A 56984-nucleotide genomic window follows, 5' to 3' on the forward strand; every position below is an offset into this window, starting at 1 on the left:
ACTGGTGGGAGAGTAGGTCGTCGCCTTTCTTTTAAACAAAATCCGATTAGTAATACTACTAATCGGATTTTTTTTTATCCCAAAATTAACTCCACAAAAAATAAAAGAATACTTAAAGAGAAAGAAGCGCAAATATGTTAAACGCGTTCAGAAGTATTTGGAGGAGGAGTTAACGGATCAGATAAAGAAGATGACACGTACCGAGGGTCGTTTACTGATAAAGCTGATTCATCGTCAAACAGGCAAGACCGTTTTTAATAATATTAGGGAGTTTAGGAGTGGCTGGAAAGCATTTTGGTATAATACTACTGCCAATGTTTTTAAACTATCTTTAAAAGATGAATATCATCCTGAATCTGTAAATGAAGAAACACTTCCTTAATAGTACATAGTCAAATTTCGTAATAATTATATTTGTTACTAATTACAAATCTAATGTTATTTGTCCCAAACCTTTATAAATCAAATTGTATCGTTTTCTAACTATTTAGTTTTGACTAGAATTTTAAAATATTTCAAATGTCAAAACAAAGACGATTCGATTTAGATTGGTTGAGAGTGATTTCAGTTTTTGCTGTTTTTCTTCACCATGTTTTAATGCCATTTAATGGTGATGATTTTCATATCATGAATAAAACTCATAGTAAAATATTGGATGATACTATGGTGTATTTTGAACAATTTAGACTTCCTCTTTTATTTTTTATTTCTGGTGTAGGTACTATTTTCGCCTTTTCAAAGCGAAGTTGTATTTTGTTTATTAAGGAAAGAATGCTTAGACTTTTGATCCCTTTAATTTTTGGAGTTTTATTGATAATTCCTCCACAAACTTTTTTTGAATCTTTAGATAGCTATAAATCATATTTAAATGCTTATCCTGATTTAGTGCTAAAATTCAATGTGAATCATTTATGGTTTATAGAGAACTTGTTTTTAATGTCAATTGTGTTTATACCTTTTATTTTATTTATAAGATCAAATGCAAGTATTAAACTAAAAAAATGGATAATAAATAATACTAAAAAATATGGGTTTATTTCTTGGGTTTTGGTATTACTTATTATCAGATTAGCCACAAAAGAATTTTTTCTAAGTGATTCAAAAATCTTTATCAATCCATCATCTACTCTATATTTTGGTTTCTTTTTTTTCAGTGGAATTGTAATAACAAGTACAGGAGATTTATGGAATTTGTTATTGAATAAAAGAAAACTCAATTTTAAACTGCTTATCTTTTTTACAATATTATTTTATTGTTATTATTTTATCCCAGGAAACATTATAAAACCTTACGTTTCCTTAGATAACAGATGGAGATTGTGGTATGCTATTTCTTCTCTAGTATCATGGTCAGCTATAATTACAATATTAGGTTATAGCCAAGTCTTTTTAAATAAAAAAAGTGAATTACTTAGTAAATTAAATGAAGCAGTTTACCCTTTTTATATTTTACATCAAACAATTATTATTGTTTTAGGTTATTATATCATTAGATTAGAGGCAAATATCTTTTCAAAAATAATTATCCTATTTACTTCGTCATTAATATTGATCACATTATCCTACATACTTTTAATATATCCTTTTAAATGGATAAGATTTTTGTTTGGAATGAAAAATAAAAAGATTTAATTCTAAAAATATTTTATGTTTAATAACATGTTTTTTATGATTAAAAAATTCATCAAAAAACACCAATAAATTAATAGTCAAACTGATAATTAATAAAAGCCTTTTTTTTTCGAAAACTTTATGTATATTTGCACACTGTTTTCAGAGGGTAAATTGCGCTTTGTTGTGAACAATAGCAAGCAAAAGTTTGTCTAAGAAAGCAAGATAAATAAGTATTAACTGGTTTCAGGTTTAGTAGTTACGAATTTCGTAGGGACAACAGAAGCTGCTAAAAACCAAAACCGAAATTAATTTAGTATGTATACAGATCCAATCGCGGATTTTTTAACTCGAGTGAGAAATGCAATCGCTGCAGGACACAGAGTAGTTGAAGTTCCAGCTTCAAAATTGAAGAAGGAGATGACTAAGATTCTTTTTGATCAAGGGTACATTTTAAGTTATCAATTTAAAGATGATTCTGTTCAAGGATCTATCAAGATAGCTTTAAAATACGACCGTGTAACAAAAGAGCCAGTTATCAGAAAAATTCAAAGAGTATCTACACCAGGTTTACGTAAGTATGTAGGTGCTAAAGAAATGCCAAGAGTATTAAATGGTCTTGGAATTGCAATTATTTCAACTTCTAAAGGTGTGATGACTAACAAGAAAGCACGTCAAGAGAATGTTGGAGGAGAGGTATTATGTTACGTTTACTAATATTAAACATTTTGTAAGATGAGTAGAATAGGTAAAAGCCCAATCACATTACCACAAGGTGTTGAAGTTAAAGTAAACGATAACGTGGTTACAGTAAAAGGTAAGTTAGGAGAATTAACTCAAAAGTTAACTTCTGATATTACTTTAAAGATTGAAGATGGTACTTTAACATTAGAGAGACCATCAGATAGTAAGGAACACAAAGCTGCACACGGTTTATACCGAGCTTTAATCAATAACATGGTTGAAGGTGTTAGCAAAGGTTACACTAAAGAGTTAGAATTAGTTGGAGTAGGTTATAGAGCATCTAATCAAGGTCAAAAATTAGATTTAGCTTTAGGATTTTCTCATAACATTGTTTTAGAGTTAGCGCCAGAGGTAAAGGTTGAGACAGTATCTGAAAAAGGTAAAAACCCAATCGTTAAATTAACTTCTCACGATAAGCAATTAGTTGGACAGGTTGCAGCAAAGATTCGTTCTTTCCGTAAGCCAGAGCCATATAAAGGTAAAGGAGTTAAGTTTGTAGGTGAAGTGATTAGAAGAAAAGCAGGTAAATCTGCATAATAATTAGCGTTATGGCATTATCAAAACTTGAAAGAAGACAACGTATAAAGTATAGAATTAGAAAAGTTGTTTCTGGAACAGCTGAAAAACCAAGATTATCAGTTTTCAGAAGTAATAAAGAAATCTATGCTCAAATAATAAATGATGTAGACGGTGTTACAATAGCATCTGCTTCATCTAGAGATAAAGAAATTGCATCTGGTTCTAAAGCAGAAGCTGCTGCATCAGTAGGGAAAGCAATAGCTGAAAAAGCTGTTAAAGCTGGATTAGAAACTGTTGCATTCGATAGAAACGGTTACTTATACCACGGTAGAGTAAAAGTGTTAGCAGACGCTGCAAGAGAAGCTGGTTTAAAATTTTAAGAAATTATATTATGTTAGGATATAAAAACGTAGAAAGAGTAAAACCAAGCGGATTAGAGCTTGTTGACAGATTAGTAGGAGTTCAACGTGTTACTAAAGTTACTAAAGGAGGTAGAGCATTCGGTTTTTCTGCTATCGTAGTAGTAGGTGATGGTAAAGGAGTTGTTGGACATGGATTAGGTAAATCTAAAGATGTTTCTTCTGCAATTGCTAAAGCAGTAGAAGATGCAAAGAAAAATTTAGTTCGTATTCCTCTTTTAAACGGAACATTACCACACGAGCAAAAAGGTAAATTCGGTGGAGCAAAAGTGTTTATTAAACCAGCTTCAAATGGTACCGGAGTTATCGCAGGTGGTGCAGTACGTGCCGTATTAGAATCAGTAGGAGTACATGATGTATTATCGAAGTCTCAAGGATCATCTAACCCTCACAATGTTGTAAAAGCAACTTTTGACGCATTATTACAATTACGTAGTGCAGAAACAGTAGCTAGACAAAGAGGTATTTCTTTAGAGAAAGTATTTAACGGATAAAAATTAAGACGATGAGTAAGATTAGAGTTACACAAGTAAAGAGTCAAATAGGTCGCCTTAAGAATCAAAAGAGAACGTTAGAGGCCTTAGGATTACGTAAAATGAACCAAACTGTAGAGCATGATGCGTCACCTACAATTTTGGGTATGGTAAATAAAGTTCAACACTTAGTTTCTGTAGAAGAAATTAAATAAGAAGATAATAAAATGAGTTTACATAACTTAAAACCAGCAGCTGGATCAACTAAAAGCGGGAAGAGAATTGCTCGTGGAGAAGGATCTGGACATGGTGGTACCTCTACAAGAGGACATAAAGGAGCTAAATCTCGTTCAGGATACTCTAGAAAGATCGGATTTGAAGGAGGGCAAATGCCACTTCAAAGACGTGTGCCTAAGTTTGGTTTCACTAACATTAATCGTAAAGAATATGTTGGTGTAAACTTAGACAAACTTCAAGAGTTAGTAGAAAACGGAAGAATTACTGATACAGTAAATATGGAAATTTTAGTTCAAAATAGATTAGCACGTAAAAATGATCTTGTAAAGATTTTAGGACGTGGTGAATTAAAAGCTAAATTAAATATTACTGTACACAAATTTACAGCAACAGCAAAAGCAGCAATCGAAGCAGCTGGAGGTGAGGCAGTAACTTTATAACCCCTGTAAAACAATGAACTTTATAAACACTTTAAGAGACATTTTCAAGATAGAAGAGTTAAAAGATAAATTAATTTTAACTATTGTTTTAATCGCTGTATATCGATTTATGTCTGCAGTTCCATTACCTGGAGTAGATCCATTACAATTATCAGCGTTAAAAAATAATGCTTCAGGAGGACTTATAGGTTTATTAGATATGTTTACAGGAGGGGCATTTGCTAGAGCGTCAGTAATGGCACTTGGTATTATGCCTTATATTTCTGCATCGATTGTAGTTCAGTTAATGGGAATTGCTGTTCCTTATTTACAGAAATTACAAAAAGATGGAGAGAGTGGACGTAAGAAAATTACACAAATTACACGTTGGTTAACTATATTAATTACATTAGTACAAGGGCCTACGTACATTACTTTTATTAAAACTCAGATGGGATTACCTGAATCAGCTTTCTTAATTGGAGGAGCAACTTTCTGGTTATCTTCAATGATATTACTTACTGCAGGAACAATTTTTGCAATGTGGTTAGGAGAAAGAATTACTGACAAAGGTGTTGGTAACGGTATTTCTCTTTTAATTACGGTAGGTATTATCGCTAACTTCCCAGCTGCTTTTGTGCAAGAGTTTATTGCCAAAACTACAAACGCTGGAGGTGGTGGTATAATGATGATTTTAATTGAAGTATTAGTGTGGTTTGTTGTAATATTATTAACAGTATTACTTGTAACAGCTGTTCGTAAGATCGCTGTACAATACGCAAGAAGAACTGCTATCGCAAACATTAAAGATGTTGAAGGAGCAAGACAGTATATACCATTAAAGTTAAATGCTGCTGGTGTAATGCCAATCATCTTTGCTCAAGCAATCATGTTCTTACCAATCACTTTAAGTCAAAAATATACAGCATTATCTAGTTTAGGAGATGTTAGTGGATTTTGGTATAATTTGATTTTTGCATTATTGATTATAGTATTTAGTTATTTCTACACAGCGATAACTATTCCTACAAATAAAATGGCTGAAGATTTAAAGAGAAGCAACGGTTTTGTTCCTGGATATAAGCCAGGTGAAGAAACTGCTAATCATTTAGATTCAGTTTTATCTAAGATTACTTTCCCAGGTTCTTTATTCTTAGCAGGTTTATCTATTTTACCAGCAATAGCAATGAAGTTTGGAATTACTCAAAACTGGGCGCTATTTTATGGAGGTACTTCATTAATAATTATGGTAGGTGTTGCAATAGACACAATTCAACAAATTAATTCATATTTATTAAACAGTCGTTACGATGGTTTAATGAAAACAGGTAATACTAATAGAAAATCATTAAAGTAATATGGCTAAACAACCAGCAATTCAGCAAGACGGAACTATTACAGAAGCATTATCTAATGCAATGTTTCGTGTAGAATTAGAAAATGGACATATTGTTACGGCACACATTTCAGGTAAAATGCGTATGCACTATATCAAACTTTTACCAGGAGATAAGGTAAAGTTAGAAATGAGTCCTTATGATTTGACTAAGGCAAGAATTACTTACAGATATTAAAAAAACACACTGATGAAAGTAAGAGCATCATTAAAGAAAAGAAGTGCCGACTGTAAAATTGTACGCAGAAAAGGCAGGTTATATGTAATTAACAAAAAGAATCCTAGATTTAAACAAAGACAAGGTTAGTTATGGCAAGAATCGCAGGTATTGATATTCCAAAGAATAAGAGAGGTGTAATCGCTTTAACATACATCTTTGGTATAGGAAGAAGCAGAGCTAAAGATATTTTAGCAGATGCTAACATAGACGAAAACATAAAAGTTCTAGATTGGAACGATGATCAAATTGCAGCTATTCGTGAGCAAGTTGGAAAGTACACTATTGAGGGTGAATTACGTTCAGAAGTTCAATTAAACATTAAACGTTTAATGGACATCGGTTGTCAAAGAGGAATCCGTCACAGACTTGGATTACCTTTAAGAGGACAAAGAACTAAAAACAACTCTCGTACTAGAAAAGGTAAGAGAAAAACTGTAGCAAACAAGAAAAAATAATCGTTAGGTTATTTTTACTAAACTAGTAAAGAATCATGGCAAAATCTAAAGTAACTAAAAAACGTAAAGTAGTAATTGAGTCTACAGGTGAGGCTCATATCACTGCATCGTTCAATAACATTATCATCTCTTTGACTAATAAAAAAGGAGATGTAATTTCATGGTCTTCTGCAGGGAAAATGGGATTTAGAGGGTCTAAGAAAAATACACCTTACGCTGCTCAGTTAGCAGCTGAAAACTGTGCTGAAGTTGCTAAAGAAGCAGGTTTACGCAAAGTAAAAGTGTATGTTAAAGGACCAGGTAACGGTAGAGAATCTGCTATCAGATCTATCCATAACTCAGGAATCGAGGTTACAGAAATCATTGATGTAACTCCAATTCCACACAATGGATGTCGCCCACCTAAAAGAAGAAGAGTATAATTATATTTTAACAAAGTAGGAAATTTGATTGTCGAAGGAGTACGCCTTAATTCACAATCCCTGCTTAAATTTTAAGAAATGGCAAGATATACAGGACCAAAAACTAAAATCGCTCGTAAATTCGGTGAAGCGATCTTCGGAGATGATAAGAACTTCGAAAAAAGAAACTATCCTCCAGGGCAACACGGTAATGCTAAACGTAGAGGAAAGAAATCAGAATATGCTGTACAGTTAATGGAAAAGCAAAAAGCTAAGTATACTTACGGTATATTAGAGCGTCAATTCCGTAACTTATTCAAGAAGGCTCAGGCTTCTGGTGGTATTACTGGTGAGGTTTTATTACAATTATGTGAATCTCGTTTAGACAATACTGTTTTCCGTTTAGGAATAGCTACTTCTCGTAGAGCTGCTCGTCAGTTAGTTTCTCACCGTCACATTACTGTTAACGGAGATATCGTTAACATTCCTTCATACAGATTAAAAGCTGGAGATGTTATCGCAGTAAGAGAAAAGTCTAAATCTTTAGACGCTATCGAAAATGCATTAGCTTCAAATAGCGCTGTATACGAGTGGTTAACTTGGAACGCAGAACAAAAATCTGGAACTTTTGTTAAGGCTCCAGAAAGATTACAGATTCCTGAAAACATTAAGGAGCAGTTAATCGTAGAATTATATTCTAAATAATAAATTAATTATAACCATATTGGTGTCCAGCCAAAGGGTCCGTTTGTTCTTCTTCAAACTTACGGACCGCGCAACTGGATAACAATTAAAACGAAGAAAAATAAATGGCGATTTTAAATTTTCAAAAGCCCGATAAAGTAATCATGATCGAATCTACTGATTTTAAAGGTAGATTTGAATTCAGACCATTAGAACCAGGTTTTGGTTTAACTGTAGGTAATGCTTTAAGAAGAGTATTATTATCATCTTTAGAAGGATTTGCAATTACATCTTTAAGAGTAGATGGAGTAGAGCACGAGTTTTCAACTATTACTGGTGTTGTAGAAGATGTAACTGAAATGATCTTAAACTTAAAACAAGTTCGTTTCAAAAAGCAAATCGAAGAATCAGATAGAGAAACAGTTACTATTGCAATTTCAGGTCAAGAGCAGTTAACTGCTGGTGATTTACAGAAATTTATTTCTGGTTTCCAAGTGTTAAATCCAGATTTAGTTATCTGTAACATGGATAAATCTGTAAAGATTAATGCTGAGATTACTATAGAAAAAGGTAGAGGATTTGTACCAGCTGAAGAAAACAAAAAATCAGGAGCTCCATTAGGAACAATTTTTACAGACTCAATCTTTACACCAATTAAAAATGTAAAGTATGCAGTTGAAAATTTCCGTGTAGAGCAAAAAACTGATTACGAAAAATTAGTTTTCGATATTGATACTGATGGATCTATCAATCCAAAAGATGCTTTAACAGAGGCTGCTAAGATTTTAATCCACCACTTCATGTTATTCTCTGATGAAAGAATAACTTTAGAGGCAGATGAAATCGCACAAACTGAATCTTATGATGAGGAGTCACTTCACATGCGTCAGTTATTAAAGACGAAATTAGTTGATATGGATTTATCTGTTCGTGCTTTAAACTGTTTAAAAGCTGCAGAAGTAGATACATTAGGAGATTTAGTATCATTCAATAAGAGTGATTTAATGAAGTTCAGAAACTTTGGTAAAAAATCATTAACTGAATTAGAAGAGTTAGTGAACAATAAAGGCTTAAGCTTCGGAATGGATTTATCAAAGTATAAATTAGATAGAGATTAAATTAATCAAGGTTAGCATATTTTGCTCCTCTAAAGTGAGTTGAGCAAGATGTTAGTCTAAAACTAAAGGTCATGAGACACGGAAAAAAAGTTAACCACTTAGGTAGAAAAACTGCGCATAGAAAAGCTATGTTAGCTAATATGGCTTGTTCATTAATCGAGCACAAGCGTATTAACACTACTGAAGCAAAGGCAAAAGCATTACGTAAGTATATCGAGCCTTTAATCACTAAAGCTAAAGCAGATAATAATGGTACAGCTGAAAAGAATATGCACAATCGTCGTGTAGTATTCAGTTACTTAAGAAATAAGTATGCTGTTACAGAATTATTTAAAGAAATAGCTGTAAAAGTAGGTGATAGACCAGGTGGTTACGTAAGAATCATCAAATTAGGAAATCGTCAAGGGGATAACGCTCCTATGGCAATGGTAGAATTAGTTGATTACAACGAATTATACAATCCTAATAGTAAGAAAGCTAAGAAGACAACTCGTCGTAGTCGTCGTGGTGGTGGAGCTAAACAAGCTGAGGCGGCACCAGTAGCTGATGTTGAATCTTCACAAGAAGAAGAATAAGATGCTTAGCATTTAATTATAATAAAGGATAAACGTAATTGTTTATCCTTTTTTTTTAAACTATTTTTGACAAACTTTTTTAACATGAAATACACAACTAGAAAGAAAGCTCTTGTTTTATTAGCAGATGGAACAATTTTTTACGGTAAATCTATCGGTATAGAAGGTACAGTTACTGGAGAAATATGTTTTAATACTGGAATGACAGGTTATCAAGAGATTTTTACTGATCCTTCTTACTATGGCCAATTAATGGTTGCTACCAATGCTCATATAGGTAACTATGGAGTTAATGACGAAGAAGTAGAATCTGAAGGAATCAAAATTTCTGGGTTAATTTGTAGAAACTTTAGTTTTGAACATTCTAGAGTAGATTCTGATGGTAACTTAAAAGATTGGTTTGAAAAACATAATCTTGTTGCAATTTCAGATGTTGATACAAGAGCGTTAGTATCTTACATTAGAGAAAATGGAGCAATGAATGCTATTATTTCTACTGATACAGAAAATATCGATAAACTTAAAGAGCAATTAGCTAGTGTACCTAACATGGAAGGTTTAGAATTGGCTTCTAAAGTATCAACCAAAGAACCATATTATGTTGGAGATGAGAATGCATCTATTAAGATTGCAGCATTAGATATCGGTATCAAAAAAAATATATTAAGAAATTTAGCAAAGAGAGATACTTATATTAAAGTTTTCCCTTACAATGCTAAGTTTTCAGATTTACAAGAGTGGAATCCTGATGGATATTTCATTTCAAACGGACCTGGTGATCCTGAGCCATTAGTAGATGCTCAAAATTTAGCAAAAGAAGTTATAGAAAAGAATTTACCATTATTTGGTATATGTTTAGGACATCAAGTAATTGCTTTAGCTAATGGAATTTCTACCTATAAAATGCATAACGGACATAGAGGTATTAATCACCCTGTAAAGAATTTAATTACAAGTAAAGGAGAAATTACTTCACAGAATCACGGTTTTGCGATTAACAGAGAGGAGACAGAAGCACATGCAGATGTAGAAATTACTCACGTACATTTAAATGATAATACAGTAGCTGGTATTAAAATGAAGAGTAAAAATGTATTTTCTGTTCAATATCACCCAGAAGCTAGTCCTGGACCACACGATTCAGAATACTTATTTGACCAATTCATAGAGAATATTAAAAAAGTTAAATAGTTGTTTCTATGAAAAGGTATATAGATGTAACTCAAGAATCAGGAAGAGAATTCTATTTAAAATACCAAGGTAAAGGAAAAATAGTAATGCTCAACTTGTTAAAGTTTAAAGAAGTTGCAGATTATACAAATTTAGAAATAATAAAACCTAAGCAAGAAATTTCAGGTAAAGAGGCGTATGAATTATATATGATTCATACGCTTCCTTGTATCAAAAAATACGGAAGTAAAGTTTTATTCAAAGGTAGTAGCAAGAATTTTGTAATTGGTCCTGTAGATGAGACATGGGATTATGTACTGCTAGTAGAACATGAATCAGTAGAGAAGTTTATGAGTTTTGCTCAAGATAAAACCTATTTAGCCACAGCTGGTCATAGAAAAGCAGCACTACTAGATTCACGATTATTACCAATATCAGAATAAAACGATTTCGTAGAAATTAAGTAAAAATCAACCTTAAATACTGTAGCATTTGTAAATTAGCTACAGCCAAAATAACTAAAATATAAAAAGATGAGTATTATTATCAACATCCACGCACGTCAAATTTTTGATTCTAGAGGTAATCCTACAGTTGAAGTAGATGTAACTACTGAAAATGGAGTTTTAGGAAGAGCAGCAGTACCTTCAGGAGCTTCTACAGGAGAGCATGAAGCTGTTGAGTTACGTGATGGAGGAGATGATTATATGGGGAAAGGAGTTGCTAAAGCTGTAGAAAATGTAAACTCAATAATAGCTCAAGAATTATTAGGAGTATCAGTTTTCGAACAAAACTTAATCGACAAAATGATGATTGATTTAGATGGTACGCCAAATAAATCAAAATTAGGAGCAAATGCAATTTTAGGTGTTTCATTAGCTGTTGCAAAAGCAGCTGCTAACGAATTAGGAATGCCTTTATATAGATATGTTGGAGGAGTAAGTGCTAATACTTTACCTGTTCCAATGATGAACATTATTAATGGAGGATCACATTCAGATGCACCAATAGCTTTTCAAGAATTCATGGTAATGCCTGTTAAAGCTGAGAGCTTTTCACATGCAATGAAAATGGGATCTGAAATTTTCCATAACCTTAAAAAAGTGTTACACGATAGAAATTTATCTACAGCAGTAGGTGATGAAGGTGGTTTCGCTCCAACTTTAGATGGAACTGAAGATGCTTTAGATACAATTGCATTAGCTGTAAAAAATGCTGGATACAAATTAGGTGATGAAATTATGATCGCTTTAGATTGTGCTGCAGCAGAATTTTATGTTGATGGTAAATACGATTACACAAAATTCGAAGGAGATAAAGGAAAAGTTCGTACAAGTAAAGAACAAGCTGATTATTTAGCTGAATTATCAGAAAAATATCCAATTATCTCTATTGAAGATGGAATGGATGAAAACGACTGGGACGGTTGGAAATATTTAACTGAAAAAGTAGGAGATAAAGTACAATTAGTTGGAGACGATTTATTTGTAACTAACGTAGAGCGTTTATCTAGAGGAATTGAGAATGGTATTGCAAACTCAATTTTAATTAAGGTAAACCAAATTGGTACTTTAACAGAAACTATTGCAGCTGTTAATATGGCACATAACGCAGGATATACTTCTGTAATGAGTCACCGTTCAGGAGAAACTGAAGATAATACTATTGCAGATTTAGCAGTAGCATTAAATACAGGGCAAATTAAAACAGGTTCTGCTTCAAGATCTGATAGAATGGCTAAGTACAACCAATTATTAAGAATCGAAGAAGAATTAAGTGATGTGGCATATTACCCACAAACAAAAGCATTTAAAATCTAATAAATTCTTTTCAAAAAATATTGAAGGTCTTGGTTTTACCAAGGCCTTTTTTGTTACCTTAAATTAAAGTATTATTAAATTTTAAAATTGGTTAACCAATTTGATAGTTTTGATAATATTTAAACTTACTTTTACGATAATTTTAACGTAATGTTTTTTAAAAACATTAGACTAAAAAAACAATGAGATCCATTTTTTAGTAAAAAATAAATAAACTAAAGTTATTATTCAGATATCTAAAATCTATAGTTGAAGATTTTTTATATACTTTAAAAAATGGTATCTTCGTGCATCATTTCAATTATTAATAAATCAAATATAAAAATGTCAGAAATAGCGAAGTTACAAGTTGGCGAAAACACTTATGAATTTCCGATTATAAAAGGAACGGAAGATGAAGTTGCAATAGATATTAAAACATTAAGAGGAGCTACAGGTGGAGTAATTACTATAGATCCAGGTTTTAAGAATACAGGTTCTTGTCAAAGTGCTATTACATTTTTAAATGGAGAAGAAGGTGTATTACGTTATAGAGGTTATTCTATTGAAGAATTAGCTGAAAAAGCTGATTTCTTAGAAGTAGCTTACTTATTAATTTTTGGAGAATTACCAACACAAGAGCAGTTAGATAAATTCTACAACGATATTTTAGATAACGCAATTGTAGATGACGATATCAAGAAGATTATTGATGCATTTCCAAAGAATGCACACCCAATGGGATTATTATCTTCTTTAACTTCTGCTTTAACAGCATTCAATCCTTCTTCTGTGAATGTAGATTCTGAAGAAGAAATGTATAACGCTATAGTTAAGATTATGGGTAAATTCCCAGTATTAGTATCTTGGTCTATGCGTAAAATCAAAGGTTTACCGTTAAACTACGGTTCTCGTAAATTAGGTTATGTTGAAAATATCATGAAAATGATGTTTGAAAAGCCAAACGAGGAGTATGAAATAAACCCAATCGTAAAAGATGCTTTAGATAAATTATTAATCTTACATGCAGATCATGAGCAAAACTGTTCTACTTCTACTGTAAGAGTAGTAGGTTCTTCACATGCAGGTTTATTTGCATCTATCTCGGCAGGAATTTCTGCACTTTGGGGACCTTTACATGGTGGAGCTAACCAAGCAGTTTTAGAAATGTTAGAAGGAATCAAAGCAGATGGTGGAGATACTAAGAAATACATGGCTAAAGCTAAGGATAAAGAAGATCCATTCCGTTTAATGGGATTCGGACACAGAGTATACAAAAACTTCGATCCAAGAGCTAAAATCATCAAAGTTGCTGCTGATGAAGTATTAGATGATTTAGGAGTTGAAGATCCAGTATTAGATATTGCTAAAGGTTTAGAGAAAGAAGCTTTAAGTGATGACTATTTCGTAAAAAGAAAATTATATCCAAATGTAGATTTCTATTCAGGTATTATTTACAGAGCTATGGATATTCCAGTAGAAATGTTCACAGTTATGTTTGCTTTAGGACGTTTACCAGGATGGATTGCTCAATGGAGAGAAATGCGTTTACGTAAAGAGCCAATTGGTCGTCCTCGTCAAGTTTACACTGGTGAGAACTATCGCCCTTTCGTAAAAATCAATAAAAGATAAAAACAATTAAAATGATATAATGTCATTCTGAAGTTGAACTCAGAATGACATTTTTTTTGCTATATGTTACAACTAAATGTAAAAAACGAAATTTCTAGATTAAGAGCAGTAGTTTTAGGAACTGCAGAAAGCAATGGTCCAACTCCAAAAGCTGAAGATTGTTACGATCCTAAAAGTAAACAAAATGTTTTAGCAGGAACATATCCAATAGAAAAAGATATGATTCAGGAAATGGAAGCTGTTGCTGCAGTATTTAAAAAATATGATGTTCAAGTATTTCGTCCTGAAGTTATAAAAGATTACAATCAAATTTTTTCTAGAGATATTGCTTTTGTTATTGATAATAAATTAGTGAAAGCTAATATTCTTCCTGATAGAGGAAGAGAATACGAAGCAATACAACATGTAGTTGCTCAAGTAGATCCAGAAAATGTAATTGAATTACCAGAAGAATGTCATGTTGAAGGTGGGGATGTAATGCCGTGGAATGATTATATTTTTATAGGAACCTATTCAGGTGCAGACTATTCTGAGTATATTACAGCTAGAACAAATACAGATGCTGTAATTGCTTTACAGGAGTTATTTCCTGATAAAATTGTTAAAGCATTTGAATTAAGAAAATCAAATACAGATCCAAAAGAAAATGCATTGCATTTAGATTGTTGTTTTCAACCTATAGGAAAAGACAAAGCAATTCTACATAAAAACGGGTTCTTAGTAGAAAAAGAATACGAATGGTTAGTAGATTTTTTTGGTAAAGAAAATGTGTTTGAAATTTCTAAAGAAGAAATGTATAATATGAATAGTAATATTTTTTCTATTTCTGAAGATGTAATTATATCTGAGAAAAACTTTACTAGATTAAATACATGGTTACGAGAAAAAGGATTTACCGTAGAAGAGGTGCCTTATGCTGAAATTGCAAAGCAAGAAGGTTTATTACGATGTTCTACTTTACCTTTAATAAGAGACTAAAGAATAATAAATAGTTATAGAATTAAAAAGCCAATTAGAAACTTCTAATTGGCTTTTTTACAATTATATTCTTGTAATAGATATAATATGAGGCTTACCTTGTCCTGGTAATGGTTGGTGAATCTCAACAATTGCTTCCCATACAACCTCAGATGGTGGCACAGAAGCATTACACTTAAAACGATAATTCGTTCCTGAAACAACTTGAGTAGAAACTGATTCTGGTGTGTAATGAACACCTACAAATCCGTTTAAAGCTTCATCGAAAATAGCTCTGTCTTCAGCAGTTACAGGTCCATAAGGAGTCCATCCTCCTACTAATGTTTTTTCGTCAGTTACAGTTTGATTTGACATGATATTTATGATTTAAGGTTTAAGTTGTTGTAAATTTCAGAAAAGAGTTAGATGAAAAGCGTAATAATACCTTTAGAGTATAAAATCAAGACATAAGTGTATGAATAATTGGTAAGAAGTTTTTTTAATTATTAAGTTGAAGAATAAAGCCTTATATTTGTAGTATAAACTTTAGGAGTAGCTAGGTTACTAGTTTGAGAAATATCCTTAGAACCTGATTTGGTTAATACCAGCGGAGGGAAAAGTTATTTTAACTTTAGTATACACTTATATATGTGTATATCTTCTATTTCTAGAGTTTGCTTTAATTAGTTTTATATGATAACTGTAAAAGTAAACGACACAAGCAAAATATTTTCAAAAGAAACTACTATAGATCGAATGATTGAAACGTTACAAATTCAATCTAACGGAATTGCTATAGCTATAAACAACTCGATTATAAAAAAGTCTGATTGGGAAAGTCATACATTGTCTGAAAATGATAATGTATTAATCATAAGATCTACTCAAGGCGGATAAACTAATAATAAAACAAACACCTTTCACAATGAAGAAAAAAGATACGGCTCCAAAACAAGATGGAATTACAAGGAAACCTTTTCCAAATTCTACAAAGATTTATGTAAAAGGTAAATTACATCCTCAAATTAACGTAGCAATGCGTGAGATTTCATTGAATGATACTGTAGATTCAATGACAAAAGCTCGTACTCCAAATGAACCGTTAACTGTTTATGATACTTCAGGACCATATACCGATCCAGAAAAAGAAATCAATATTCATAATGGTTTAGAGCGTATTCGTGAGCAATGGATTTTAGATAGAAGAAATGTAGAGCAGTTAGATAAGTTCAGTTCAGAATATTGTAACGAACGTTTAAATGATAAAAGCTTAGATCATTTACGATTTAATCATTTAAATAAGCCGTATAGAGCTAAGGAAGGAAAAAATGTAACACAGTTACATTACGCAAAACAAGGAATGATTACTCCAGAAATGGAGTATGTGGCAATTCGTGAAAATCAGCGTATAGATGAAATGACACGTTTAGCGAAACAACATCCAGGTCAAGATTTCGGTGCTAGTATTCCAGAAAAAATTACTCCAGAATTTGTAAGAGAAGAAATTGCTAGAGGTAGAGCAGTAATTCCTTCAAATATAAATCACCCAGAAGCAGAACCTATGATTTTAGGTCGTAACTTCTTAGTGAAAATTAATGCAAATATTGGTAACTCAGCAACAACATCTTCAATCGAAGAAGAAGTAGAAAAAGCAGTTTGGGCTTGTCGTTGGGGAGCAGATAATATCATGGACTTATCTACAGGGAAAAACATTCATGAAACACGTGAGTGGATTATCCGTAACTCACCAGTACCAATTGGAACGGTGCCAATTTACCAAGCATTAGAAAAAGTAAATGGTGTTGCAGAAGATTTAACTTGGGAAATTTTTAGAGATACATTAATTGAACAAGCTGAACAAGGAGTAGATTATTTTACAATCCACGCCGGAGTTCGTTTGGCTTATGTTCCAATGACAGCAAAGCGTATTACTGGAATTGTTTCTCGTGGAGGTTCAATTATGGCAAAATGGTGTTTAGCGCATCATAAAGAAAGTTTCTTGTACACACATTTCGAAGAGATTTGTGAAATTATGAAAGCTTACGATGTGGCATTCTCTTTAGGAGATGGTTTACGTCCGGGGTGTATTGCAGACGCAAATGATGAAGCACAGTTTGCAGAATTAGAAACTTTAGGTGAATTAACTAAAATCGCTTGGAAACACGAAGTACAGTGTTTCATTGAAGGTCCAGGTCACGTGCCAATGCATATGATTAAAGCCAATATGGATAAGCAATTAGAGGCTTGTGGTGAAGCTCCTTTTTATACATTAGGACCATTAACTACTGATATCGCTCCAGGTTACGATCATATTACTTCAGGAATTGGAGCAGCAATGATTGGTTGGTACGGAACAGCAATGTTATGTTATGTAACACCAAAAGAACACTTAGGTTTACCGAACAAAGATGATGTAAGAACTGGTGTAGTAACATATAAATTAGCAGCACATGCAGCGGATTTAGCGAAAGGACATCCAGGAGCACAACATAGAGATGACGCGTTAAGTAAAGCTCGTTTTGAATTCCGTTGGGAAGATCAGTTTAACTTAAGTTTAGATCCAGAATTAGCTAGAGAATATCACGACGAAACATTACCTGCTGAAGGAGCTAAAATTGCACACTTCTGTTCTATGTGCGGACCGAAATTCTGTTCAATGAAGATTTCTCAAGAAGTTAGAGATTATGCAGCTCAAAAAGATTTAGAAGCTGAAAATGCAATTGCAGAAGGAATGAAAGAAAAATCTGAAGAGTTCAAGCAAAAAGGTTCTGAAGTATATTTATAAAACAATAAACATTTATCAGTGATCAAAAATTGGTCACTGATAATTTTACCACTAATAACTGAAAATGCTAATAGTACTTACTTCAGAAAAAGAGTTAGAAAATGAAGCAATACTTTTAAATCAACTGTTTGATAATGGTTTAGAAATATTGCATTTAAGAAAGCCTTCTTTTGATATTGAAGGATATAGAAGTTTATTAAAAGAAATAAATACAGAGCATTATCAAAAAATTATGATACATCAGTTTCATGATTTATGTGCTGAGTTTGTATTGAAAGGAATTCATATTCAAGAACAACCTAGATTAGATTTAGGAGAAAAATTAGAAGGTTATGTTTCCTTATACATGTCTGAAGGTTTTAAGGTAAGTAGTTCTTTTCATGAACCAGAGGTTTTAGATGCTTGCGAAATCAATTTTGATTATCACTTATTGAGCCCAGTTTTTTCTTCAATATCTAAACAAGGATACGAAGGAAGAGGTTTTGATGTAAACCATATCGAAAAAACAATCATAGGAATGGGTGGAGTAAACGCAAATACAATTCCTAAAGTATTAGAATTAGGTTATAAAGGTATTGGTGTGCTTGGTGGTGTTTGGAATACGGAAGATCCTATAAAAAGTTTTGAAGATATAAAAGATCAATATAAAAGAAATTAAATAATGTCATTACGAGTGAAACGAAGTAATCTTTTCATCGAACAATAGATTACTTCTCTCATACTTCGATCGTAATGACTGAAATAATAAATGAAACAACGACCATACATATTAACAATTGCAGGTTTTGATCCATCAAACGGAGCAGGCTTAACCGCAGATGTGAAAACATTTGAGCAATTAAAATGTTACGGATTATCAGTTTGTACTGCTAATACAATTCAAAATGATAAAGAGTTTCTGAAATGTGATTGGATTGATATTGAAACGATCTTGGAACAAATTCAAGTTTTGTTTGATCGTTTTTCGATTGCCACTGTTAAAATCGGAATTGTTGAAGATTGGCAAAAATTATCTAAAATTATAGATACGGTTTTACAATTAAATTCAGAAGCAAAAATTGTTTTAGATCCGGTTTTAAAATCATCTACAGGTTTTGTGTTTCAAAATGATTTCAGTGAAAGTGATTTCGATAAAATTTTAGAGAAGGTCTATTTAATTACTCCAAATTATCAAGAGATTCAAAATCTATATCAAGATAAAACGATTGAAAAAACGATACATCATATTCAGTCGAAAACTCATGTATTTTTAAAAGGAGGACATCATCCTGAGAAGATAGGAGTAGATTATTTATACACAAACGAAGGGAAAACACACCCTTTCAATCCTAAAAAAGGAATTAAAATATTTGAAAAGCATGGAAGCGGTTGTGTGTTATCTTCTGCAATTGCAAGTTACATTGCTTTAAAATATCCGTTAGTAAAATCATGTTTTAAAGGAAAACGTTACATCGAAAAAGTATTGAGTTCTAACAAAACATTATTAGGATATCACAACTAAAACAAATGATAAGTAAATTACAATATATATCACAAGGAGAAACTCCTGTAGCACATTTACAAAATATTCAAAGTGCTTGTACAGCTGGAGCAGAATGGGTACAACTTCGTTTGAAAAATGAAACAGAAGCGGTTATTCTAGAAACTGCTAAAAAAGCAAGAGAAATTACGAGTCATTTTCAAACGAGATTAATCATAAACGATCATTATAAAGTTGCAGAAGAAGTAAAAGCAGATGGAGTTCATTTAGGAAAGACAGATGCTTGTCCGGCTGAAGTGAGAAAATACTTAGGAAACTTATTCATTATAGGAGGAACTGCAAATACTTTAGAAGATTGTAAAACTTTACTAGAAAAGAAAGTAGATTACATAGGTTTAGGACCTTTTAGATATACAACTACAAAGAAAAATTTAAGTCCGACTTTAGGTTTGGCAGGTTATCAAGTACTTTTAGAAGAGTTGAATACAGAAACTCCTGTGATTGCCATTGGAGGAATTGTTTTAGAAGATGTATCGGCATTATTAGAAACAAATATTCATGGTATAGCAGTATCAGGAGAAATAACTAAAGATTTTAATTCCATTTCAAAATTTCATCAAATTTTAAAAGCAGGAAGTTCACAAGAGCAAGTTTTTAAATTAGATACAAACAACTAACTAATTATTATGAGTTCATTACAAATAGCAGATAAAACATTTACATCACGTTTGTTTACAGGAACAGGAAAATTTAGTTCTTCAGAATTAATGCGCGATGCTTTATTAGAAAGTGAAAGTGAATTAGTAACAGTAGCGCTTAAAAGAGTTGATGTACAAAATGAGGAAGATGATGTTTTAACACATTTAAATCATCAACGAATTAATTTATTACCAAATACTTCTGGAGTAAGAAATGCTAAAGAAGCAGTTTTTGCGGCTGAATTATCTAGAGAAGCTTTAGAAACAAACTGGGTAAAATTAGAAATACATCCAGATCCAAAATATTTATTACCAGATCCTATAGAAACATTAAAAGCAACTGAGGAATTAGTGAAAAAAGGATTTATAGTAATGCCGTATATACATGCCGATCCTGTTTTATGTAAGCGATTAGAAGAGGTAGGAACACAATGTGTAATGCCATTAGGAGCGCCAATTGGAAGTAATAAAGGATTAAAAACGTTAGAGTTTTTAGAGATTATTGTAGAACAATCTAATGTGCCTGTAGTTGTAGATGCAGGAATAGGTTCACCTTCTCATGCAGCTCATGCTATGGAAGTTGGAGCAGATGCAGTTTTAGTAAATACTGCAATAGCAGTTTCTCAAAATCCGGTAGCAATGGCAAAAGCTTTTAAGATGGCTGTTGAAGCTGGTAGAATAGCTTACGAGGCAAAATTAGCGCCAGTGAAAAAGCATGCAGAAGCAAGTAGCCCATTAACTTCGTTTTTGAGTTAATGTTTGTCGTCATTACGAGGAAGAATGACGAAGTAATCTTTCAATTAAAAGTTTTAGATTGCTTCATTTCATTCGCAATGACGAATTTAAATAAGTATAAATGTCATATTTAGATCAAACTATAAAATCCACCGAAAGAAACGTAAAAAATGAAAAGCTGTTTGAGCAAATCGAGTTCTTCTCATTTAGTTTCGAGGATGAGATTTTATGAGGGAAGAGCTAATACGACTAGATTTTTTGTTTCTTTTTTGATCAATAGAAAAAGAAAATGTAAGATTAAAGAATTCATTAAGAATAAAATAATGAACACTTTCGAAAACATATTCGATAATTACGACTGGGATTCAGTAATGAAAGACATTCTTTCTAAATCATCTCTTGATGTAGAAAGAGCTTTGGCTTCAGATAAAAGAGATTTAGAAGATTTTAAAGCTTTAATCTCACCAGCTGCAAAACCCTATATTGAGCAAATGGCTCAGTTGAGTAATCAGTTAACCAAAAAACGCTTCGGAAATACAATTCAAATGTATGCTCCGATGTATCTAAGTAACGAATGTCAAAATATTTGTACCTATTGCGGATTCAGTCTAACAAATAAAATTCCAAGGCGAACATTAACAGATGCTGAAATTTTAAAAGAAGTAGAGTTTTTAAAAAATAAAGGTTACGATCATATTTTATTAGTTACAGGAGAAGCGAATCGTACTGTTGGTGTAGATTATATTAATAATGCAATTCAATTAATAAAGCCACATTTTTCGAATATTACTATCGAAGTGCAACCTTTAGATCAAGATGAATATGAGTTATTGATAGCAAATGGATTATATGCAGTTTTAGTTTATCAAGAAACCTATCATAGAGAAGAGTATAAAAAACATCATCCGAAAGGGAAGAAGTCTAATTTCTCTTACCGACTAGATACACCTGATCGTTTGGGAAAAGCAGGAGTCCATAAAATCGGACTAGGAGCTTTATTCGGGTTAGAAGATTGGAGAGCAGACAGTTTCTTTACTGCTTTGCATTTAAAATATTTGCAAAAGACATACTGGAAAACAAAATATTCCATTTCTTTTCCAAGATTACGACCACATTCTGGAGGCTTAGAACCTAAAGTAGAAATGACAGATGCTGATTTGGTACAGTTAATTTGTGCGTATCGTTTATTTGATGAAGATGTAGAATTATCTATTTCTACTCGTGAAAATGAAATCTTTAGAAATCATATTGTACAATTAGGAATCACTTCTATGAGTGCGGAATCGAAAACAAATCCTGGAGGATATGCTGTTGAACCTCAGTCTTTAGAGCAGTTTGAGATTTCAGATGAACGTAGTACAGAAGAGATAACTACGATGTTAAAAGATCAAGGTTTGGAAGTAGTTTGGAAAGATTGGGAACATTTTAGTTAAAAGTTACAATATTATTAATGATAAATTGTTTCTAAATTAGCTAACTATTCTTAAATCCCCATAAGTAATGAGAAAACTAATAACAATAGCATCTATATTCTTCATTATATTTCTGTTAGGTTGTAATGATGCTAAAATAACGTTTGGTAATGTGAACTACTTTCCATTAAACGATGGCAGTGAATGGGAAACTGTTACTCCAGAAAGTTTAGGATGGAATACTGCTGAGGTACCAGATTTATATTCTTTTTTAGAAGATTCTGATACGAGAGCATTTATAGTATTAAAAGAAGGAAAAATAGTTTTTGAACAATATTGGGGAACCAACTTTGATAATGGAGGAGCGTTTACACAAGAATCTAGATGGTTTTGGGCTTCTGCAGGAAAAACACTAACAGCAAGTTTGGTAGGAATAGCAGAAAGTAAAGGTTTGTTAACTGTTTCCGATAAAACTTCTGATCATTTAGGTATAGGATGGACTAGCTTACCTCCGGAAAAAGAGAATCTAGTAACCATTAAAAATAACCTTACAATGACAACCGGTTTTAGAACCGACGTTAATTTGAATTGTTATACGCCTAATTGTTTTAGATATAGAGTTGATGAAGGTAGACAATGGTTTTATCATACAGGAACAGCTACAGTTTTAAAAAATGTAATTGAAAATGTTTCAGGACTTTCTTACAATGCTTTTACTGATCAAAGATTAGAATCGGTAATTGGAATGAATGGTGAATGGATAGAAGAAGATAGTAAAAATATATATTGGAGTACAGGAAGAGATGCAGCTCGTTTTGGTTTATTATTATCTGCTAAAGGAGTTTGGAGAGGAAATAATGTAATTAGCGGAAGCTATGTAAATAGAATGACAACTACTTCTCAAAATATAAATGAGTCTTATGGTTACTTAACTTGGTTAAACGGGAAATCTTCTATTGTGTATCCAGGTTTACAAACGATTACATTGAGTCCACTTTCTACAAATGCACCAGAAGATACTTATGCCGCTCTTGGAAATGACGGACAAATAATTGCAGTTGTACCAAGTGAAAATATAGTTGTTGTAAGATTTGGAGACGGACCAAGTCAAGGTCAGATTTCAGTAAATTATTTTAATGATTTATGGGAAAAGATAAATGCTGTAACGAATACCAATTAACAAGAATAAAAACAATTCATAAATGCTAAGAAGTCTTACTTTTTTAATTATACGATTGATGGGAATTAAAAAGATATTTTCAAAGAATCCTATTGATTATAAAAAGTTAAGAAAGTCAGATCAAAAGTTACCACCGAATAATTTCTTTAAAAAGTTTATTGTTGAAGAAGCGCAAATAAATGAAACTATAATCCATAAGGTTAAGAATAAAGAAATCAAAACTTCTGGATTGGTTATTTTTATTCACGGAGGCGCATTTATTTCAGGTCCAGCAGAACATCATTGGAAAGCCACTCAAAAAATTGTTCAACAAACTGCTAAAGAACTTTGGTTAATAGATTATCCAAAAGCACCAGAAACTACGATTCATCAGATTTGTAAAAATATTGATGCTGTTTACAAACAAGCTTTACAAAACTTTAAGTCACAAGAAATTACTTTAATAGGAGATTCTGTAGGAGGAAATTTAATAATGACCTTAATACAAAGACTCCTTAAAAATAAAGGTGAACTACCTAACAAGTTAATTTTAATTACTCCTGTATTTGATGCAAGTATGTCAAATCCAGAAATAGAAAATATAGCAGCTAAAGATCCAATGTTAAATATACAAGGTATTCTTTCAGCAAAAGAAATGTGTGCTAATGGTTTAGATTTAAAAGATCAAATCATTTCTCCTTTATATGGAAGTTTCAGAAACTTTCCGAAAACAGAACTGTATATTGGAGCATACGATATTATGTATCCAGATGCTAAACTCGGAGTAGAGAAAATGAGAAAAGAAGAGGTAGATGTAAAATTGATAGATGGAACTAAAATGCCACATATTTATCCTTTACTGCCTGTATTACCAGAAGCCAAAAAAGCGCTACAAGAAATCATAGAAAGTATAAAAGAATAATGCTAACTAGAGAAGAACAAAAACAATATAATCGTCATCTTATTTTAGAAGAGATAGGAGAAGAGGGACAAATAAAATTAAAACAAGCTAAAGTTTTAGTCATTGGAGCAGGAGGTTTAGGATGTCCTGTTTTACAGTATTTAACTGCAGCAGGAATAGGAACAATTGGTGTTATTGACGATGATGTTGTAGATCAAACCAATTTACAGCGTCAGATTTTATATACCATTGATGATGTTGGAAAATCAAAAGCTGAAACTGCAGCAAATCGATTATCAAAATTGAATCCTTTTATTAATTTTCAGATATATAAAGAGCAGTTAACAAAGCATAATGCGATTGAATTATTCAAACAATATGATATTATAGTAGATGGAAGTGATAATTTTCAAACTCGATACTTATCTAACGATGCTGCTATAATTACTAATAAACCTTTAGTTTATGGTTCTATCTTTAAATTTGAAGGTCAAGTAAGTGTTTTTAACTACAAAGGAAGTGCAACATATAGATGTTTGTATCCAACACCTCCAAATCCTAAAGACGTTCCCAATTGTTCTGAAATTGGTGTTTTAGGAGTTCTACCAGGAATTATAGGAAGTTTACAAGCAAACGAAGTTCTTAAAATCATAATTGGTTTAGGTGATGTGCTTTCAGATAAATTATTAGTATTAGATGTGTTGACTATGCGTCAATTAGTACTAAATTATAGTAAAACTGAAAGATCTGAAGTCACTGTTTTAGATGAGAATTATGAAGCATTTTGTGGAGTTACTATTATTGAAGATGAAATAACGTTAGTAGATTTAAACGAAAATAAAACAAAATACAACTTGTTAGATGTTCGTGAAAATTGGGAGCGTGAACAACATCATATTGGAGGACAACATATTCCTTTAGGTGAATTACCACATCGTTTTTCTGAGATAGATACATCTAAACCAGTCGTTGTGTATTGTAAATCAGGAATGCGAAGTGCTAGAGCTATTGACTTTTTACAAGAGCAAGAATTACAAGGAAACTTTATCAATTTAAAGAATGGACTTTAAACAAAAGATAATATTTTTAATATATGATATTATAAATCCTTTGTTTACTACAAAGGATTTTTTGTTGTGAAAAAATAAGTTAACAATTAGTTTGTGCATCTACTTGTATTCTAAAACAACGTTCGTAACCTAAGAATTTAGGATCACCCAATTCTTCAGACCAAAATCCGTCCAAAATATCTTTATTTAAACATCTATAAACTACTACACCTTTGTATACATATTCATCATCATCTAAATATTGAAAATTAATTACAAGTATATTGTCATTAAAAAATCCATATCCAGTTTGTTTTTGTTCTTTCCCTATTAGCCAATTAGCGATAATTCTATTATTACTATCTAAAATAATTGAAAGTGTTCCTTTGTATTCGTTTTCACCTTCATTTTGATTAGAACCTATAACTGAAAACTCGCCGACTAAATCTTCTACAACCATAAACAAATTATATAATGAATTGCAAATATAAATGTTTATTAAAGTATAGGTGTAGAAAGCTTTTTTTGAGTGAAACATGCTCATTTATAGGGTGTTTATCTCCTTTTTTAGCTCTATTAGCGTATTTTACTATTAACAAATGTTAATTCTAAATGAAAAAAAGTATATTTAAACGTGAACATTTTTTATGAGGGTATGATTAAAGGGAAAATCTACTATGTATTACTGGGGATATTATTGCTGAATGTCCAAAATTTAACAAGTCAAAACACTACTGAAATTGAGTCTAAAAACAAGTTGAGAAATAATATTTTTGAATCTGTTAGACCAGAGTATGTTTTGAATATCAAGTTAAAAAGAAAACCGAATAGCAATAAGGTGATTATTACTTCAATGAAGTATGAAAAAAGACAATCGGAGATTTTTAAATTATTGTTAGCTCAAAAGGAAAGAATAGCAGCCTTAGAGAAAAAACAAAAGAATCAAAGAAAGTAAGATTTTCTTCTTCAACAAATAGCAGAATAGAAACCAAAATGAGTTACTTTTGCTGCTATGAAACAAACTACCAATACGATTCTAATGATTCGTCCTATTGGTTTTAGGATGAACGAACAAACAGCGGTTAATAACTATTACCAGAAGGTTTTAGATAATGTATTGCCGTCTACTGTAAACGCAAAAGCACAACAAGAGTTTGATAATTATGTAGAGAAACTAAGAAGTTACGGAGTTAACGTAATTGTTGTTTCTGATACTGATGATTCAGACACGCCAGACTCTATATTTCCTAATAACTGGATATCTTTTCATCAAGATGGAACAGTAGCATTGTATCCAATGTTTGCTGAAAATAGACGATTAGAAAGAAGAGAAGATATTTTAGAAACTCTTGAAGAACAAGGTTTTTTAATTGAAAATGTTGTTGATTATACTTCTGCTGAAGAAGAACAAGTTTTCTTAGAAGGTACTGGAAGTTTATTATTAGATAGAGTAAATAAGAAAGCCTATTGCGCTTTATCACCAAGAGCAGACGAAGAACTTTTTATAGAGTTCTGTGAAGATTTTGAATATACACCTGTAGTTTTTACGGCTAACCAAACTGTAAATGACGAACGTAAAGCAATATATCATACAAATGTAATGATGTGTTTAGCTGAAACTTTTGCTGTTATCTGTTTGGCTTCTATAGATGATAAAAAGGAACGCAAAAATGTAATCAAACATTTAAAAGAAGACGGTAAAGAGGTAATTGATATTTCAGAAGCTCAGGTAAATAACTTTGCAGGTAACATGCTTCAGGTTAGAGGTGAAGATGATGAGCGTTTCTTAGTGATGAGTCAAGCTGCCTACGATTGTTTAACGAAAGAACAAGTAAATAAAATAGAAAAACACTGTAAAATTATATCAAGTTCTTTAGATGTAATTGAAGGCTGTGGAGGTGGAAGTGCCCGATGTATGATGGCTGAAGTTTTTCTTCCAAAACAATAAATTTTAAACCGCTTTTATAGCGGTTTTTTTTATGTGTTATCATATCAAATTTAAGTTTTCAATATTTGATTTTGTGACTTTTTTAGTTGAACTGTTTCTTAATTAGTGTAATTAAAGGTATAAGTATGAACACAAGAGTAAGATTAATAACAGTTTTAACATTCGTAATAATTTTAGGAATTAGAAATGTTATTAGTCAGAAAGTAGAAGTTAAAAATAACGTTGAATATTTAGTTCAAGATGATAATTCAGAAGATTTAAATACAATTAAAAAGGTAATTTCTAAAGTAAAAAATGAAAATCGTAAGATCAATTTTAAAGACGCAATTCGAAAAGTAGATAAGCTTCAGAAAAAAAGAAAAGTATTGAGGTTTAGGAAGAAAAGGAGGAAAAACACCCTAAATAAGTGTTTTGCTGAAAAGAGTGATAAATGTTAAATAACTGATTTTTAATGGTTTATTTATTGGTTAAAAACGTTAAATTTTAATTTTTTTGATTGTTTAAAGAAGAAAATCGACCATTTATCGATGAAAATATACCATTAATCGACAGTTCATTGTTTAACGAGAAAATATTCGTACCTTTATTATATCCCCAAATTAACGAAAAATGATTGTCAAACATCCCCTAAAGTTGATAGTAATCATATTACTATTCTTTAACTACCAACAAAGTATAGCACAAGAAAAAAAAGTAGTTGTTAAACATGGAGTAGAGTATCTCGAAGAGTCTGATGAAGACGGAGGTTTAAACTCAATCCAGGCACCTTCAAACACAGTTACTGTTAAAGCGAAAGCTAAAAAATCAAAGAAACTTTCAAAAGAAGCATTAGCATTACAAAAAATGAGTAAAGTTACTCAGAAAAGAAAGAAGCTTAGGTTTAGAAATAAAAGAAAGAACGATCCAAAGAAATGTGTTAAGAACGTAAAAAAGCAACAGTGCGAATCTTCAGGTAAAAAGAAATAAATTAATCCTGTTAGAATAAGTTTGTAGTTGCAATTAACTTTTATGTTTGGAAAATATAATAGAATTATTTGAATTCTAGTGAAAGATTACCATTATGGTAATCTTTTTTTTGTTTAACAATCCCTTTATTTATAAGGGATTGTTTTTGTTTATAAGAAAAACTTATTCTTTTTTGTAAACTCATTGGTGTTTCTGAGACTACTATAATAAGCATGCTGATTACAAATAATTAGAATAACAATTAGATAAAAATTAATTATTATGAACTCAAAAATTAAAAACATACTTATCCCCCTAATAGTGGTATTAGTTTTAGGGATTCAGCAGAATACAGCACAAAATGTAACTAAGGTTAATGGAGTAGAATATATTAACAAAGAAGTTGCTAATAATGACTTAAATTCTATAAAGGTTCCTGTAAAAAAGATTAAGCTTAGAAAAACTAAATTAAGAAAAGCAAACAAGAATATTAGAACTGTAGCAGATCTAGAAAAGATAGTACAAAGAAAAAGAAATCTTCGTTTTAGAAATAAAAGGAGAACTGCCGACAAATGTTTTAAAGAAGAGGTTTGTCACACAGATAAAAAATAAAAGAGCACCTAAGTGCTCTTTTATTTATTTAAATATTTCATCTACGATTTTACCAGACGATCCATTTGGAAATTCTATCTCTAACAAATTTGAAATAGTAGGAGCAATATCTATAATTTCATAATGCTTTTTAGAACTACCTTTTGTAATTCCATTTCCATAAAATATTATTGGTACATGAGTGTCGTATGAATAACCAGATCCATGAGTTGATCCTTTCTTCGAATAAATAATTGTAGAAGGATTAGGTATCAATAACACATCACCAGAAAATTTCTGATTATAACCATTTTGTAAATGGTTTAATATCCCTTTGTTAAATTCTGTACGTTGTAATGTTTTTGCTGTAACAGATTTATAGATGCCTTTATAGTTGATGATGTTTTCGTTAATTACCTCAGCTACTTTTTCTACACTAAGCTTTTTCTTTTCAATATTTTCTTTGTTTAAAAAGATCTGAAAATTTGAAATATTTTCAATGAAATCTTCAGAATTGAAATACTGTTTTGTAATACTTTTTACATAGTTTAAAAGCTTACCGCTACTTAAATAGTTTGCAGGTATTTTAACGGATTGTAAATAACTAGGTACTTGTACAGCGGCATGATCTGCAGTTAAGAAAATTGTATAATTATCTTTTCCAACTTGCTTGTCTAAGAATAATAGTAAACTTTCTAATTCTTTATCAAATCTTAAATAAGTATCTTGAATTTCTTTAGAATCTACACCAAACTGATGTCCAACATAATCTGTAGAAGAATAACTTAATGTTAGAAAATCTGTAAACTCACCTTTTCCTAAATTTTCACCTATTATAGCAGCTTTTGCAAAATCTGTAGTTAACGAGTTACCAGCAGGTATAGCTTTAATAATACTATAATTATTGTTTTTGCTTCTTAAATTAGGAATATCATGAGGGAAAGTAGGTTTCTCTTCACCTTTGAAAGTATTCTCATAGTTATTATCGTCAGCAATACTTTCTGTATATGTACTGATGTCATAAAGAGTTTCCCAAGGTTGTTTCAAATATTCATCAGCAACACCAGAATTATTAAAATCAGCTACCCATTTAGGTAAAGCATCCATATAAAAAGAAGAAGAAATCCATTGTCCTTTACTTCCTCCATCAAACCAATATGCTCCGTTAGCAGTATGCCCAGCAGGTAAGATTGCAGATCTATCTTTTATACCGATACCAATGGTTTTTCCTTGCATATTTTGCGCAAGCTTTAATTGATCGGTGACAGTTGTAGTTAACATTCTGTATGGTGATTTTTTACCACCGTCTCCGTCATTTCCAACAGTTTTATAATTGTTGTCATCAACACAATAGATAGATTTTTTTTCAAATTTATCATACCAATTGTTACCAATAATTCCATGATGACTCGGAGTTGTTCCTGTAAAAACAGAAGTGTGACCAACAGCTGTATATGTTGGAATGTAATTAAAATGAGCATTCTCTAGAGAGAATCCGTTTTTTAATAAACGTTTAAATCCACCGTCACCATATTTTTTTTCAAAACGAGTTAAATAATCATAACGCATTTGGTCTACAACTATTCCTATGACAAGTTTAGGTTTAGTAGGATTTGTAGTTTTTTCTTCTTTTTTTGGGAAACAGCTTGCAAAGCCAATAATAAGAAGAAATACTATTGATTTAATATAATGGTTCATTATTCAAAATTTTGTCTTCAAAATTACTGAAATCAAGAATAACAAAGCGTTTTTATTCGTTTATGTTAATGATTTTTTAATCTTAAGTCAGAATTTAACCAAGTAAATATTCTTTAGTACATTAGCAGAATAAAAAGGAATAGATGAATTATATCGAGCATGTTGGTAAGTATTTTATGATGCTTGGTCAGGTCTTTAGAGCTCCTCAAAAATTTAGAGTTTTTTGGGAAGCTTTATTTAGAGAGATTGAGGAGTTAGGTTTAAAATCGATAGGAATTATTGCTTTTATTTCCTTCTTTATCGGAGGAGTAATAGCATTACAAACTGCATTAAATATTAGCGATCCTTTAATACCTAAAATGTTAATAGGTTTTGCTACAAAACGTTCTGTAATTCTTGAATTTGCGCCAACTTTTTGTTCTATTATTTTAGCAGGAAAAGTAGGGTCTTACATTACTTCAAGTATCGGAACCATGAGAGTTACCGAACAAATAGATGCCTTAGAGATAATGGGTGTAAATTCATTAAACTATTTAATACTTCCGAAATTATTAGCGACAATATTCTTTTATCCGTTTTTAGTGATTTTAGGTATGTTTTTAGCCATCTTCGGAGGTTGGGTAGCAGGAAAGGCTACAAATATGTTTTACGAGGCAGATTATATCATGGGAATACAATACGATTTTGATCCATATTTAATCGTTTATGCGCTAATAAAAACAATTGTATTTGCTTTCATTATTGCAACGGTTCCTTCTTATCACGGATATTATGTGAAAGGTGGTTCGTTAGAAGTTGGTAAAGCAAGTACACAATCTGTAGTATGGACGATAGTTGTTATTGTAGTTTCAAATTATTTCTTAACTCAAATGTTACTTACTTAATATGATTAGAGTTAACGATATACATAAAAGTTTTGGTGATACAGAGGTTTTAAAAGGAATTTCAACCGAGTTTGAAGCCGGGAAAACAAATCTGATTATCGGACAAAGTGGTGCCGGGAAAACAGTATTTCTTAAAAGTTTATTAGGATTACATTTACCAGAGAAAGGAACGATAGTTTACAATGGTCAGGTAAATACGGAAATGACTATTGATGATAAACGTGAGTTTAGGAAAGAATTAGGGATGGTTTTCCAGGGAAGTGCATTATTTGACTCCTTAAATGTGGAAGAGAACGTAATGTTTCCTTTAAAGATGTTTACCAAACAATCTCTAAGCGAAATGTTAGATCGTGTAAACTTTGTGTTAAAACGAGTGGATTTAGAAAGCTCTAATCCAAAATTTCCTGCAGAACTATCTGGAGGAATGCAAAAGAGAGTTGCTATTGCTAGAGCTATTGTAATGAATCCAAAATATTTGTTTTGTGATGAACCAAATTCAGGATTAGATCCAAGTACTTCTATTCTGATAGATAATTTGATTAAAGAGATTACAGAAGAATATCAAATCACGACAGTAATCAATACGCATGATATGAATTCTGTTATGGAAATAGGAGATAAAATTGTTTTCTTAAAAGATGGAATTAAGGCTTGGGAAGGAAGCAGCAAAGAGATTTTTAAAACAGAGAATAAAGCTGTAGTAGACTTCGTTTACTCATCTAACTTATTTAAGAAGGTTAGGCAAGCATATTTAAATGAAAAGTAAAGTTTTGATTATTAAATAATTAATTTTTTATTCAAAAAAAAGATGAAAAAAAGTGTAAATAAATTTGGTCCGAACTAGGAATCGTTATATATTTGCAACCGCTAAGAAAAAATGACCGGGTAGCTCAGTTGGTAGAGCATCTCCCTTTTAAGGAGAGGGTCCTGGGTTCGAGCCCCAGCCCGGTCACTATTTAAGCTTCTCTTCAGGGGAGCTTTTTCTTTGAAAATTTCGGGGAGATTCCAGAGCGGCCAAATGGGACGGACTGTAACTCCGTTGTCTTTCGACTTCGCAGGTTCGAATCCTGCTCTCCCCACAACACTTATACTTAATTGGGGAATTTTTATGAGGGGCGTTTAACTTAAAAGTTGAGCGTTTTTTTATTCCACTAACTTCAATACAACTTCAAGTAAAAAAAACAATCTAGAGTATTTCTTATTATAGTATCATTAAGAGTAAAGTTAATTACAATGAATTTCTAAGTGATTTATTTTGTTCTAGTGTTTTTTGGAATAAGAAAATTTCTCCTATAAAAGGAGTTTAGCCATATTTATAAATGATAAAAAAATTATTTAGGAAGTTCAAAAATAAAAGTAGCACCTTTTCCAAATTCAGATTCTACCCAAATTTTACCTTTATAGAGTGAAATTATTTTAGTAACAATTGCTAAACCTATTCCTGTAGAGTTATGATGATCATCTAAGGTTTGAAAAATATCAAAAATCTTTTTATGATACTTTTCTTCAATCCCTTTACCGTTATCTTTCACTTGAAACTGCCAAAACTCTCCCATGTCAGTATAAGAAACAGTAACCAAACCATCTTCCGCTTTAGCGTATTTTACACCGTTACTTATTAAGTTTTGGAAAAGTTGATGTAAACGGAATTTATCACCTCTAATAGTTGGTAATTTCTCAGGTATCTTTACCTGGACATGTTCTGGGATATGAATAGTATCTATAATATCGCTAACAACAAAATCTAAGTCTACTTGTCGTTCAGATCGTTCAACTTTATCTACACCTGCATATTTTAAAATTCCATTAATTAAATGATCCATTTTATCGATCTTTTTAATTAATAGTTCAAAATTCTTCTTTATGTCTTCGTCATTTACTAATCCACTTATGTCTTCGTTAAGCCAAGTAACAAGAGCATTCATACTACGAAGAGGTGCTTTTAAATCATGTGAAACTACATGAGCAAAATCATTTAGTTCTTTATTACTAATTGTAAGATGATTTAACAGGTCTTCTCGTTCTTTTTGAGCTATAAGGTCTTCTGTGATATCTCTAATGATACCATGGGCAAAAATGGGTTCATTTTGTTCGTTATAAACCAAACTAGAATTAATTTCTATCCATCTTACTTCTTTCTTTTTGTTGTATACTCTAGCTCTAAAGTTTCTGAACTTTCCTTTTTCTAGTAATTCAGCATACGATTGCATTGCATATTCGTAATCTTCTTTATAAAGAGTATGAGTAACATTAAAAGAATCGGTGAAACCAAAGAAATCTTGAGAAGCGTCATTCATCTTTAAAACATTACCATATAAATCCATTAGTATGTAAGGATCTACAATAGTTTTAAAGAGACTTTCTAAATGAGTTTCTTTCTCATTTAAAATATTTTTTAATTTTTGATTGGCTTCGTATAACTCTAATGATTTATCCTCAAGAATCTTCTCAGCAGCTTTTCTTGCTAATCGTTCTCTTTGTAAGGCGTTTTCCAGTAATTTTATTTTAGAGTCACTCATTTTTTTAGAATTTCAAAACGTACTTCAGATCCATCATCTTTCAATAGTTCGTGTTGAATTTCGCAATTTTGTCCGTAATGTTCAAAACTTTTTTCCATAAGTCCTTGTGCAAATGGATAAAGTGATCTAGAAGACCTGTAGATTAAGACTATTTTATTATCAGTTTGTTCTAAAGTTTCGAACTGAGGTAATTCAGCATCAGGATAGAGTTTTCTTACCTGTACATGAATATGACCTTCAATTGATGATAATAATTCAATAGGTCCTTTGTAGGTTTTTAAAATTGAGCCATAATTTTTAACAAGTGCATCGAAGAAATGTAACCCATAAACTTTTAGGAGATCATTAGGTGCTATTTTAGTAACATTACTAAGATTTGTTAATAAAGATACCATTTCGGTAAATTTGTAAGTTCCAACAGAAGTATACACTCCATTAGATTCTAGTTCAGATTGATCAATGATCTGCTGAACAGTTTCTAGACCAAATTTAGACTCAACTAAATCTAGAAACTCTGTAAAAACGATTCCTTTCATAATTTAACTAACTAGTTCACTACTTGTCCAGTAATCTAACATCGTAGTGATATTTTTACTATAATCTTCGTACCGAATAGGTTTAAGAATGTAACCTGCTATACCTAGTTCATAACATCTCTTCAAGTCTTGCATATTATCAGAACTTGATAGAATTATAATTGGAATGTATTTTAATCTTTCGTCAGCTTTCAGGATCTCCAAGAACTCTATCCCATTCATTTTAGGCATATTCAAATCTAAAAAAATGAGTTGAGATAATGAAGAACTTTTTAATTTCTCTAAAGCATCTTCACCATTAGTGGCTTCTGTAATCTTCGTAGGATGATTGCTTTGCTTGCAAACTCTCGAAAATTTCATTCTTTCTACTTCGTCGTCGTCGATGAATAATATGTTCAGTTTTTTCATTATCAACATGGAATCAAAATTTTTACACCATGAAATTAAAAAAAATGTGTTTTGAAAGCCTTTGAATTTGTTAAATGAGGATTCTTCTTTAGATTATTGGTTGATTACTATAGATGAATGATTTTTAAATTTCTGTGAATTTCATTGTTGAATTGTAAATAGAATTTATAGTATAATTGATCTTTTCGTATCTTTCGAACCAAAAAATAGGTGTAAATATGGATGAAAATAAGCAAGAAGGAACGATAGATAAATCGAAAGAAGCAGTTAAACAAGATGCTAAAGGACTTTGGACAAGTTTTAAAACCTTTATGCATGAGCTTTTAGATTTTAAACACGATACAGATCAGGAAGCTACGATTGAAGCCATAAAAGGAGATATTCCTTTTAAAGGAGCTACTGCATGGATTTTAATCTGTTCAATCTTTGTGGCATCTATTGGTTTAAATGCAAATTCAACAGCTGTAGTAATTGGAGCCATGTTAATATCTCCATTAATGGGACCAATTTTAGGTGTAGGAATGTCGTTAGCTATTAATGATATTGATACCTTAAAAAAATCATTAGTAAACTTAGCTACAATGATCGTGTTGAGTTTAATAACAGCTTTCTTTTTCTTTTTTATTTTTCCATTAAAATCAGATACGTCTGAATTAATGGGGCGTGTAAAGCCAGATATTCGAGATGTGTTAATTGCTTTCTTTGGAGGTTTAGCTTTAATTATCGCACGAACTAAAAAAGGAACGATTGCCTCGGTAATCTTTGGTGTGGCAATTGCCACAGCATTAATGCCACCTTTGTGTACTGCAGGTTATGGTTTAGCTATTGGAAATATGGATTATTTCTTAGGAGCAATGTATTTGTTTACGATTAATGCAATATTCATAGCATTAGCAACTTTTATAGTATTGAAGTTATTAGGGTTTACAATGATTCGTTACGTGAATTCTAAAAAGAGAAAACGTGTAGCTCAAATAGCTTCTTTAATAGCATTATTAGTAATGGTACCAGCAGTGATGACTTTCTTAAAAGTTTATAAGGAAACAGTTTTAGATGCTAGTTTTAATAAATACATAAAAAAAGAAGTTACAGATAATGATAATCTATGGTTGAATGGAGAGCCTAAAAAGGATGATAAATTAAAAGAGATTAGACTTAGGTTTAATGGGGAAATAGCTCCTGCTGTAGAAACAAACTTAAAGTTGAAAGTTAAAGATTACGATAAAATTTCTGATTACGAGGTATTTGTCATTGGTAATAAATCGAGAAGTATAGATGATATTTCTAAATCTTTAGAAAGAGCATATAATAACTTAGATCAGAAAGATTATGTTATTAATGGATTACAGGATAAAATTAAAGAGTTAGAAAATGAAATTTCTGGATTAACTTCAGCTATAGAAAAAGCAGATAAAAGTAGTATTCCTTTTAGCTCAATTGCAAGAGACGCTAAAATTAGATTTGCAGATATCAAGCAAATTAGTTTTTCAAAAGTTTTATCTACAAAAGATTTTATTAAAGTAGATACAATTCCTGAAGCTAGTGTGGTTTGGAATAAAAAATTAAAAGAATCATATGTTGCTAAAAAAGAAGCGGAATTAAGAAAATGGTTACAAAAAGAAATGAAACTAGATACACTTTACTTAAAAAAATAGAAATATTAATTTTGAGTTTAAATTTTAATAAAAGTAAAAAGAGCAATCAAAATGATTGCTCTTTTGTAGTATTGAGGAATAAGAATTTATTTAGTCTTCTTACATTTTTTAAGAACTTCAATAGCTCTGTCTTTTCCATATTTAGGATAGAATTGTGGTAATTCTTCTTTGTCAAATAACTCAGCTGCTTTTGCTACATCTTTACAATATGGATCAATAGGTTGTCCGAAAAATTGTGCGCTTCCCATATCCCATTCAGCTTTTCCTAATAATACTCTTGGGTTTTCAGGAGCTAATTGTAATGCTTTGTTGTATAATACTGCGTTTTTTCCAGATAAAGACATACCGTATTTTTGACCGTCAAAAGCAATATAAGCTGTGTTTAATAAAGCTTGATTAATAATAATTTCAGGATTATCTGGTGAAATACTTTTAGCGATATCTAAAAACTCTTGAGCTCTTTTCAGTTTAGCGTTTAATTTAGCTTCATCTTTAATTCCGAAACTACCTAATATTTCTATTGTAGCAACATAGTATGACGGTAGCCAATTGTCTTTTTCAGCATTTGCAATTCTTTCAAATAATTGAGAAGCTTCTGTGTTTTTTTGTTGTCCCCAAAGCTCGAAAGCTTTCTGCATTCCAGTTTCGTACTTCGATTGTCCAGATATTTGTATTGTTATACTTAATATAAATAGTGTGATGAACTTTTTCATGAGATGTTATTTTATAGTGATAGCTAAAGAAATATTTTTATCTACTGTGAATTTTGCATCTTTAAATTTAGGCGGACCAAAGAATCCTTTTGCATCGTTAGACATTCCTATTGGTTCTTTCGGAATTCCGAAGATTTTAGTATCCATTTTTTTATTGTCATTTTCATCATGAAAAGCAGAAATTGCATAATTTCCAGAAGAAATATTTTTAAAAACGGCCACAGCTTTTTTATCATTAATCTTTACGATTTCACCTTTAACAGGATTCTTTAAGAAGTTATCTTCCGAATCGTATAGTGCTACATATAAATCTCCTTTGTCAGATTTCATTCCAGAGAAGTCTATTGTAATTGAGTAAGTTTCTTGAGCTAATATGCTAGAGAAGCAGTTTAGCATAAATATGATTAGTAGTAAAATAAGTCTTTGCATAGTTTTAAGATTTAAATTCATTTCAAATATCTTTTGTTTTATTGTTATTTAATCAAAATTCTTACCGAGTTGTTAATTTTGGTTACCGAATTGTATTTGGGATAAAAACGGACGGTAAATTTAATGTAAGAATGACCTTTCTTTGTTTTAAAGTTTTTATAAATTATCTAATTGATTGCTCTTATTGTCATCGCTAATAGACCAGAAAAAACCGATAAAAAAGAACTGATCTGCATTTGGTCTTAATGCTTGTCTTTCAAATGTTCCATTAACATTAGGTTGATTGCTGTAATTGTATCCAAAAACGTTTTCTGTTCCTAAAACATTGTTTACAGAAAAGTATAAAATCTTCTGCTGACTGATTAAGTAAGCTGCATTTAAACTTACTGAATTATAGTTTTTTGTTTTTTCATTTAAGAAACCGCTAATATTAGGATTTGTATATGTTCTACCTGTAGCAAATCTATATGATAAACCTAGTTGAGTTTTCCATTGTTCTACCCAGTATTTACCTACTAAAGAAGCATTATGAGATGAAGCAAAATTAGGAACTGCTTTGGTCGGGAAATTTCTATGATCTCTTTCTGTATCTAAGTATGAGTATGATAACCAGTAATCTAAATTTTTAATGTTTTTGTTATCTCTCCAGAATACGTCTATACCTTTTGCAAAACCATCACCATTATTGTTGAAGTTTGATGTTGGCGAAGCAAACTGACCATCGAATTTTACCAATTCGTCATAAGCTTTGTAGTAAGCTTCAATTCTAAACTGTTGCTTGTCTTTTAAGAATTGATAATTCGCGATATAATGTGTTGCATTTTCAGGATTTAAATCTGTTGAAAATTTTAAATATTCACTTCTTGGGTTTTGATAAAATCGGCCATAAGCTAATGAAAACTGAGATGTTATTCCGGCTTTATAAGCTAATGAAACTCTAGGAGAATAAGTCATCTTATTTGAGAACTCATTATTTTCAGCACGCAATCCAATTTTTGTAGCTAGTTTTTTAGAAAAGAAAATATCAGTTTCAGCAAAAACTCCAAAAATGTTATTGTTAAATCCGTAATTAAAAGCTCCTGTGTTATTCGGATTAAAACGTTCGTTAAAATCTGTGATAAAATATTCTGCACCGAAATTAAGTTTTAATCTACTTGAAAAACGTTTCGTAAGTTTTGCTTTAAAGTGAGCTGAATTTTCTTGATCATTAACAGTGTTGTCTTGCAATTTAAAATCTGTAGTTTCATTCGTATAACTAATTCCACCAGAAACTTTCCAACCATTATCTAAACGTTGTTTATAAGATCCGTTGAAGTAAAGATTGGTGTTTTCTAGAGCAAAGTTAAACCCGTCTTCAAAATTTATATCATTCTGAATTACATCAAGATTAGAATAACTGAAAGAACTGTACAATTTTAATAGTCCATCTTCATTAGGCTGGTGTCGATATACCATTTCTCCACTAGCACCTTCAAAAGGTTCATTCCATTCATCTCTTCCAGGAAAAGCAGCTTGATACGGAGCTAAATTGATGTAAGATGTATTTATGCTGAAAGAGTTTTTACCCCAGATTTGAGTGTTTCCAACTCCAGCACCAACAGTCATTAACTGAATTTCAGTCTTTTCTTGATCTGGTTTGTCAATAGTATTTAATGTAAGTACACTAGAAAGTGCTTGTCCGTATTCTGTAGAATATCCTCCGGTAGAAAATGTCATTCCTTTAAATAAGAAAGGAGAAAAACGACCTCTTGTAGGAATATTACTAGAAGTAGGAACAAAAGGATTGAATACACGAATTCCGTCAATAAAAATCTGAGTTTCATTAGCATCACCGCCACGAACAAACAATCTACCGTCTTCATCATTTGCAGAGGTTCCTGGTAAAGTTTGAAAAGCACCTACAACATCGCCTAAAGCACTTGCAGTAGTAACAATATCTAAAGGTTTTAAAGCCACAGCTCTTGCTTTTTCACCAGCGTCAAAACTTCCAGCATTAATAACTACAGCGTCAAGAGTATTTACATCTTCTCTTAACTTAATGGTTAAATTTTGTAGTTTGTTTATAGTTGTTGTTTTATAAAAAGTTTCAAAAGAAATAAAAGAGATTACCAATGTTTGTGTTCCTTCTTCTGAAGTTGTGAAACTATATTTTCCAACTTTATCAGTAGAAGTTCCGTCGTAAGTTCCGTCAAGATATACATTAGCACCTTCAATAGGATTTCCTTTTACGTCTATAACTCTACCAGAAATTTGTGTTTGAGCAAAGCTTAAAAGACTAATTAAAAAAGAAAAAATAAGTAATTTAGATTTCATGTCGTTTTTTTATTTGATGATACAAAGGTGTACCAGTCATGCTCTTTTTCATAAAAAGAAATACTGAGTTGTAAAAAAAATAAGATGAATTGTTTTTTAGTGAACAGGAATGTAAATTGTTGTATTACATTTTTTTTGAGGATGTGTATTGTAGTCGTTATGATAAATATCAAAAGGATCTAAATCACTATTAATTTTGTATCCTTTATTAAACATCCAAACAAAAATCCCTTCCCAAGTTTTCTGAAACTCGTCTAAACCAAGTTCAAAATTTACTTCAATATATTTTCCGCCTTTAATTGTTCTTGTGTTGATATCTGAAGTGTCAACTTTAGATTTGTCAATACTTATACAAGCACTTACTTTTAGCTTATCTGGAGCGGTTATTTTAGGGCTGTCGTGATAAATAGACATGATTTGGTTTCCTCCATTCATTAAATTTCTCGGATATGCCCATTGTAAAAGTTTTTCGAAAGCTTTTCCTAAATTTTGAAAAGGCCCGATATGTGGAATATATGCCACATCGATATCTTCAATAGTAACGACGTTTAATTTTCGAGCTTTATCTTCAATATGTTGTATGTAATTTTTCATATTGTAAATGTATTGCTCCAATTGCGTTTCTACTTTTCCATTCTTGCTTTTCGTTTTGCAAATCTTGCTAAATCTACTTGGTGTCCCTTCTTTAAATTGTTTAGGACTAATTCCATAAAACTTTTTAAATGTTCTAGAAAAAGACGATATACTAGAAAAACCAGAAAGAAAAGCTATTTCTGTAATTGTTTTATTTTGTTTGTGAAGTAAAAAATCAGCAGATTTTTCAATACGTTTTCTTGTGACAAAATTAACGAAGGTTTCTTCGGTAATAGCTTTAAAAATTCTGTGGAAGTGAAAAGGAGAGAAGTGAGCCTTTGCGGCAACATCTTCTAGCAGAAGTTTAGAAGTGCTATTTTCTTCTATATACTGAATGGCATTATGTATGCGAACAATAGTGTCGGTATTTAAATCATAACTTTTCACAATAACAAATGTATACTATTTAAAAAGAACTCGCATTTATATCGTATTTTTACATGACTAAAAAAACACAGATGTCACAAGATTTAAGCGACTACAGAAAGACATATGATAAATCTGAATTGTTAGAGGTGAATTGTCCTGAAAATCCAATTGAATTATTTAGAGATTGGTTTTTGCAAGCCAGCGATTCTGAAATGGTTGATGAAGCTAACGCGATGAGTATTTCTTCAATAGGATTAGATGGTTTTCCTAAAACTAGAGTGGTATTATTAAAAAAGTATACACACGAAGGTTTTATTTTTTATACAAATTATAATTCTGAAAAAGGAAAAGCCATAACAGCAAATAATAAAGTTTGTTTGTCGTTTTTTTGGGCAGGATTAGAGCGACAAATTATTATAAAAGGAAGCGCAGAAAAAGTAGCCGAAAATCTATCCGATGGTTATTTTGAATCAAGACCAGATGGAAGCAAACTAGGAGCTTGGGCTTCTAATCAAAGTGAAGTTGTAGTTAATAAACAAGTGCTTACTGATAATTTGAGTAAATTAGAGAAAGAGTTTGAAAATAAAGAAATTCCGAGGCCAAAGCATTGGGGTGGATTTATAGTTAAGCCTGTTTCAATTGAGTTTTGGCAAGGACGCCCAAACAGAATGCACGATAGAATTCGTTACGAATTACAAAAAGATTTTAACTGGAAGCTTGAACGTTTAGCTCCGTAATACTATATTTGAACATTCTTTTTTAGTTGAATGAAAACAATTTACATAGTTCGTCATGCTAAATCATCGTGGAAATACACGAGTGTAAAAGACCACGACAGACCGTTAAAAGAGAGAGGAATTAATGATGCTCATTTAATTTCTAAGTTTTTAGCGAAAAAAATTCAAAGGCCAGATGTGTTTATTTCTAGTAGTGCAAATAGAGCATTACAAACAGGAATAATTTTCTGTGAAAACTTTGGATATCCGATGGCTAATTTAAAGATTAGTAAACAGCTATATAGTTTTAGTGATGGTTACTTAGTGAAAACGGTAAAAGCTTTAGACGATAATTTCGATAGTGCAATTATTTTTAGTCACGATCATGGAATCAATACTTTTGTAAATAAGTTTGGAAGTAAACCAGTAGCTCATGTAACTACTTGTGGAGTTGTAGGAATTCAGTTTAAAGAAAAACATTGGAAAGACATTAAAAAAGGAACCACAGTTCTTGTTGAGTTTCCTAAATATCATAAATAAAACGAATCACTTTTGAAGATAAGGAAATACGCAGCCATTGATATAGGGTCGAATGCCGTTAGATTATTGGTAGCAAATGTAATAGAAGATAAAAAGAAAGCGCCTAAGTTTAAAAAATCATCCTTAGTAAGGGTACCAATTCGATTAGGAGCAGATGCTTTTGTAGAAGGAAGTATATCTGAAAATAATATCGATCGAATGTTAGATGCTATGAAGGCTTTCAAATTATTAATGAAAGTTCATGGTGTTGAAAAGTATAAAGCATGTGCAACTTCAGCAATGCGTGAAGCTTCTAATAGTGAAGAAATCGTAGAGAAAGTACTTAAAAAAACAGGGATTGAAATAGATGTAATAAATGGAGCAAAAGAAGCAGCAATTATTTCTTCTACAGACTTAAAACATCTTATCAATTCTGATGAAACGTATTTATATGTAGATGTAGGTGGAGGTAGTACCGAGCTTACAATCTTTTCTGAAGGAAAAATTATCAATTCTAAGTCATTTAAAATAGGAACAGTTCGTTTGATAAATAATTCAAAAGAAAAGAACAAAAAAATATTTGCTAAGGTTGAAGAATGGATTACTAAACACACAAAAGACTACAAAAGAATTTCTCTAATAGGTTCTGGAGGAAATATCAATAAGATTTTTAAAATGTCTGGATTAGATGCTGGTAGACCTATCTCATATATTTATTTAAATGCACAGTTTGAGTATTTAAAAAAGATGAGTTATGAAGAGCGAATTTCCGAATTAAGTTTAAATCCAGATCGTGCAGATGTAATTGTGCCTGCAACAAAAATTTATCTTTCAGCGATGAAATGGAGTGGAGCACGAAGAATTTTTGTGCCTAAAATAGGGCTCTCAGACGGTATTGTTAAGAGTTTGTATTTTAATAAATTATAAAGTTTTTTAACGGTTCTTTAACAATGTTAAAATTTGTTTATATTTGTTAGAAGTGTGACTAATTCCCCGATAACGTGTCACATAGAAGCAAAGTAATCAAAAAACAAATTTTATCCATTATGAAAAAACTTGTCTTATCCGGTGCTATTCTGGCTGTCGGGTTTACGGTTTCTGCCCAAGATCTACCAACCAATGCAGAACCAGGAAAATGTTATGTTCGTTGTAAGACTCCAGAAGTCTGGAAAAACGAAGATGTAACTATAGAAGTAGCGCCAGCTTACAAGAGAATTGTAACTTATCCGGCGAAATACAAAACAGTAACAGAAAGAGTTTTAATTGACGAAGGAGGAGAAAAGCTTATTGTTGTACCAGCTAAGTATGAAACAGAAAATATTACAGTCGTTACTAAAGAAGCTAGTAAACGTTTAGAAAAAACTTTAGGTAGACCATCTGTAGAGAATGTGTCAGTAGTTACAAAAGCAGCAGCAAAACGTTTAGAAGTTGTGCCAGCACAATACGAAATGCGCGATGTTGAAGTAATGATTAAAGAAGGGTATAAAAAGTTAATTAACGTACCAGCGCAATTTGAAGTTAGAGATGAAGTAATTACGGTAAAAGAAGCAAGTCAGCGTATTGTAGTAGTTCCTGCCAAAATGAAAACTATTTCAGAAGAGGTAGTTGTGAAAGAAGCTAGTAAACGTTTAGTTTCTATACCTGCAAAGTATGAAATGCAAGATGTTGAAGTAGTAGTAAAAGAAGCTTCAAAAAGAATAGAAATTATACCTGCTAAATATGAAATGCGTGATGTAGTGGTCACAATTAAAGAAGCAAGTAAACGTTTAGAAGTCGTTCCAGCAACCTTCGGAAAAGAAACAGTTACATATACTAAAAGAGAATATGGAAACAAATTAAGAGTGGTTCCAGCAGCATTTTCTAGAGACAGTGAAGTAATTGAAGTAAGGGCAAAATCTGCAAAATGGCAAATGAGTGAAAGAGCTCCAGATTGTACATCTTCAGATCCTAATGATTGTCGTTATTGGTGTTACACAGAAGTTCCAGCTCAATTTGCTACAGTTGACAAAACAGTTTTATCTGCTGACGCTTCAGTAGTGAAAACTCCAACATGTGATGAAGATAATACACCAGGAGGATGTGGAAAAGCATCTTACATCAAAAGAGTTATGAAATCACCACCAACTACAAGAGAGATTGATATTCCTGCAGTAACTAAGGTTGTTAAGAAAAGAGTTATGGTAACTCCACCAACGACTAAAGAGTTTGATGTTCCTGCAGTGACAAAGGTTGTGAAAAAAAGAGTAATGGTGACTCCACCAACTACAAGAGAAGTTGTAATACCAGAAGTAAGACAAACAATTAAGAAAACTGTAGTTGATGTTCCAGCTAGTAAAAGAGTTATAGATATTCCAGCAGTAACTAAAGTTGTAAAGAAAACAGTTATGGTAACTCCACCTACTACAAGAGAGGTTGATGTGCCTGCAATTACTAAAGTAGTGAAGAAAAGAGTTATGGTAACTCCACCAACTACTAAAGAATTTGATATTCCAGAAGTAACAACAACAGTTAAGAAAACTATACCTGCTGTTCAAGGAACCACAGAAATAGATATCCCAGAGGTTACTACAATAATGAAAAAAACTGTAATGGCTGCTGCTCCAACAACAAGATCTGTTAAAATAGAGCCTAAATATGCTTCAGTAAAAAAGACTGTCTTAGAGAAAGATTCTTATTCAGAAGAAAAACCTGTAACGGCAAAATTTAAAACAGTAACTAAAGAGGTTTTAGTTTCTAAAGGAGGTTTAACAACTTGGAAAGAAGTTGAGTGTAAATTAGTAAATAATACTCCATTACCAATTAATTGGAATTTAGGAAGTGCTACATTAACTTCAGGAGCAAAAAGAATTATCGATGCACGTTTATTACCAATCTTAAAAGATGGTGTTGCAGTAGCAATCGAATCACATACTGATGCTAGAGGATCTAAAACCAGTAATCAATCATTATCAGAAAGAAGAGCACAAGCAGTAGTAAATTACTTAGTGTCTAAAGGAATAAATCCAAGTAAGTTAACAGCAAACGGATACGGAGAAGCAAGATTAACAAACAGATGTAAAGATGGAGTTTCTTGTACAGAACGTGAACATGCTGCTAACCGAAGAACGACATTTAGAGTTATCGATCAACAATAATCGATATCGCTAAATAAACTATCTAACAAAAATCAAAAAGCCCGAGTGAAAGCTCGGGTTTTTTATTCTAAATAGTTTTCGTGTTATTTTATATTGAATTTTTTAGACAAGTTTTGAGTTAGTAATGTTTGTAATTTTGAACTATGGATGAACATAGAATTAAATATATACAATGTGGCGATGTACAAATAGCAGCATCTTGTGAAACGAATTGTGAACGAATAACAGAAGTATATCATCCAAGCACTTTATTGTTATATACTCAAAAAGGTAATCTACATGTTACCACAAAAGATCAATCTAGTGTTATAATAGTAGGAGAATATGCAGTATTAAAAAAATATACAGAAGCTACTATGTTCAAGACTTGGTCTGATGAAGAAGGAGAAGCGAGAACATATGGATTTGGATTAACTAATGAATTTTTAGAACGTGTGATTTCTGAAATATCATTACCAAATAGGAAGCGTTTGTCTGAGTCACTTTTTCGTTTAAAACCAACGAAGAAACTAGATGATTTGATGGAGTCTATAATTTTACATGTTGATACGAATGATAAATTAGATCCAAAAATAGTAGAGGAAAAGACATTAGAAGCTTTAAAAGCACTTGCAGAAGCTGATGTCAAAATACTTGAGATTTTTCATGAGTTTTCAATAAAGCAACAAGGAGATCTAGAGAAGTTAATGAAACATAATTTTTTATATAAAATTCCTTTAAAAGTTTTAGCTATTCAATCAGGAAGAAGTTTATCTACATTCAATAGAGATTTTAAAAAGTTGTTTAACGATACGCCGCATAATTGGATAAAGAAGCAAAGACTTTATTTCGCAAAAAAGATGATGAAAGAACACAAAATGAAACCTTCTCACGTGTATCTAGAATCTGGATTCGAAGATTTAGCACATTTTAGTAAAGCTTTTAAAAAACAGTTCAATAAAACTCCGAGAGATTTTTACAAGTCAATTCTTTAATTTGACTTTTTTATACAACTAATTAAAAATCAAATTGTTTAACTTTATAGAAGTTTGCTCTTTTTCTCTAAAAAGATTAAATCAACATAATTATAAACTAAACTTTATTACTTCATGAGCAAAAGAATATTATTTTCTTTGTTGGTGTGCTTACTTGTTTTATTTGTGCTTTATCCTAAAAGTAAAACCAGTGAGATTTACTTACCTGTAAAAGAAAAAACAGCAACAGAAGATTCAGATAAAAATTTTCATCTAATGATGGATGTGTTAACACATAAACGATGTGTGAATTGCCATCCAAATGACAATATTCCAAAACAAGGAGAAGATAGTCATCCACATTATTTCGGAATGTCAAGAGGAGAGAATAATTTAGGTTTCGATGCTACAAAATGTACGACTTGTCATCAATCAGAGAATAATGATTATTCTGGTGTGCCAGGAGCTCCTGAATGGAGTTTAGCACCAGCTTCCATGAAATGGGAAGGATTAGATAGATATGAAATAGCAGCTTTAATGTTAGATCCTAAAAGAAATGGAGGAAGAACACCAGATGAAACAATGCATCATTTAACAGAGCATGAGTTGGTTTTGTGGGCTTGGAATCCGGGAGTAAACGCAAATGGAGATCCAAGAGAGAAACCACCTGTTTCTAAAGAAAAATATATTAAAGCTGTAAAACAATGGTTTGAAGATGGCGCAGTAATACCAGAAAACCCTAATAAAAAGTAAAACGTATGAAAAAAATTTCTTTTACAATAAATGATAAACCTGTTGAGGTTGAAATTTTAGATGAAAATACACCTTTGCTTTGGGTAGTTCGAGATAATTTGAATTTAAAAGGAACAAAATTTGGCTGTGGGAAAGCAGCATGCGGAGCTTGTACTTTGCATGTTGATGGCGAAGCTGTGAGATCGTGTTCTTTTGCTGTAAAATATGTACAAGGGAAAAAAGTAACGACTATAGAAGGTTTAGGAACACCTGAAAATCCTCATCCAGTTCAAGAAGCTTGGATTGAAGAGGTGGTTCCGCAGTGTGGTTATTGTCAACCAGGTTTTATGATGGCGACAGCAGCTTTGTTAGAAAAGAATGCGAATCCGACCGATGAAGATATCGACAATAATATTATCAATATATGTAGATGTGGAACTTATTATAGAATGCGAAAAGCAATTCATAAAGCAGCAGCATTGAAGAATAAATCACTAAATATTTAAGATCATGAGTAAAAAAGTATCACGTCGTAAATTTTTAGTAAGAGGAGGTTTAGGAACTTTAGGAGTATTAGCTGTTGGAACTTATGTATTCAGAAATCCAATTCGTAGATCTGTTTTAGAAATGGTAGAAACTATGGCTCCAACTTACATGGGAAGTGGAACTGAAGTTGAATTGTGGTTTGAGTTAACAAAAGACAATAAAGTTATATTTCATAGTCCTAAGGTAGAAATGGGGCAAGGTTCATTTACAAGTTTTGCTCAGATGATTGCTGATGAAATGGATGTAAGTATAAGTCAGATTATCGTAGTTGGAGCGGAAACAAAGACTGGAATTATAGATGCAATGAGTACTGGAGGAAGTTTATCTGTTGGAGGTTTATGGAAGCCTTTACGAGAACTTTCTGCAACAATGCGTGAAATGTTAAAAATTGAAGCTGCAAAAAAGTTAGGAATTGATGTAGCAAATTTATCCACAAAAGAAGGTGTAGTTTCAGGAGACGGAAAAACTATGACTTATGCTGAAATTGCTGATGGAAATACAAAATGGGAAGTTCCAGATACTCCAGAATTAAAACCTATAAAGTCTTATAAATTTATAGGAAAGCCAGTTAAAAGAATTGACTTAAACGCTAAGGTTTTTGGTGAGCCAATTTTTGGTTTAGATGCTGAAATGCCAGATATGCTTTATGCAACTGTGGTTCGATCGAGTTTAGTTGGAGCTAAATTTAAGAGCGCAAATATTACCGAAGCTGAAAAAATGCCTGGAGTTGTGAAGATTGTTCAAATGAACGATTGGGTTGGTGTTATTGCTAAAACTTATCCTCAAGCTTTATTAGCAAAACAAAAATTGAAAGTAGAATGGACTAGCGATAAAACTTGGACAGAAGAAGATATTAGAGATCTGCTCAAAGTTGGTAATGGTAATAAAATGATAACGCAAAGTAAAGGTAGTTTTTTAGAAAATGAAGATGATGCGATTACTATGGAATTTACAAGTCCTTTAGGAGCTCACGCGCAAATTGAACCTAACGGAGCTTTAGCACATTATGATAAAGATGGAAATGTAACTGTAATTTTATCAACTCAAGTAATTGGAGTTACCCAAAAACAAATAGCGGAATCATTAGAGATCGATAAAGAAAAAATTAATGTCATTCCAACATATTTAGGTGGAGGTTTCGGTAGAAGATTAAATACTGTTCATGCTGTACAAGCTGTTCAAATGTCTAAAGCTGTTGGTAAACCTGTGAAATATCTCTTTACTAGAAGAGAAGAATTTCAACACGATACTTTTCGTCCGCCAACACATCATATCTTAAAAGGAAAGTTGAATGATCAAGGTATGTTAGATAGTTTAGAACATCATTATGCTAGCGGAGATGTTGCGATAAACTCTGTAATTATGCCAGATGCTTTACATACAATATTGGGTTCAGATGTTGGAGCTATGAGAGGTGGAAATATTATGTATGATAAAGTTCCCAATAGAAATGTTGTACAGTGGCATACAACTTTACCATTTGCAACGAGTTGGTGGAGAAGTCTAGGATTGCTAGCGAATACTTTTGCTATTGAAAGTTTTATTGATGAAATGGCAATGAAAGCAGGAAAAAATCCTGTTGATTTTCGCGTGGGAATGTTAGGTGACGAAGGAACTTCTAAAAGAATAAAAGATGTAATTCAGCTTGCGGCTTCAAAAGGTAATTATAAAGATAAACCTGAAAATGGAATCGCAATGGGATTTGCAGCTTCTGTAGATAGTAATTCTCCTGCTGCTCATGTTGTAGAGGTTTCTATTGTTAATAATGAAATTAAGGTTCATAAAGTAACTTGTGCTTTCGATTGTGGTTTGGTGGTGAATCCAGATCAAGTAAAAGCACAATGTGAAGGTTCAATAATTATGGGGATTAGTGGTTCAATGCATGAGAAAATGACGTTGAAAGAAGGAGAGTTATATCCAACAATTTACGGACCTTATGATATGGCTTTAATGAAAAATTCGCCAAAAGAAATCGACGTACATTTTATTCAAGGAGCAGATATTCCATTACCAGTTGGTGAACCTCCTATGGGACCAATAGCTGCTGCAGTTGCAAATGCAGTTAAAAGATTGACTGGTAAAAGACTAACAGATTTACCTTTAAAATTATAATTACTTTTTTCTGTTTGACATCAAAGAAATTGAGAAGTTAAATTTATAATGCGTAATTTAACAACATGACACATGAATTTGTAGACATAGTAAAACAAGCTGTACTTCATCAAGAAAAAGGATTGAAAAATGTATTAGCAACTGTAGTTCATTTAGAAGGTTCTTCTTACAGAAAACCAGGTGTTCGAATGCTGATTTGTGAAGACGGAAAAATGATCGGAGCAGTTAGTGGAGGTTGTGTAGAAAAAGAGGTGAAACTAAGAGCGCAGTCAGTTTTCAAAGATGGAATAGCTAAAGTTATTACTTATGATGGACGATATCGTTTGGGATGTGAGGGAGTCTTGTACATTTTAATTGAACCTTTTCATGTTGTAAATGATTTTATCAATGATTTTGAAAAACGTTTGTCAGATAGAGAAGAGTTTGCAATTCATTCTTCTTTTGTAGCAGAAGATGAGGCTAAAGGAGATTATGGAAGTACTATTACTTTTCAAAATGATAAACAATATACGTTTAATGAAAAGCTGGAGTTCTCAAGTGATTTACAAAAGTTCTCTCAGAAACTTAAACCACTAACAAGATTATTAATTGTTGGAGGAGAACACGATGCTGTAAAATTAACATCAGTGTCCAGTTTGTTAGGTTGGGAAGTTGATGTAATTACTTCAATTAAAGATCCAAAATCAAAAACTGATTTTCCTGGAGCAAATACAGTAACTGCAAGTACTCCGGAAATCGTAGATTTAAATATAGATTCTGATACTGTTGTAGTATTAATGACGCACAATTACGTTCAAGATTTAAAATATTTATTGAAGATTATAAATTTCAATCCGATGTATATTGGGATTTTAGGTTCTACAAAAAGAAGAGATCAGTTAGAAAATGATTTGTTTCATTACAAAGAAGATGTATCAGAAGAATTATTAGATAAAATTTATAGTCCAGCTGGATTGCATATCGGAGCAATAACTCCAGAAGAAATTGCAGTCTCAATTGTTGCTGAAGTTTTAGCAGTAATTCGAAAAAAAGAACCGTATTCTTTACGTAAAATAAAAGGGAAAATCCATCTTCAGAAGTAAGATATGAAAATAGCAATGCTAGTTTTAGCAGCAGGGAAAGCTTCTCGTATGGGAAGTGTAAAACAATTACTTCCGTATAAAAATAGCTCAATACTAGGAACAGTTTTAGAGAGCAGTATTAAGATTTTTAATTCAGAAGATATTTATGTTGTTTTAGGCGCTAATGCTCAAAAAATAAAAGAAAACTTACAAAACTATACTGTAAACTATATAATTAACGAAGATTTTGCTTCAGGATTAAGTTCAAGTATTTATTCAGGAGTAAAAGAACTTTTAAATTACGACGCTATTTTAATCGCTTTAGGAGATCAGCCTAAAATTGATGTCATCTACATCAACGAAATGGTTACTTTATATCAGAAAAATAAAGAATTTATTGTTGCTTCTAGATACGATGGTTTTAATGGTGTACCTGCAATTTTTCCTAAAACATTCTATCCTAAACTCTTAAATTTAACTGGTGATAAAGGCGCAAAACAATTGTTAAATTCTGAGTTAAATTTTATAAAAACTGTAGCTTCTTCAGGAAAATTACTCGATATTGATACGCCTGAAGATTACCAAAAATTAATCAACTCATGATTTCAGTTTCTGAAGCAATTCAACATATAGAAAATTACTGTCAGCCCAATAAAATTATAGAGAAACCAATACAAGAAGTGTTAAGTTTAGTTTTAGCAGAAGCTATAGTTTCTCCAATAAATATGCCCCCGTTCAAGCAATCTTCAATGGATGGATATGCATTTATTCATAATGAAATTTCAAGTTTTACTGTAGTTGGCGAAGTTCAGGCTGGAGATTCAAAAAATGTAGCATTACAAGAAGGTGAAGCTGTACGGATTTTTACAGGAGCTAGAGTTCCTGATCAAGCGGATACTGTTGTAATGCAAGAGCATACAAGTGTTGAAGGTGATCAACTAACAATTGATAAATTACCTGTAAAGTCTTCTAATGTAAGACCTTTAGGAGAACAAATAAAAACAGGAGCAATAGCTTTAGAAGAAGGAACAGTTTTAAACGAAGCTGCAATTGGATTTATCGCTGGTTTAGGAGTAAGTACAGTAAAAGTTTATCAGAAACCTAAAGTTAGTATTTTAATTACAGGAAACGAGTTGAAGGCTGTCGGTGAAGTCTTAGAAGAAGGCCAAGTGTATGACAGTAATTCGATTACTTTAAAATTAGCTTTACATAGATTAGGAATCGATGAGGTTGAAATTGTAAAAGTTGAAGATACATTTGAAGCAACAAAAACAGCGATTAAAAATCAGTTAGATTTTGCTGATGTTATTTTAGTTTCTGGCGGAATTTCTGTTGGAGATTATGATTTTGTAAAGCGCGGATTGGAAGATAATAATGTGTCGGAAGTTTTTTATAAAGTAAATCAAAAACCCGGTAAACCTTTGTGGTTTGGGCAAAAAGATGAGAAATTAATTTTTGCTTTGCCAGGAAATCCTGCTTCTAGTTTAAGTTGTTTTTACTCTTATGTGCTTCCGGTAATAAAAGCACAATTAGGTTATAAAAATTATCATTTACCAAGAAGTACAGCTAAAGCAACAAGTGATATTAAAAACGCTTTTGGTAAAACTTTATTCTTAAAAGGAATAATTGAAAACGGAAAAGCAACACAATTAACAGGTCAAGCTTCTTCTATGTTGAAGTCTTTTGCTGTCGCAAATGGTTTATTGATCGTTCCAGAAGATGTACAAGCAATAAAAAAAGGAGAAGAAATTACATACATAAAACTTAGTTAATCGATGGAAGTATTGCAGCTAGAAGTATTAGTTCCATTTTTATTAATTCTCGTTGTAGTTGCTTTTTTATATGCAAGTGTCGGACATGGAGGAGCAAGTGGGTATTTAGCATTAATGGCTTTATTTACTTTTCCTGTTTTGTTTATGAAACCGATAGCTTTAGTACTCAATATTTTTGTTTCTGGAGTGTCGTTTTGGTTTTTCAGGAAGCATCAACATTTTAAGTGGAAGTTGTTTTATCCGTTTGCGATTAGTTCCATTCCAGCAGCTTTTATTGGTGGGTATATCTCAGTGAATGCTGGTTTTTATAAAAAAATACTAGGTTTTTTTTTGATTTTCGCAATTCTTAAGATGTTAAATGTATTTGGAGGTGAAAAGGAAGAACTAAAAGAGAATAATTTAGTAATTTCACTATTAATAGGAGCTTGTATCGGACTTTTTTCAGGTATGATTGGTATTGGAGGAGGTATAATTTTAAGTCCGGTTATCGTGCTTTTAGCCTGGGGGAATATGAAACAAGCAGCTGCAGTTTCAGCCTTATTTATTTTTGTGAATTCAATTTCAGGATTAATAGGTTTTACCATAAATAAAGGAATAGTTCCGATGGAGGTTTTATACTTTATTCCGGTTGCATTAATTGGTGGAAGTTTAGGTGCTATTTATGGAAGTAAAAAGTATTCAATGAATACGTTGAAATATGTCTTGGCAGGAGTATTAACAATAGCAGCTGTAAAATTATTTTTAGTGTAAGAATGAAAGTTATTTATTTTGGAAAAATAGCAGATGTGGCAAAAAAATCATCTGAAGAAATTAATCTAGAGGAAAATTCAATTCCAGGTTTGGTTGCGTTTTTACAAGAAAAGTATCATCTCGATTTAGATGATATGCAAATAGCAGTAAATCATAATTTAGTGTCTAAATCAGAAGAAATCTTTTTAAAAGAAGCTGACGAAATAGCAATATTATCTGCTTTTGCAGGAGGTTAAAATGGAATAGAAATGCGATATACTCTAATTGTCTTATTATTTCTTACAATTGCTTGTCAGTCCAAAAAAGCAAAAGAAAAAACATTTACTGAAGAAGTAGAAGAGGTTTCTACTGTAAAAGGTACAATTGTTGAGTCTAACGATGAAACTAAAAACTCTGAGGTAGAAATTGAAGAAGTAATTGTAGAAGAGAATAAATTAGTAGTTACAGACGATACATCTATTTGTGTAGGACTTTTAGAAAAGATAAATCAAGGAAAAGACTATTATATACCTGTAAGTTTTAAAACAACTACATCAACAATACTTCAAGAAGATTTTCATAATAATTTCGAAAAATATACTAGTGATGTTATCTTAAAAAGCATTGAGTATACAAGATTTAAGATCGAAGATTCTATTGCGAATAAATATTTAGAGATTAGTAATTTGAATACTGTTTTGGTGTTTGATGATAATCAAGAAGTCATAGATACACTACGTTTGAAAAACTACGAATACTTTTCAGATCAACTCGAAAGTCAGGTTATTGCTACATATAATTCGAGTAAAAAGCTTAATGAAAATAAACAGTATGTATGTGCAACGGTTAACGATTCTATTGCTAAGAATAATTATAAGTTTTCAAAAGACAGTATCTATTTAAAAGAAACTTTAAAGGAAAATAAATTTGAACCGACAGATATTTATGCGCATTATAAAATGATAAAAGATAAGGATACAATTTCGTTTCTGTCTTTTGGGTCATATGGTAAAGAAGTTGCAAAACATGGCTTCTATTTATTTAAAAATAAAGTACCAACTGATTCTATAATCAACAAAAATTTGATAACAGAAATAATTCCAGTACCATTGACTTTAAATGGTCAAGGATTATTTATGACAAGTCAATTTATTCCAGATACCGATGCGGTTTGGACAGCACTTGTGGGAATAGATTTTAAAACAAATCAATTAAAACAGTACGAAAGAAATAGAGTATCTTTAGAGTAAGGGAAGAACAAGAACAAAATGAAGAAAAAATTAGTTTTCATAGAAGGTCAAATCACTCCAGATTTTATTGCAAACGCTATTGCGAAACATCAAGTAAAAACACAAATTGGAGCACATAATATTTTTTTAGGTCAGATTCGAAAAGATGAAGTAGAAGATAAAGTAGTTAGTGCGATTGAGTTTAGTTGTTATCAAGAAATGGCGGAGGAAAAATTACATGAAATCAGAGAAGAAGCTTTTGAAAAGTTTGATTTAACATGTATGCATACGTATCACAGTTTAGGAAAAGTAAATGTTGGAGAAGTATGTTTCTTTGTTTTTGTTTCTGCACCGCATAGACCTCATGTTTATGAAGCAACAGAATATATTGTAAATAGAATAAAATCTGAAGTTCCAATATTTGGGAAAGAGCTTTTTGAAGACGAATCATATCAGTGGAAAACGAATATTTAAATTCTAAAGTCAAAGTAAACATGAAAGGCAATAAAGATTTTAGGATTAGGTTTACATTTTAAATAACTGATAACTGATAACTGATAACTGATAACTGATAACTGATAACTGATAAATGGTAGATATTACACATAAATCAAATACATTAAGAATAGCAACAGCGCAAGCAATTGTAAAAGTAAGTTCGCAAGCTACAATAGATGCTCTTCAAAATGATACTGTTCCTAAAGGAAATGTTTTTGCAATGAGTAGAGCAGCAGGTTTGCTTGGTGTAAAAAAAACACCTGAATTATTACCAGATTGTCATCCAATGCCAATTGAGTTTACAGGTGTTACTTATGAAATAGAAGGATTAAATGTTGTTGTAAAAGTTACAGTAAAAACGATTTATAAAACAGGAGTAGAAGTTGAAGCAATGCACGGAGCGAGTGTGGTTGCTTTAAATATGTATGACATGTTAAAGCCAATTGATAAAGGAGTTGAAATACATGCAATAAAACTACTTCAGAAAAAAGGAGGAAAAACATCTTATCCGGTAAGAGATGTTTCTGAAGTAAAAGCAGCAATTATTGTGTGCTCTGATACAATTTCTCAAGGAAAAGGTGAAGATAAATCAGGAAAGTTAATCAAAGAAAAATTGGAAGGTTATCAAGTGACTACAAAAGAAGTAGAAGTGGTTCCTGATGATTTTGATACAATTCAACAAAGAGTTTTAGCTTTAAAAGAAGAATATAACTTAATTGTGTTGACAGGCGGAACAGGTTTATCGGCTAGAGATACAACACCTGAAGCAATTTTACCTTTATTAAATAAAAGAATCGTAGGAGCAGAGGAAACTATTCGTAGATACGGACAAGAACGTATGCCTTATGCAATGTTATCTAGAAGTGTTGTAGGAACAATTGATAATAGTTGTTTAGTATTAGCACTTCCAGGGTCAAGTAAAGGAGTTGTAGAAAGTTTAGATGCGGTTTTTCCACATTTATTTCATAGTTATAAAGTATTAATAGGAGAACGTCATTAATGGATAACAAGCAAAACATACTAACAGATACTTTTGGTAGACATCATAATTATTTACGCATTTCACTTACTGAAAAGTGTAATTTACGTTGTACTTATTGTATGCCCGAAAGTGGAGTAGTATTGTCTCCTAGGAATCAAATTATGACGGCTGCTGAAGTAATCGATATTGCAGCATTGTTTGTGCAACATGGAGTGACTAAAATTAGATTGACAGGTGGAGAACCTTTGCTGAGAAAAGATTTTGAAGAAATTATTTCTGGACTTTCTAAATTACCTGTTGAACTTTCAATGACCACAAATGCAATTCTAGTGGATAGAAATATTGAGGTATTAAAAAAATCTTCGTTAAAAACAATTAATGTAAGTTTAGATACTTTACATCCTGAAAAGTTCAATACAATAACAAAACGAGATCAATTTAAAAAAGCTTTTGAAAATACACAGTTATTATTAGATGAAGGTTTTAATGTAAAACTGAATGTTGTGTTGTTAAAAGGTTTTAATGATAATGAAATTATCGATTTCGTAGAGTTTACGAAAGACAGAGCAATTTCAGTCCGTTTTATAGAGTTTATGCCTTTTGACGGAAATAGATGGGATAAATCTAAATTAGTAAGCTATAATGAGCTTTTAAATCAGGTTGAGAATAAGTATTCGAAAGCTGTAGTTATTCCTTTGCCTCATGAAGATAATTTTACAGCAAGAAATTTTAAAATTGATACTTACCAAGGTAGTTTCGGAATCATTTCTTCAGTAACCAATCCGTTTTGTGATGTTTGTAATCGCATCCGATTAACTGCAAATGGGAAATTAAAGAATTGTCTGTTTTCTACTTCAGAAACTGATTTATTAACTACATATAGAGCTGGAATTTCTATTGAACCAATAATTCAAACTGCAATTCTTAAAAAGAAAGCTGTTCGTTCAGGAATGACAGATAGTAAAGACTTTGAAAACTTAACCAACCATAATAACCGAAGTATGATTACTATAGGTGGTTAAGTTCTATTTAAAATGTTTTAATTGTTGTTATTGATCTTAACATCATCATCTTCTTCTTCTGGAGAAAACAAATTGACTAATTCTTTTATTTTTTCTTTTTTCGAACATATATCGTCATTCTTTAATATATCAAATAGTTCCTTTTTCTTATTAATTGGTACACTTTCATCTTTAATTATTAGGAAAGGAAGGTTTTGATATAAATATGTATTAATTTGATTTCTTGAGTATTCAGTGTCAGAAAGGTTTTCATATCCAATTACTCTTGGTGTGATTTGAACTTTTAAAAA

The 56984-nt window shown here is 31.5% G+C and carries 66 protein-coding genes, 2 tRNA genes, 1 pseudogene and 1 riboswitch (1 of these 70 running past the window's edge); of the genes and pseudogenes, 58 read left to right on the top strand and 11 right to left on the bottom strand.

Going from position 1 to position 56984, the window contains the following annotated elements; translation table 11 throughout:
- Window positions 1-115 precede the first annotated feature (115 nt).
- The 21 genes and pseudogenes from Q1A15_RS18310 to Q1A15_RS18410 form a co-directional block, all read left to right on the top strand.
- Window positions 116-370 (top strand): annotated as a pseudogene (locus Q1A15_RS18310) (DUF4294 domain-containing protein); the annotation flags it as partial.
- Between the two features lie 149 nt (window positions 371-519).
- Complete coding sequence (locus Q1A15_RS18315; RefSeq protein ID WP_299627436.1) at window positions 520-1632, top strand: acyltransferase; 1113 nt, start codon at window positions 520-522, stop codon at window positions 1630-1632.
- Window positions 1633-1929: 297 nt separating this feature from the next.
- On the top strand, window positions 1930-2328 hold the full coding sequence (gene rpsH, locus Q1A15_RS18320) for a 30S ribosomal protein S8 (protein WP_299627438.1): 399 nt from the start codon (window positions 1930-1932) through the stop codon (window positions 2326-2328).
- Between the two features lie 18 nt (window positions 2329-2346).
- Complete coding sequence (gene rplF, locus Q1A15_RS18325; RefSeq protein WP_299627440.1) at window positions 2347-2892, top strand: 50S ribosomal protein L6; 546 nt, start codon at window positions 2347-2349, stop codon at window positions 2890-2892.
- A gap of 11 nt (window positions 2893-2903) precedes the next feature.
- Entirely contained in the window at window positions 2904-3254 is a 351-nt protein-coding gene (gene rplR / locus Q1A15_RS18330; protein ID WP_299627442.1) for a 50S ribosomal protein L18, read from the top strand.
- A gap of 8 nt (window positions 3255-3262) precedes the next feature.
- Window positions 3263-3787, top strand: coding sequence for a 30S ribosomal protein S5 (rpsE, locus tag Q1A15_RS18335; RefSeq protein ID WP_299627688.1), 525 nt, complete (start codon window positions 3263-3265; stop codon window positions 3785-3787).
- Between the two features lie 11 nt (window positions 3788-3798).
- The gene (gene rpmD, locus Q1A15_RS18340; protein ID WP_299627444.1) at window positions 3799-3981 is read left to right on the top strand and encodes a 50S ribosomal protein L30; all 183 of its coding nucleotides are present in this window, start codon (window positions 3799-3801) and stop codon (window positions 3979-3981) included.
- 12 nt (window positions 3982-3993) lie between these two features.
- On the top strand, window positions 3994-4443 hold the full coding sequence (gene rplO / locus Q1A15_RS18345) for a 50S ribosomal protein L15 (protein ID WP_299627446.1): 450 nt from the start codon (window positions 3994-3996) through the stop codon (window positions 4441-4443).
- Between the two features lie 13 nt (window positions 4444-4456).
- Window positions 4457-5779, top strand: a complete 1323-nt coding sequence (gene secY, locus Q1A15_RS18350) for a preprotein translocase subunit SecY (RefSeq protein ID WP_299627448.1) — start codon at window positions 4457-4459, stop codon at window positions 5777-5779.
- 1 nt (window position 5780) lies between these two features.
- On the top strand, window positions 5781-5996 hold the full coding sequence (infA, locus tag Q1A15_RS18355) for a translation initiation factor IF-1 (RefSeq protein ID WP_068206835.1): 216 nt from the start codon (window positions 5781-5783) through the stop codon (window positions 5994-5996).
- A gap of 12 nt (window positions 5997-6008) precedes the next feature.
- Window positions 6009-6125 carry a type B 50S ribosomal protein L36 gene (gene ykgO, locus Q1A15_RS18360; protein WP_010181906.1) on the top strand — a complete coding sequence of 39 codons (117 nt, stop codon included), beginning with the start codon at window positions 6009-6011 and terminating at the stop codon, window positions 6123-6125.
- Window positions 6126-6127: 2 nt separating this feature from the next.
- Window positions 6128-6493 (top strand): 30S ribosomal protein S13, encoded by a 366-nt coding sequence (gene rpsM / locus Q1A15_RS18365; protein WP_299627450.1) that lies wholly within the window; start codon window positions 6128-6130, stop codon window positions 6491-6493.
- Window positions 6494-6528: 35 nt separating this feature from the next.
- Window positions 6529-6915: a 30S ribosomal protein S11 gene (gene rpsK, locus Q1A15_RS18370; RefSeq protein ID WP_095074006.1), complete on the top strand. Its 387-nt coding sequence runs from the start codon at window positions 6529-6531 to the stop codon at window positions 6913-6915.
- A 78-nt stretch (window positions 6916-6993) separates the two neighbouring features.
- Window positions 6994-7599 carry a 30S ribosomal protein S4 gene (gene rpsD, locus Q1A15_RS18375; RefSeq protein WP_299627458.1) on the top strand — a complete coding sequence of 202 codons (606 nt, stop codon included), beginning with the start codon at window positions 6994-6996 and terminating at the stop codon, window positions 7597-7599.
- A 104-nt stretch (window positions 7600-7703) separates the two neighbouring features.
- On the top strand, window positions 7704-8696 hold the full coding sequence (locus Q1A15_RS18380; protein WP_299627460.1) for a DNA-directed RNA polymerase subunit alpha: 993 nt from the start codon (window positions 7704-7706) through the stop codon (window positions 8694-8696).
- A 71-nt stretch (window positions 8697-8767) separates the two neighbouring features.
- A complete protein-coding gene (gene rplQ / locus Q1A15_RS18385; protein WP_299627462.1) occupies window positions 8768-9271 on the top strand; it encodes a 50S ribosomal protein L17 in 504 nt (167 codons plus the stop codon).
- A gap of 84 nt (window positions 9272-9355) precedes the next feature.
- Window positions 9356-10462: a glutamine-hydrolyzing carbamoyl-phosphate synthase small subunit gene (gene carA / locus Q1A15_RS18390; RefSeq protein WP_299627464.1), complete on the top strand. Its 1107-nt coding sequence runs from the start codon at window positions 9356-9358 to the stop codon at window positions 10460-10462.
- 8 nt (window positions 10463-10470) lie between these two features.
- The gene (locus Q1A15_RS18395) at window positions 10471-10884 is read left to right on the top strand and encodes a DUF1330 domain-containing protein (RefSeq protein ID WP_299627466.1); all 414 of its coding nucleotides are present in this window, start codon (window positions 10471-10473) and stop codon (window positions 10882-10884) included.
- A 90-nt stretch (window positions 10885-10974) separates the two neighbouring features.
- Entirely contained in the window at window positions 10975-12261 is a 1287-nt protein-coding gene (gene eno / locus Q1A15_RS18400; RefSeq protein WP_299627468.1) for a phosphopyruvate hydratase, read from the top strand.
- Between the two features lie 324 nt (window positions 12262-12585).
- Window positions 12586-13872, top strand: coding sequence for a citrate synthase (locus Q1A15_RS18405; protein WP_299627470.1), 1287 nt, complete (start codon window positions 12586-12588; stop codon window positions 13870-13872).
- A 63-nt stretch (window positions 13873-13935) separates the two neighbouring features.
- A complete protein-coding gene (locus tag Q1A15_RS18410; RefSeq protein ID WP_299627472.1) occupies window positions 13936-14850 on the top strand; it encodes an arginine deiminase-related protein in 915 nt (304 codons plus the stop codon).
- A 63-nt stretch (window positions 14851-14913) separates the two neighbouring features.
- On the opposite strand, the gene Q1A15_RS18415 is transcribed toward Q1A15_RS18410, so the two are convergent.
- On the bottom strand, window positions 14914-15204 hold the full coding sequence (locus Q1A15_RS18415; RefSeq protein ID WP_299627474.1) for a hypothetical protein: 291 nt from the start codon (window positions 15202-15204) through the stop codon (window positions 14914-14916).
- 163 nt (window positions 15205-15367) lie between these two features.
- A riboswitch (TPP riboswitch) is annotated at window positions 15368-15462 on the top strand.
- Window positions 15463-15522: 60 nt separating this feature from the next.
- On the opposite strand from Q1A15_RS18415, the gene thiS reads away from it, so the two are divergent.
- The 10 genes from thiS to moeB all read left to right on the top strand — a co-directional run bounded on the left by thiS (window position 15523) and on the right by moeB (window position 25069).
- A complete protein-coding gene (gene thiS / locus Q1A15_RS18420) occupies window positions 15523-15726 on the top strand; it encodes a sulfur carrier protein ThiS (RefSeq protein WP_299627476.1) in 204 nt (67 codons plus the stop codon).
- A 28-nt stretch (window positions 15727-15754) separates the two neighbouring features.
- Window positions 15755-17614 carry a phosphomethylpyrimidine synthase ThiC gene (gene thiC, locus Q1A15_RS18425; protein ID WP_299627478.1) on the top strand — a complete coding sequence of 620 codons (1860 nt, stop codon included), beginning with the start codon at window positions 15755-15757 and terminating at the stop codon, window positions 17612-17614.
- Between the two features lie 64 nt (window positions 17615-17678).
- Window positions 17679-18272, top strand: coding sequence for a thiamine phosphate synthase (locus Q1A15_RS18430; RefSeq protein WP_299627480.1), 594 nt, complete (start codon window positions 17679-17681; stop codon window positions 18270-18272).
- 90 nt (window positions 18273-18362) lie between these two features.
- Window positions 18363-19115, top strand: a complete 753-nt coding sequence (locus tag Q1A15_RS18435; RefSeq protein ID WP_299627482.1) for a hydroxymethylpyrimidine/phosphomethylpyrimidine kinase — start codon at window positions 18363-18365, stop codon at window positions 19113-19115.
- 5 nt (window positions 19116-19120) lie between these two features.
- Window positions 19121-19771 (top strand): thiamine phosphate synthase, encoded by a 651-nt coding sequence (thiE, locus tag Q1A15_RS18440; protein WP_299627484.1) that lies wholly within the window; start codon window positions 19121-19123, stop codon window positions 19769-19771.
- Between the two features lie 6 nt (window positions 19772-19777).
- Entirely contained in the window at window positions 19778-20548 is a 771-nt protein-coding gene (locus tag Q1A15_RS18445; protein ID WP_299627690.1) for a thiazole synthase, read from the top strand.
- Between the two features lie 302 nt (window positions 20549-20850).
- Window positions 20851-21960 carry a 2-iminoacetate synthase ThiH gene (thiH, locus tag Q1A15_RS18450; RefSeq protein ID WP_299627486.1) on the top strand — a complete coding sequence of 370 codons (1110 nt, stop codon included), beginning with the start codon at window positions 20851-20853 and terminating at the stop codon, window positions 21958-21960.
- 67 nt (window positions 21961-22027) lie between these two features.
- Window positions 22028-23119: a serine hydrolase gene (locus Q1A15_RS18455; protein WP_299627488.1), complete on the top strand. Its 1092-nt coding sequence runs from the start codon at window positions 22028-22030 to the stop codon at window positions 23117-23119.
- A gap of 22 nt (window positions 23120-23141) precedes the next feature.
- Window positions 23142-24020 carry an alpha/beta hydrolase gene (locus tag Q1A15_RS18460; RefSeq protein ID WP_299627490.1) on the top strand — a complete coding sequence of 293 codons (879 nt, stop codon included), beginning with the start codon at window positions 23142-23144 and terminating at the stop codon, window positions 24018-24020.
- The gene (gene moeB, locus Q1A15_RS18465) at window positions 24017-25069 is read left to right on the top strand and encodes a molybdopterin-synthase adenylyltransferase MoeB (protein ID WP_299627691.1); all 1053 of its coding nucleotides are present in this window, start codon (window positions 24017-24019) and stop codon (window positions 25067-25069) included. Before Q1A15_RS18460 ends, moeB begins: the two co-directional genes overlap by 4 nt.
- A gap of 79 nt (window positions 25070-25148) precedes the next feature.
- On the opposite strand, the gene Q1A15_RS18470 is transcribed toward moeB, so the two are convergent.
- Window positions 25149-25508, bottom strand: coding sequence for a hypothetical protein (locus Q1A15_RS18470; RefSeq protein WP_299627492.1), 360 nt, complete (start codon window positions 25506-25508; stop codon window positions 25149-25151).
- Window positions 25509-25703: 195 nt separating this feature from the next.
- Between Q1A15_RS18470 and Q1A15_RS18475 the strand changes: the two genes are divergently transcribed.
- The 5 genes from Q1A15_RS18475 to Q1A15_RS18495 all read left to right on the top strand — a co-directional run bounded on the left by Q1A15_RS18475 (window position 25704) and on the right by Q1A15_RS18495 (window position 28553).
- Window positions 25704-26003, top strand: a complete 300-nt coding sequence (locus tag Q1A15_RS18475) for a hypothetical protein (protein WP_299627494.1) — start codon at window positions 25704-25706, stop codon at window positions 26001-26003.
- Between the two features lie 57 nt (window positions 26004-26060).
- Entirely contained in the window at window positions 26061-26996 is a 936-nt protein-coding gene (gene ctlX, locus Q1A15_RS18480) for a citrulline utilization hydrolase CtlX (RefSeq protein WP_299627496.1), read from the top strand.
- A 125-nt stretch (window positions 26997-27121) separates the two neighbouring features.
- Window positions 27122-27433 carry a hypothetical protein gene (locus tag Q1A15_RS18485; RefSeq protein ID WP_299627498.1) on the top strand — a complete coding sequence of 104 codons (312 nt, stop codon included), beginning with the start codon at window positions 27122-27124 and terminating at the stop codon, window positions 27431-27433.
- Between the two features lie 196 nt (window positions 27434-27629).
- Window positions 27630-27962: a hypothetical protein gene (locus tag Q1A15_RS18490; protein WP_299627499.1), complete on the top strand. Its 333-nt coding sequence runs from the start codon at window positions 27630-27632 to the stop codon at window positions 27960-27962.
- Window positions 27963-28223: 261 nt separating this feature from the next.
- On the top strand, window positions 28224-28553 hold the full coding sequence (locus Q1A15_RS18495; protein ID WP_299627501.1) for a hypothetical protein: 330 nt from the start codon (window positions 28224-28226) through the stop codon (window positions 28551-28553).
- A gap of 24 nt (window positions 28554-28577) precedes the next feature.
- On the opposite strand, the gene pafA is transcribed toward Q1A15_RS18495, so the two are convergent.
- On the bottom strand, window positions 28578-30230 hold the full coding sequence (gene pafA / locus Q1A15_RS18500; RefSeq protein ID WP_299627503.1) for an alkaline phosphatase PafA: 1653 nt from the start codon (window positions 30228-30230) through the stop codon (window positions 28578-28580).
- A gap of 143 nt (window positions 30231-30373) precedes the next feature.
- On the opposite strand from pafA, the gene Q1A15_RS18505 reads away from it, so the two are divergent.
- The 4 genes from Q1A15_RS18505 to Q1A15_RS18520 all read left to right on the top strand — a co-directional run bounded on the left by Q1A15_RS18505 (window position 30374) and on the right by Q1A15_RS18520 (window position 32193).
- On the top strand, window positions 30374-31114 hold the full coding sequence (locus Q1A15_RS18505; RefSeq protein ID WP_299627505.1) for an ABC transporter permease: 741 nt from the start codon (window positions 30374-30376) through the stop codon (window positions 31112-31114).
- A 1-nt stretch (window position 31115) separates the two neighbouring features.
- Complete coding sequence (locus Q1A15_RS18510; protein ID WP_299627507.1) at window positions 31116-31880, top strand: ATP-binding cassette domain-containing protein; 765 nt, start codon at window positions 31116-31118, stop codon at window positions 31878-31880.
- Between the two features lie 113 nt (window positions 31881-31993).
- A tRNA-Lys gene (locus Q1A15_RS18515) sits at window positions 31994-32066 on the top strand.
- Between the two features lie 44 nt (window positions 32067-32110).
- A tRNA-Tyr gene (locus Q1A15_RS18520) sits at window positions 32111-32193 on the top strand.
- A 252-nt stretch (window positions 32194-32445) separates the two neighbouring features.
- Here the strand turns inward: Q1A15_RS18520 and Q1A15_RS18525 are convergent.
- The 3 genes from Q1A15_RS18525 to Q1A15_RS18535 are packed head-to-tail and all read right to left on the bottom strand — an operon-like array spanning window position 32446 to window position 34577.
- Window positions 32446-33633 (bottom strand): ATP-binding protein, encoded by a 1188-nt coding sequence (locus Q1A15_RS18525; protein ID WP_299627509.1) that lies wholly within the window; start codon window positions 33631-33633, stop codon window positions 32446-32448.
- A complete protein-coding gene (locus Q1A15_RS18530; RefSeq protein WP_299627511.1) occupies window positions 33630-34169 on the bottom strand; it encodes a heme NO-binding domain-containing protein in 540 nt (179 codons plus the stop codon). The genes Q1A15_RS18525 and Q1A15_RS18530 overlap by 4 nt, the downstream gene beginning before the upstream one ends.
- A gap of 3 nt (window positions 34170-34172) precedes the next feature.
- A complete protein-coding gene (locus Q1A15_RS18535) occupies window positions 34173-34577 on the bottom strand; it encodes a response regulator (protein WP_299627513.1) in 405 nt (134 codons plus the stop codon).
- Between the two features lie 218 nt (window positions 34578-34795).
- Between Q1A15_RS18535 and Q1A15_RS18540 the strand changes: the two genes are divergently transcribed.
- Window positions 34796-36232, top strand: coding sequence for a DUF389 domain-containing protein (locus Q1A15_RS18540; RefSeq protein ID WP_299627515.1), 1437 nt, complete (start codon window positions 34796-34798; stop codon window positions 36230-36232).
- Between the two features lie 86 nt (window positions 36233-36318).
- On the opposite strand, the gene Q1A15_RS18545 is transcribed toward Q1A15_RS18540, so the two are convergent.
- From Q1A15_RS18545 to Q1A15_RS18560, 4 genes are all read right to left on the bottom strand, one after another.
- Entirely contained in the window at window positions 36319-36945 is a 627-nt protein-coding gene (locus Q1A15_RS18545) for a hypothetical protein (RefSeq protein ID WP_299627517.1), read from the bottom strand.
- A 6-nt stretch (window positions 36946-36951) separates the two neighbouring features.
- Window positions 36952-37374, bottom strand: coding sequence for a DUF2141 domain-containing protein (locus Q1A15_RS18550; RefSeq protein ID WP_299627519.1), 423 nt, complete (start codon window positions 37372-37374; stop codon window positions 36952-36954).
- 156 nt (window positions 37375-37530) lie between these two features.
- Window positions 37531-39687, bottom strand: coding sequence for a TonB-dependent receptor (locus Q1A15_RS18555; RefSeq protein WP_299627521.1), 2157 nt, complete (start codon window positions 39685-39687; stop codon window positions 37531-37533).
- A 96-nt stretch (window positions 39688-39783) separates the two neighbouring features.
- The gene (locus Q1A15_RS18560; RefSeq protein WP_299627523.1) at window positions 39784-40707 is read right to left on the bottom strand and encodes a GyrI-like domain-containing protein; all 924 of its coding nucleotides are present in this window, start codon (window positions 40705-40707) and stop codon (window positions 39784-39786) included.
- Between the two features lie 71 nt (window positions 40708-40778).
- Here Q1A15_RS18560 and pdxH point away from each other — a divergent pair, with 71 nt between their 5' ends.
- The 17 genes from pdxH to moaA all read left to right on the top strand — a co-directional run bounded on the left by pdxH (window position 40779) and on the right by moaA (window position 56694).
- Window positions 40779-41426: a pyridoxamine 5'-phosphate oxidase gene (gene pdxH / locus Q1A15_RS18565; RefSeq protein ID WP_299627525.1), complete on the top strand. Its 648-nt coding sequence runs from the start codon at window positions 40779-40781 to the stop codon at window positions 41424-41426.
- Window positions 41427-41456: 30 nt separating this feature from the next.
- Window positions 41457-41945 carry a histidine phosphatase family protein gene (locus Q1A15_RS18570; RefSeq protein WP_299627527.1) on the top strand — a complete coding sequence of 163 codons (489 nt, stop codon included), beginning with the start codon at window positions 41457-41459 and terminating at the stop codon, window positions 41943-41945.
- 12 nt (window positions 41946-41957) lie between these two features.
- A complete protein-coding gene (locus tag Q1A15_RS18575) occupies window positions 41958-42851 on the top strand; it encodes an ethanolamine ammonia-lyase reactivating factor EutA (protein WP_299627529.1) in 894 nt (297 codons plus the stop codon).
- A 119-nt stretch (window positions 42852-42970) separates the two neighbouring features.
- The gene (locus tag Q1A15_RS18580) at window positions 42971-45058 is read left to right on the top strand and encodes an OmpA family protein (RefSeq protein ID WP_299627531.1); all 2088 of its coding nucleotides are present in this window, start codon (window positions 42971-42973) and stop codon (window positions 45056-45058) included.
- Between the two features lie 143 nt (window positions 45059-45201).
- Complete coding sequence (locus Q1A15_RS18585) at window positions 45202-46032, top strand: AraC family transcriptional regulator (protein ID WP_299627533.1); 831 nt, start codon at window positions 45202-45204, stop codon at window positions 46030-46032.
- Window positions 46033-46146: 114 nt separating this feature from the next.
- Window positions 46147-46764, top strand: coding sequence for a hypothetical protein (locus Q1A15_RS18590; protein ID WP_299627535.1), 618 nt, complete (start codon window positions 46147-46149; stop codon window positions 46762-46764).
- A 5-nt stretch (window positions 46765-46769) separates the two neighbouring features.
- Window positions 46770-47249 carry a (2Fe-2S)-binding protein gene (locus Q1A15_RS18595; protein ID WP_299627537.1) on the top strand — a complete coding sequence of 160 codons (480 nt, stop codon included), beginning with the start codon at window positions 46770-46772 and terminating at the stop codon, window positions 47247-47249.
- A 4-nt stretch (window positions 47250-47253) separates the two neighbouring features.
- Window positions 47254-49401: a molybdopterin cofactor-binding domain-containing protein gene (locus Q1A15_RS18600; protein WP_299627539.1), complete on the top strand. Its 2148-nt coding sequence runs from the start codon at window positions 47254-47256 to the stop codon at window positions 49399-49401.
- A gap of 65 nt (window positions 49402-49466) precedes the next feature.
- Window positions 49467-50483, top strand: coding sequence for an XdhC/CoxI family protein (locus tag Q1A15_RS18605; protein ID WP_299627541.1), 1017 nt, complete (start codon window positions 49467-49469; stop codon window positions 50481-50483).
- A gap of 3 nt (window positions 50484-50486) precedes the next feature.
- The gene (locus Q1A15_RS18610) at window positions 50487-51065 is read left to right on the top strand and encodes a nucleotidyltransferase family protein (protein WP_299627543.1); all 579 of its coding nucleotides are present in this window, start codon (window positions 50487-50489) and stop codon (window positions 51063-51065) included.
- Window positions 51062-52234, top strand: a complete 1173-nt coding sequence (gene glp / locus Q1A15_RS18615) for a gephyrin-like molybdotransferase Glp (protein WP_299627545.1) — start codon at window positions 51062-51064, stop codon at window positions 52232-52234. Before Q1A15_RS18610 ends, glp begins: the two co-directional genes overlap by 4 nt.
- A gap of 3 nt (window positions 52235-52237) precedes the next feature.
- Window positions 52238-52984: a sulfite exporter TauE/SafE family protein gene (locus Q1A15_RS18620; protein ID WP_299627547.1), complete on the top strand. Its 747-nt coding sequence runs from the start codon at window positions 52238-52240 to the stop codon at window positions 52982-52984.
- A gap of 2 nt (window positions 52985-52986) precedes the next feature.
- On the top strand, window positions 52987-53220 hold the full coding sequence (locus Q1A15_RS18625) for a MoaD/ThiS family protein (protein ID WP_299627549.1): 234 nt from the start codon (window positions 52987-52989) through the stop codon (window positions 53218-53220).
- A gap of 12 nt (window positions 53221-53232) precedes the next feature.
- Window positions 53233-54213 carry a hypothetical protein gene (locus tag Q1A15_RS18630; RefSeq protein WP_299627551.1) on the top strand — a complete coding sequence of 327 codons (981 nt, stop codon included), beginning with the start codon at window positions 53233-53235 and terminating at the stop codon, window positions 54211-54213.
- 18 nt (window positions 54214-54231) lie between these two features.
- Complete coding sequence (locus Q1A15_RS18635; protein WP_299627553.1) at window positions 54232-54666, top strand: molybdenum cofactor biosynthesis protein MoaE; 435 nt, start codon at window positions 54232-54234, stop codon at window positions 54664-54666.
- 115 nt (window positions 54667-54781) lie between these two features.
- Window positions 54782-55690: a bifunctional molybdenum cofactor biosynthesis protein MoaC/MoaB gene (gene moaCB / locus Q1A15_RS18640; RefSeq protein WP_299627555.1), complete on the top strand. Its 909-nt coding sequence runs from the start codon at window positions 54782-54784 to the stop codon at window positions 55688-55690.
- Window positions 55690-56694, top strand: a complete 1005-nt coding sequence (moaA, locus tag Q1A15_RS18645) for a GTP 3',8-cyclase MoaA (protein ID WP_299627557.1) — start codon at window positions 55690-55692, stop codon at window positions 56692-56694. Before moaCB ends, moaA begins: the two co-directional genes overlap by 1 nt.
- A 17-nt stretch (window positions 56695-56711) precedes the next feature.
- On the opposite strand, the gene Q1A15_RS18650 is transcribed toward moaA, so the two are convergent.
- Window positions 56712-56984, bottom strand: partial view of a hypothetical protein gene (locus tag Q1A15_RS18650; RefSeq protein ID WP_299627559.1) — the 3' end only. Its footprint extends 717 nt past the window's final position; the window shows 273 of its 990 coding nt (coding positions 718-990); the start codon falls outside the window, past its right edge; it ends in the stop codon at window positions 56712-56714.

The organism is uncultured Tenacibaculum sp., from assembly GCF_947495995.1.
In the GTDB taxonomy this organism is placed as follows: domain Bacteria; phylum Bacteroidota; class Bacteroidia; order Flavobacteriales; family Flavobacteriaceae; genus Polaribacter.

Bases quoted from the DNA above. Each gene is read 5' to 3' on its own strand.
- Q1A15_RS18315 (WP_299627436.1), top strand. From the start codon at position 520: ATGTCAAAACAAAGACGATTCGATTTAGATTGGTTGAGAGTGATTTCA.
- rpsH (WP_299627438.1), top strand. From the start codon at position 1,930: ATGTATACAGATCCAATCGCGGATTTTTTAACTCGAGTGAGAAATGCA.
- rplF (WP_299627440.1), top strand. From the start codon at position 2,347: ATGAGTAGAATAGGTAAAAGCCCAATCACATTACCACAAGGTGTTGAA.
- rplR (WP_299627442.1), top strand. From the start codon at position 2,904: ATGGCATTATCAAAACTTGAAAGAAGACAACGTATAAAGTATAGAATT.
- rpmD (WP_299627444.1), top strand. From the start codon at position 3,799: ATGAGTAAGATTAGAGTTACACAAGTAAAGAGTCAAATAGGTCGCCTT.
- rplO (WP_299627446.1), top strand. From the start codon at position 3,994: ATGAGTTTACATAACTTAAAACCAGCAGCTGGATCAACTAAAAGCGGG.
- secY (WP_299627448.1), top strand. From the start codon at position 4,457: ATGAACTTTATAAACACTTTAAGAGACATTTTCAAGATAGAAGAGTTA.
- infA (WP_068206835.1), top strand. From the start codon at position 5,781: ATGGCTAAACAACCAGCAATTCAGCAAGACGGAACTATTACAGAAGCA.
- ykgO (WP_010181906.1), top strand. From the start codon at position 6,009: ATGAAAGTAAGAGCATCATTAAAGAAAAGAAGTGCCGACTGTAAAATT.
- rpsM (WP_299627450.1), top strand. From the start codon at position 6,128: ATGGCAAGAATCGCAGGTATTGATATTCCAAAGAATAAGAGAGGTGTA.
- rpsK (WP_095074006.1), top strand. From the start codon at position 6,529: ATGGCAAAATCTAAAGTAACTAAAAAACGTAAAGTAGTAATTGAGTCT.
- rpsD (WP_299627458.1), top strand. From the start codon at position 6,994: ATGGCAAGATATACAGGACCAAAAACTAAAATCGCTCGTAAATTCGGT.
- Q1A15_RS18380 (WP_299627460.1), top strand. From the start codon at position 7,704: ATGGCGATTTTAAATTTTCAAAAGCCCGATAAAGTAATCATGATCGAA.
- rplQ (WP_299627462.1), top strand. From the start codon at position 8,768: ATGAGACACGGAAAAAAAGTTAACCACTTAGGTAGAAAAACTGCGCAT.
- carA (WP_299627464.1), top strand. From the start codon at position 9,356: ATGAAATACACAACTAGAAAGAAAGCTCTTGTTTTATTAGCAGATGGA.
- Q1A15_RS18395 (WP_299627466.1), top strand. From the start codon at position 10,471: ATGAAAAGGTATATAGATGTAACTCAAGAATCAGGAAGAGAATTCTAT.
- eno (WP_299627468.1), top strand. From the start codon at position 10,975: ATGAGTATTATTATCAACATCCACGCACGTCAAATTTTTGATTCTAGA.
- Q1A15_RS18405 (WP_299627470.1), top strand. From the start codon at position 12,586: ATGTCAGAAATAGCGAAGTTACAAGTTGGCGAAAACACTTATGAATTT.
- Q1A15_RS18410 (WP_299627472.1), top strand. From the start codon at position 13,936: ATGTTACAACTAAATGTAAAAAACGAAATTTCTAGATTAAGAGCAGTA.
- Q1A15_RS18415 (WP_299627474.1), bottom strand. From the start codon at position 15,204: ATGTCAAATCAAACTGTAACTGACGAAAAAACATTAGTAGGAGGATGG.
- thiS (WP_299627476.1), top strand. From the start codon at position 15,523: ATGATAACTGTAAAAGTAAACGACACAAGCAAAATATTTTCAAAAGAA.
- thiC (WP_299627478.1), top strand. From the start codon at position 15,755: ATGAAGAAAAAAGATACGGCTCCAAAACAAGATGGAATTACAAGGAAA.
- Q1A15_RS18430 (WP_299627480.1), top strand. From the start codon at position 17,679: ATGCTAATAGTACTTACTTCAGAAAAAGAGTTAGAAAATGAAGCAATA.
- Q1A15_RS18435 (WP_299627482.1), top strand. From the start codon at position 18,363: ATGAAACAACGACCATACATATTAACAATTGCAGGTTTTGATCCATCA.
- thiE (WP_299627484.1), top strand. From the start codon at position 19,121: ATGATAAGTAAATTACAATATATATCACAAGGAGAAACTCCTGTAGCA.
- thiH (WP_299627486.1), top strand. From the start codon at position 20,851: ATGAACACTTTCGAAAACATATTCGATAATTACGACTGGGATTCAGTA.
- Q1A15_RS18455 (WP_299627488.1), top strand. From the start codon at position 22,028: ATGAGAAAACTAATAACAATAGCATCTATATTCTTCATTATATTTCTG.
- Q1A15_RS18460 (WP_299627490.1), top strand. From the start codon at position 23,142: ATGCTAAGAAGTCTTACTTTTTTAATTATACGATTGATGGGAATTAAA.
- Q1A15_RS18470 (WP_299627492.1), bottom strand. From the start codon at position 25,508: ATGGTTGTAGAAGATTTAGTCGGCGAGTTTTCAGTTATAGGTTCTAAT.
- Q1A15_RS18475 (WP_299627494.1), top strand. From the start codon at position 25,704: ATGATTAAAGGGAAAATCTACTATGTATTACTGGGGATATTATTGCTG.
- ctlX (WP_299627496.1), top strand. From the start codon at position 26,061: ATGAAACAAACTACCAATACGATTCTAATGATTCGTCCTATTGGTTTT.
- Q1A15_RS18485 (WP_299627498.1), top strand. From the start codon at position 27,122: ATGAACACAAGAGTAAGATTAATAACAGTTTTAACATTCGTAATAATT.
- Q1A15_RS18495 (WP_299627501.1), top strand. From the start codon at position 28,224: ATGAACTCAAAAATTAAAAACATACTTATCCCCCTAATAGTGGTATTA.
- pafA (WP_299627503.1), bottom strand. From the start codon at position 30,230: ATGAACCATTATATTAAATCAATAGTATTTCTTCTTATTATTGGCTTT.
- Q1A15_RS18505 (WP_299627505.1), top strand. From the start codon at position 30,374: ATGAATTATATCGAGCATGTTGGTAAGTATTTTATGATGCTTGGTCAG.
- Q1A15_RS18510 (WP_299627507.1), top strand. From the start codon at position 31,116: ATGATTAGAGTTAACGATATACATAAAAGTTTTGGTGATACAGAGGTT.
- Q1A15_RS18525 (WP_299627509.1), bottom strand. From the start codon at position 33,633: ATGAGTGACTCTAAAATAAAATTACTGGAAAACGCCTTACAAAGAGAA.
- Q1A15_RS18530 (WP_299627511.1), bottom strand. From the start codon at position 34,169: ATGAAAGGAATCGTTTTTACAGAGTTTCTAGATTTAGTTGAGTCTAAA.
- Q1A15_RS18535 (WP_299627513.1), bottom strand. From the start codon at position 34,577: ATGAAAAAACTGAACATATTATTCATCGACGACGACGAAGTAGAAAGA.
- Q1A15_RS18540 (WP_299627515.1), top strand. From the start codon at position 34,796: ATGGATGAAAATAAGCAAGAAGGAACGATAGATAAATCGAAAGAAGCA.
- Q1A15_RS18545 (WP_299627517.1), bottom strand. From the start codon at position 36,945: ATGAAAAAGTTCATCACACTATTTATATTAAGTATAACAATACAAATA.
- Q1A15_RS18550 (WP_299627519.1), bottom strand. From the start codon at position 37,374: ATGCAAAGACTTATTTTACTACTAATCATATTTATGCTAAACTGCTTC.
- Q1A15_RS18555 (WP_299627521.1), bottom strand. From the start codon at position 39,687: ATGAAATCTAAATTACTTATTTTTTCTTTTTTAATTAGTCTTTTAAGC.
- pdxH (WP_299627525.1), top strand. From the start codon at position 40,779: ATGTCACAAGATTTAAGCGACTACAGAAAGACATATGATAAATCTGAA.
- Q1A15_RS18570 (WP_299627527.1), top strand. From the start codon at position 41,457: ATGAAAACAATTTACATAGTTCGTCATGCTAAATCATCGTGGAAATAC.
- Q1A15_RS18580 (WP_299627531.1), top strand. From the start codon at position 42,971: ATGAAAAAACTTGTCTTATCCGGTGCTATTCTGGCTGTCGGGTTTACG.
- Q1A15_RS18585 (WP_299627533.1), top strand. From the start codon at position 45,202: ATGGATGAACATAGAATTAAATATATACAATGTGGCGATGTACAAATA.
- Q1A15_RS18590 (WP_299627535.1), top strand. From the start codon at position 46,147: ATGAGCAAAAGAATATTATTTTCTTTGTTGGTGTGCTTACTTGTTTTA.
- Q1A15_RS18595 (WP_299627537.1), top strand. From the start codon at position 46,770: ATGAAAAAAATTTCTTTTACAATAAATGATAAACCTGTTGAGGTTGAA.
- Q1A15_RS18600 (WP_299627539.1), top strand. From the start codon at position 47,254: ATGAGTAAAAAAGTATCACGTCGTAAATTTTTAGTAAGAGGAGGTTTA.
- Q1A15_RS18605 (WP_299627541.1), top strand. From the start codon at position 49,467: ATGACACATGAATTTGTAGACATAGTAAAACAAGCTGTACTTCATCAA.
- Q1A15_RS18610 (WP_299627543.1), top strand. From the start codon at position 50,487: ATGAAAATAGCAATGCTAGTTTTAGCAGCAGGGAAAGCTTCTCGTATG.
- glp (WP_299627545.1), top strand. From the start codon at position 51,062: ATGATTTCAGTTTCTGAAGCAATTCAACATATAGAAAATTACTGTCAG.
- Q1A15_RS18620 (WP_299627547.1), top strand. From the start codon at position 52,238: ATGGAAGTATTGCAGCTAGAAGTATTAGTTCCATTTTTATTAATTCTC.
- Q1A15_RS18625 (WP_299627549.1), top strand. From the start codon at position 52,987: ATGAAAGTTATTTATTTTGGAAAAATAGCAGATGTGGCAAAAAAATCA.
- Q1A15_RS18630 (WP_299627551.1), top strand. From the start codon at position 53,233: ATGCGATATACTCTAATTGTCTTATTATTTCTTACAATTGCTTGTCAG.
- Q1A15_RS18635 (WP_299627553.1), top strand. From the start codon at position 54,232: ATGAAGAAAAAATTAGTTTTCATAGAAGGTCAAATCACTCCAGATTTT.
- moaCB (WP_299627555.1), top strand. From the start codon at position 54,782: ATGGTAGATATTACACATAAATCAAATACATTAAGAATAGCAACAGCG.
- moaA (WP_299627557.1), top strand. From the start codon at position 55,690: ATGGATAACAAGCAAAACATACTAACAGATACTTTTGGTAGACATCAT.